General features: G+C 36.6%; 43 protein-coding genes and 1 tRNA gene. 25 read left to right on the top strand and 19 right to left on the bottom strand.

Annotation, left to right across the window (positions count from 1 at the left end):
• Nucleotides 1-216 precede the first annotated feature (216 nt).
• The gene (gene hdaA, locus ACFIMU_RS06030) at nucleotides 217-906 is read right to left on the bottom strand and encodes a DnaA regulatory inactivator HdaA (RefSeq protein ID WP_375609379.1); all 690 of its coding nucleotides are present in this window, start codon (nucleotides 904-906) and stop codon (nucleotides 217-219) included.
• Nucleotides 903-2,114 (bottom strand): AI-2E family transporter, encoded by a 1,212-nt coding sequence (locus tag ACFIMU_RS06025; protein ID WP_375606626.1) that lies wholly within the window; start codon nucleotides 2,112-2,114, stop codon nucleotides 903-905. The genes hdaA and ACFIMU_RS06025 overlap by 4 nt, the downstream gene beginning before the upstream one ends.
• 158 nt (nucleotides 2,115-2,272) lie before the next feature.
• Between ACFIMU_RS06025 and purM the strand changes: the two genes are divergently transcribed.
• Together purM and purN are read left to right on the top strand one after the other, a co-directional pair.
• Entirely contained in the window at nucleotides 2,273-3,364 is a 1,092-nt protein-coding gene (gene purM / locus ACFIMU_RS06020) for a phosphoribosylformylglycinamidine cyclo-ligase (protein WP_375696896.1), read from the top strand.
• Complete coding sequence (gene purN / locus ACFIMU_RS06015; protein ID WP_375606628.1) at nucleotides 3,361-3,972, top strand: phosphoribosylglycinamide formyltransferase; 612 nt, start codon at nucleotides 3,361-3,363, stop codon at nucleotides 3,970-3,972. Before purM ends, purN begins: the two co-directional genes overlap by 4 nt.
• Before the next feature lie 284 nt (nucleotides 3,973-4,256).
• On the opposite strand, the gene ACFIMU_RS06010 is transcribed toward purN, so the two are convergent.
• Nucleotides 4,257-6,791: a response regulator gene (locus ACFIMU_RS06010; RefSeq protein ID WP_375696895.1), complete on the bottom strand. Its 2,535-nt coding sequence runs from the start codon at nucleotides 6,789-6,791 to the stop codon at nucleotides 4,257-4,259.
• A gap of 218 nt (nucleotides 6,792-7,009) precedes the next feature.
• On the opposite strand from ACFIMU_RS06010, the gene ACFIMU_RS06005 reads away from it, so the two are divergent.
• A complete protein-coding gene (locus ACFIMU_RS06005; protein WP_375695815.1) occupies nucleotides 7,010-7,486 on the top strand; it encodes a hypothetical protein in 477 nt (158 codons plus the stop codon).
• Between the two features lie 57 nt (nucleotides 7,487-7,543).
• On the opposite strand, the gene dksA is transcribed toward ACFIMU_RS06005, so the two are convergent.
• Nucleotides 7,544-7,960 (bottom strand): RNA polymerase-binding protein DksA, encoded by a 417-nt coding sequence (dksA, locus tag ACFIMU_RS06000; RefSeq protein ID WP_375606631.1) that lies wholly within the window; start codon nucleotides 7,958-7,960, stop codon nucleotides 7,544-7,546.
• A 308-nt stretch (nucleotides 7,961-8,268) separates the two neighbouring features.
• Nucleotides 8,269-8,808, bottom strand: a complete 540-nt coding sequence (locus tag ACFIMU_RS05995; protein ID WP_375606632.1) for a flavin reductase — start codon at nucleotides 8,806-8,808, stop codon at nucleotides 8,269-8,271.
• Between the two features lie 146 nt (nucleotides 8,809-8,954).
• On the opposite strand from ACFIMU_RS05995, the gene rpe reads away from it, so the two are divergent.
• From rpe to ACFIMU_RS05945, 10 genes are all read left to right on the top strand, one after another.
• Entirely contained in the window at nucleotides 8,955-9,641 is a 687-nt protein-coding gene (gene rpe, locus ACFIMU_RS05990) for a ribulose-phosphate 3-epimerase (RefSeq protein ID WP_375614533.1), read from the top strand.
• The gene (gene purB / locus ACFIMU_RS05985; protein WP_375606722.1) at nucleotides 9,641-10,948 is read left to right on the top strand and encodes an adenylosuccinate lyase; all 1,308 of its coding nucleotides are present in this window, start codon (nucleotides 9,641-9,643) and stop codon (nucleotides 10,946-10,948) included. The genes rpe and purB overlap by 1 nt, the downstream gene beginning before the upstream one ends.
• Before the next feature lie 68 nt (nucleotides 10,949-11,016).
• Entirely contained in the window at nucleotides 11,017-11,565 is a 549-nt protein-coding gene (locus tag ACFIMU_RS05980) for an RBBP9/YdeN family alpha/beta hydrolase (RefSeq protein WP_375606634.1), read from the top strand.
• 173 nt (nucleotides 11,566-11,738) lie between these two features.
• A complete protein-coding gene (purC, locus tag ACFIMU_RS05975; RefSeq protein ID WP_375696900.1) occupies nucleotides 11,739-12,503 on the top strand; it encodes a phosphoribosylaminoimidazolesuccinocarboxamide synthase in 765 nt (254 codons plus the stop codon).
• 79 nt (nucleotides 12,504-12,582) lie between these two features.
• Entirely contained in the window at nucleotides 12,583-12,822 is a 240-nt protein-coding gene (gene purS / locus ACFIMU_RS05970; RefSeq protein ID WP_375606635.1) for a phosphoribosylformylglycinamidine synthase subunit PurS, read from the top strand.
• Between the two features lie 11 nt (nucleotides 12,823-12,833).
• Nucleotides 12,834-13,505 (top strand): phosphoribosylformylglycinamidine synthase subunit PurQ, encoded by a 672-nt coding sequence (gene purQ, locus ACFIMU_RS05965; RefSeq protein WP_375606636.1) that lies wholly within the window; start codon nucleotides 12,834-12,836, stop codon nucleotides 13,503-13,505.
• A gap of 281 nt (nucleotides 13,506-13,786) precedes the next feature.
• Nucleotides 13,787-15,997, top strand: coding sequence for a phosphoribosylformylglycinamidine synthase subunit PurL (gene purL, locus ACFIMU_RS05960; protein WP_375610460.1), 2,211 nt, complete (start codon nucleotides 13,787-13,789; stop codon nucleotides 15,995-15,997).
• Nucleotides 15,998-16,056: 59 nt separating this feature from the next.
• A complete protein-coding gene (locus tag ACFIMU_RS05955) occupies nucleotides 16,057-16,290 on the top strand; it encodes a BolA/IbaG family iron-sulfur metabolism protein (protein WP_375606724.1) in 234 nt (77 codons plus the stop codon).
• A gap of 98 nt (nucleotides 16,291-16,388) precedes the next feature.
• Nucleotides 16,389-16,721, top strand: a complete 333-nt coding sequence (gene grxD / locus ACFIMU_RS05950; protein ID WP_375606638.1) for a Grx4 family monothiol glutaredoxin — start codon at nucleotides 16,389-16,391, stop codon at nucleotides 16,719-16,721.
• A 71-nt stretch (nucleotides 16,722-16,792) separates the two neighbouring features.
• Nucleotides 16,793-18,049 (top strand): multidrug effflux MFS transporter, encoded by a 1,257-nt coding sequence (locus tag ACFIMU_RS05945; RefSeq protein ID WP_375609375.1) that lies wholly within the window; start codon nucleotides 16,793-16,795, stop codon nucleotides 18,047-18,049.
• A 553-nt stretch (nucleotides 18,050-18,602) separates the two neighbouring features.
• Here ACFIMU_RS05945 and parC read toward each other — a convergent pair.
• The gene (gene parC / locus ACFIMU_RS05940; RefSeq protein ID WP_375608316.1) at nucleotides 18,603-20,852 is read right to left on the bottom strand and encodes a DNA topoisomerase IV subunit A; all 2,250 of its coding nucleotides are present in this window, start codon (nucleotides 20,850-20,852) and stop codon (nucleotides 18,603-18,605) included.
• Nucleotides 20,853-21,649: 797 nt separating this feature from the next.
• Nucleotides 21,650-23,443, bottom strand: coding sequence for an aspartate--tRNA ligase (aspS, locus tag ACFIMU_RS05935; RefSeq protein ID WP_375696894.1), 1,794 nt, complete (start codon nucleotides 23,441-23,443; stop codon nucleotides 21,650-21,652).
• 132 nt (nucleotides 23,444-23,575) lie between these two features.
• Here aspS and rnd point away from each other — a divergent pair, with 132 nt between their 5' ends.
• The 3 genes from rnd (at nucleotide 23,576) to ACFIMU_RS05920 (ending at nucleotide 25,567) form a co-directional block, all read left to right on the top strand.
• Nucleotides 23,576-24,730 (top strand): ribonuclease D, encoded by a 1,155-nt coding sequence (rnd, locus tag ACFIMU_RS05930; RefSeq protein ID WP_375686555.1) that lies wholly within the window; start codon nucleotides 23,576-23,578, stop codon nucleotides 24,728-24,730.
• 145 nt (nucleotides 24,731-24,875) lie between these two features.
• The gene (locus tag ACFIMU_RS05925) at nucleotides 24,876-25,019 is read left to right on the top strand and encodes a hypothetical protein (protein ID WP_375606643.1); all 144 of its coding nucleotides are present in this window, start codon (nucleotides 24,876-24,878) and stop codon (nucleotides 25,017-25,019) included.
• A gap of 344 nt (nucleotides 25,020-25,363) precedes the next feature.
• Nucleotides 25,364-25,567, top strand: coding sequence for a DNA-binding protein (locus ACFIMU_RS05920; protein WP_375608337.1), 204 nt, complete (start codon nucleotides 25,364-25,366; stop codon nucleotides 25,565-25,567).
• A gap of 270 nt (nucleotides 25,568-25,837) precedes the next feature.
• Here ACFIMU_RS05920 and ppx read toward each other — a convergent pair whose 3' ends face one another.
• Both ppx and ACFIMU_RS05910 read right to left on the bottom strand, forming a co-directional pair.
• A complete protein-coding gene (gene ppx, locus ACFIMU_RS05915; RefSeq protein ID WP_375606644.1) occupies nucleotides 25,838-27,355 on the bottom strand; it encodes an exopolyphosphatase in 1,518 nt (505 codons plus the stop codon).
• A gap of 6 nt (nucleotides 27,356-27,361) precedes the next feature.
• Nucleotides 27,362-29,542, bottom strand: coding sequence for an RNA degradosome polyphosphate kinase (locus ACFIMU_RS05910; protein ID WP_375696893.1), 2,181 nt, complete (start codon nucleotides 29,540-29,542; stop codon nucleotides 27,362-27,364).
• A 327-nt stretch (nucleotides 29,543-29,869) separates the two neighbouring features.
• On the opposite strand from ACFIMU_RS05910, the gene ACFIMU_RS05905 reads away from it, so the two are divergent.
• Complete coding sequence (locus tag ACFIMU_RS05905) at nucleotides 29,870-30,118, top strand: zinc-finger domain-containing protein (RefSeq protein WP_375606646.1); 249 nt, start codon at nucleotides 29,870-29,872, stop codon at nucleotides 30,116-30,118.
• A gap of 52 nt (nucleotides 30,119-30,170) precedes the next feature.
• The gene (locus tag ACFIMU_RS05900; RefSeq protein ID WP_375614539.1) at nucleotides 30,171-31,421 is read left to right on the top strand and encodes an FAD-binding protein; all 1,251 of its coding nucleotides are present in this window, start codon (nucleotides 30,171-30,173) and stop codon (nucleotides 31,419-31,421) included.
• Between the two features lie 191 nt (nucleotides 31,422-31,612).
• Here ACFIMU_RS05900 and dnaE read toward each other — a convergent pair whose 3' ends face one another.
• Nucleotides 31,613-35,101, bottom strand: coding sequence for a DNA polymerase III subunit alpha (dnaE, locus tag ACFIMU_RS05895; RefSeq protein WP_375615123.1), 3,489 nt, complete (start codon nucleotides 35,099-35,101; stop codon nucleotides 31,613-31,615).
• A gap of 366 nt (nucleotides 35,102-35,467) precedes the next feature.
• Between dnaE and recG the strand changes: the two genes are divergently transcribed.
• Nucleotides 35,468-37,576 carry an ATP-dependent DNA helicase RecG gene (recG, locus tag ACFIMU_RS05890; protein ID WP_375696892.1) on the top strand — a complete coding sequence of 703 codons (2,109 nt, stop codon included), beginning with the start codon at nucleotides 35,468-35,470 and terminating at the stop codon, nucleotides 37,574-37,576.
• A 388-nt stretch (nucleotides 37,577-37,964) separates the two neighbouring features.
• Here the strand turns inward: recG and glmS are convergent, their stop codons facing one another.
• From glmS to ACFIMU_RS05865, 5 genes are all read right to left on the bottom strand, one after another.
• Nucleotides 37,965-39,788 carry a glutamine--fructose-6-phosphate transaminase (isomerizing) gene (glmS, locus tag ACFIMU_RS05885; protein WP_375609367.1) on the bottom strand — a complete coding sequence of 608 codons (1,824 nt, stop codon included), beginning with the start codon at nucleotides 39,786-39,788 and terminating at the stop codon, nucleotides 37,965-37,967.
• Between the two features lie 172 nt (nucleotides 39,789-39,960).
• Nucleotides 39,961-41,325, bottom strand: a complete 1,365-nt coding sequence (glmU, locus tag ACFIMU_RS05880) for a bifunctional UDP-N-acetylglucosamine diphosphorylase/glucosamine-1-phosphate N-acetyltransferase GlmU (RefSeq protein ID WP_375696891.1) — start codon at nucleotides 41,323-41,325, stop codon at nucleotides 39,961-39,963.
• A gap of 14 nt (nucleotides 41,326-41,339) precedes the next feature.
• Nucleotides 41,340-42,128, bottom strand: a complete 789-nt coding sequence (locus tag ACFIMU_RS05875) for a cytochrome c biogenesis CcdA family protein (protein ID WP_375606726.1) — start codon at nucleotides 42,126-42,128, stop codon at nucleotides 41,340-41,342.
• Nucleotides 42,129-42,171: 43 nt separating this feature from the next.
• Nucleotides 42,172-43,161 (bottom strand): carboxypeptidase regulatory-like domain-containing protein, encoded by a 990-nt coding sequence (locus ACFIMU_RS05870; protein WP_375614560.1) that lies wholly within the window; start codon nucleotides 43,159-43,161, stop codon nucleotides 42,172-42,174.
• 39 nt (nucleotides 43,162-43,200) lie between these two features.
• The gene (locus ACFIMU_RS05865; protein WP_375606652.1) at nucleotides 43,201-43,524 is read right to left on the bottom strand and encodes a HesB/IscA family protein; all 324 of its coding nucleotides are present in this window, start codon (nucleotides 43,522-43,524) and stop codon (nucleotides 43,201-43,203) included.
• A 108-nt stretch (nucleotides 43,525-43,632) separates the two neighbouring features.
• On the opposite strand from ACFIMU_RS05865, the gene ACFIMU_RS05860 reads away from it, so the two are divergent.
• The 3 genes from ACFIMU_RS05860 to ACFIMU_RS05850 all read left to right on the top strand — a co-directional run bounded on the left by ACFIMU_RS05860 (nucleotide 43,633) and on the right by ACFIMU_RS05850 (nucleotide 49,279).
• Nucleotides 43,633-44,835 (top strand): deoxyguanosinetriphosphate triphosphohydrolase, encoded by a 1,203-nt coding sequence (locus tag ACFIMU_RS05860; protein WP_375608325.1) that lies wholly within the window; start codon nucleotides 43,633-43,635, stop codon nucleotides 44,833-44,835.
• A 30-nt stretch (nucleotides 44,836-44,865) separates the two neighbouring features.
• Nucleotides 44,866-46,623, top strand: a complete 1,758-nt coding sequence (gene argS, locus ACFIMU_RS05855; RefSeq protein ID WP_375608326.1) for an arginine--tRNA ligase — start codon at nucleotides 44,866-44,868, stop codon at nucleotides 46,621-46,623.
• A gap of 151 nt (nucleotides 46,624-46,774) precedes the next feature.
• Nucleotides 46,775-49,279 (top strand): SPOR domain-containing protein, encoded by a 2,505-nt coding sequence (locus ACFIMU_RS05850; protein WP_375696890.1) that lies wholly within the window; start codon nucleotides 46,775-46,777, stop codon nucleotides 49,277-49,279.
• Nucleotides 49,280-49,460: 181 nt separating this feature from the next.
• Here ACFIMU_RS05850 and ACFIMU_RS05845 read toward each other — a convergent pair whose 3' ends face one another.
• On the bottom strand, nucleotides 49,461-49,736 hold the full coding sequence (locus ACFIMU_RS05845) for a hypothetical protein (RefSeq protein ID WP_375606656.1): 276 nt from the start codon (nucleotides 49,734-49,736) through the stop codon (nucleotides 49,461-49,463).
• Between the two features lie 310 nt (nucleotides 49,737-50,046).
• Here ACFIMU_RS05845 and ACFIMU_RS05840 point away from each other — a divergent pair, with 310 nt between their 5' ends.
• Nucleotides 50,047-51,153, top strand: coding sequence for a branched-chain amino acid aminotransferase (locus ACFIMU_RS05840; RefSeq protein WP_375608328.1), 1,107 nt, complete (start codon nucleotides 50,047-50,049; stop codon nucleotides 51,151-51,153).
• Nucleotides 51,154-51,263: 110 nt separating this feature from the next.
• On the opposite strand, the gene glpX is transcribed toward ACFIMU_RS05840, so the two are convergent.
• Both glpX and ACFIMU_RS05830 read right to left on the bottom strand, forming a co-directional pair.
• The gene (glpX, locus tag ACFIMU_RS05835; protein WP_375606658.1) at nucleotides 51,264-52,250 is read right to left on the bottom strand and encodes a class II fructose-bisphosphatase; all 987 of its coding nucleotides are present in this window, start codon (nucleotides 52,248-52,250) and stop codon (nucleotides 51,264-51,266) included.
• A 143-nt stretch (nucleotides 52,251-52,393) separates the two neighbouring features.
• On the bottom strand, nucleotides 52,394-53,710 hold the full coding sequence (locus ACFIMU_RS05830; protein WP_375696889.1) for a homoserine dehydrogenase: 1,317 nt from the start codon (nucleotides 53,708-53,710) through the stop codon (nucleotides 52,394-52,396).
• A gap of 1,111 nt (nucleotides 53,711-54,821) precedes the next feature.
• Here ACFIMU_RS05830 and ACFIMU_RS05825 point away from each other — a divergent pair.
• A tRNA-Glu gene (locus ACFIMU_RS05825) sits at nucleotides 54,822-54,896 on the top strand.
• A gap of 161 nt (nucleotides 54,897-55,057) precedes the next feature.
• Here ACFIMU_RS05825 and ACFIMU_RS05820 read toward each other — a convergent pair.
• Nucleotides 55,058-55,225: a hypothetical protein gene (locus tag ACFIMU_RS05820; protein ID WP_375608330.1), complete on the bottom strand. Its 168-nt coding sequence runs from the start codon at nucleotides 55,223-55,225 to the stop codon at nucleotides 55,058-55,060.
• 117 nt (nucleotides 55,226-55,342) lie between these two features.
• On the opposite strand from ACFIMU_RS05820, the gene ACFIMU_RS05815 reads away from it, so the two are divergent.
• Nucleotides 55,343-57,256: an ATP-binding protein gene (locus tag ACFIMU_RS05815; protein ID WP_375696888.1), complete on the top strand. Its 1,914-nt coding sequence runs from the start codon at nucleotides 55,343-55,345 to the stop codon at nucleotides 57,254-57,256.
• The last annotated feature ends 415 nt before the right edge of the window (nucleotides 57,257-57,671 follow it).

The following is a 57,671-nucleotide window of genomic DNA, read 5'->3' as shown; positions in this document are numbered from 1 at the left end:
CTTTTTAAAAAAATTTTCAAATGCGAAGATGAAAAAAATTCAATATCATACAATAAAATCTCAAAGTTATTTAAAATAATCACATGACAAAAGTAAAAAACACTATTTTTCTCTCTTATATAGATATCCAAAAAAGAAAAAATTTAAATGACTTGTCTTTTCACATATTGAAACGATAATAAAAGGTCAGAATAGGTAAGCCGCGATAAAGAGTATTTACGGATTTCTTCTATTCAAAACTTCAGCAATAACAGCACGTGTTATTTTTCTTTTTCTTTGTAATGCCAACTGATCAACAGAATCAATAACACGCTTCAATGAAAATAAAGAACGTTCACAACGACTTACAAGGTAATAAACCGTATCTGGATGTACAATAAGTTGCCTATCGGAAAAAAGCTTAAAAGCAACAGCTGTTAACAATGCATCATCAGGCTGATTAATTTCAACGAACATCACCGAATTAAGACGACTTTTTAGATCATTTAACGTTAAATTCCAAGCGGAAGGAAGTGTTCGTGCCGTCATCAATAAAGTAGCTTGTCGTGCATCAAGATTTGTTTGCTTAATACTGTTAATTAAATGAAAAAGTTCTGTCTCATTGATTTCACCTGTATCAATATCCTCTATTAAAAATGATCTGCCTAAAGAAGCCATAGTAACAGCCTGATCAAGTTCATTGTACTGAATCCTGAAAGCATCTGCTTTTTGGAGCCATATATTAGAAAAGTGCGTTTTTCCAGATCCTTCTTTACCAACTAAAACTGCAATAGGTAAGCTCCAATTGGGCCAGTGATCAATAAGCTGAAAAGCCATACGATTACTTTCCGTTACCACTAAATCCTCAAATTGAAAAATCGGATCATAAGGAAAATTTAAAGATAATTGCGTTTCACACCCATTCATTTTAGCGGCTCCGAATTTCCGCTTCGCGAATACATCTGAGAACTCAGATAAGTATGAAGAGCAAAACGAACTAAAACGCCAACAGCCGCTGCCGCAGGAACAGCAACAAGCATACCAGTAAAACCAAAGAGTGAAGAAAAAGCAAAAAGTGAAAACATCAACCATACGGGATGTAATCCCACTGATGAACCTACAAGCTTGGGTTGAAGAATATAACCTTCAATAAATTGACCAATTAAAAAAAGTGCCATCACAACAATGATTCCCCCCCAATTATTGGGATAAAACTGGACCCATGCAATACCAACAGAAAGGAGCAAACCACTCATTGTGCCGATATAAGGAACAAAGCTAATAAGACCAATAAACATACCAATCAAAAGACTAAAATTGAGTCCTGCAATCGTTAAACCAATAGCATAATAGCCTCCCAATATGAGACAAACTGTTCCTTGTCCACGAACAAAGCCTGCAATAGCTCTATCCATTTCATGAAAAATACTACGGACGGTTTCAAGATGATCACGCGGTATTAACGAATCGATTGCTGTTACCATACGTGGCCAATCTAATAACATATAAAATGCCACCACAGGTGCCACAACAAATAGGCTAACGATATTAACGATAGATTTTCCTGACTTTAAAAGTGAATTCAAAAGAGACGTAATAAAATCCGAACCTTCGCCCAAAAATCCTTTAATATTATTCCGTAATTCATTTGGATCACTTCCAAAATAGCGCCTTAACCAATCAAAATCATGCTCAACAAAAAAGGTTTGAATACGATTAATATAAACAGGTAAACCATCACTCATAAACTGCTGTATTTGCCAACTAATAACAGGAATCAAAATAACTAAAGCAGCAACAAAGATAATAACAATAAATAAGGTAATAAGGACAGTCCCAAACACACGACGAATACCAAATTTTTCAAGTAATTGAACAATGGGATTGAGAAAATAAGCCAACACAATCCCTGCCACAAAAGGAAGCAAAATCGATCCAAAAACAAACATAAAAAGAATGAAAAAAATCAGCGTACCCAGCCAAAAAAAGATTTGTCTTTTCATATTATTCGGCAACGGTAATTGAGTATACGCTGGCACATAAGTCTTATAACGATCACGAGATGTATTCTCACTCACTTTCTTTCTCATAAGTTTCCAAGAAGACTGTCCGTGATTATCTGATATCTTGCTCATAAAATATCCTAAAAAAAACTTCACAAAGAATTATAAACAACTTCAAAATAAGCTACAAGAAAAGTTGCTTATTTTCTTATCAATATCTCTTGCAGAGAGAACTCTATCATGGCATTGCATAATATCAAAACCTGATTTTCCATTAAAGGAAGGCTCCAATGAGCAATCAAGATCTTATAAAGAATAAATCCAAAGTCGGCCTTACCTACACAAAAGCCGGTGTAAACATCGATATGGGTAATGCCATGGTAGAAAAAATCAAACCCTTTATACGCGCTACAAAACGAGCCGGAGCAGATGCAGAAATTGGTGGGTTTGGTGGCCTTTTTGATTTAAAAGCCGCTGGCTTTACAGATCCTATCCTCGTAGCAGCCAATGATGGAGTGGGAACAAAATTAAAAATTGCTATCGAAGTAGGTCACCATAATACTGTAGGTATTGATCTCGTTGCTATGTGTGTCAATGATTTACTTGTACAAGGAGCTGAACCGCTTTTTTTTCTGGATTATTTTGCAACTGGAAAGCTCGACCCTGAACAAGGGGCTGCGATTGTTTCTGGTATTGCAGAAGGATGTAAACAAGCCGGTGCTGCTCTTATTGGAGGAGAAACTGCAGAAATGCCAGGAATGTATGCAGAGGGAGATTATGATCTAGCCGGTTTTGCTGTAGGAGCATGCGAACGCAGCAAGCTACTCCCTTCAAAAGATTTGATAGAAGGTGATGTTATATTAGGTCTAAGCTCCTCTGGAATTCATTCCAATGGCTTTTCGCTTGTTCGACGAATCATCCAGCAAAATTATCTCAAATGGAATGACCCTGCCCCTTTTTCCCCTGAAAACAGCCTTGGTATAGCACTTCTTACACCAACACGCATTTATGTAAAATCGCTTCTTCCCATCATGCGAAAATATGAAGGGATTAAAGCTCTTGCTCATATTACGGGTGGAGGCTTTCCTGAAAATATTCCACGTGTCCTTCCATCTTCTCTCTGCGCTGAAATTAATCTTTCTACCATCAATGTTCCAGCAGTATTTTCATGGATTGCCAAACAAGGTAAAATAGAAGAAACAGAAATGTTAAGAACATTCAATTGTGGTATTGGCATGATCATTATCGTAGCACAGCATGCAGCTGAAGCAATTACACAAGCTCTTGAAAGAAAAGGAGAAACTGTAACTCCACTTGGCATTTTAATAAAACGCCAAGATCAAAATAAAGGAATACTTTATAAAGGGGTACTGAATTTATGAAAAAAAAAATTGTCGTTTTTATTTCTGGTAATGGTTCGAATATGGTCGCCCTTGCTCAAGCAAGCCAACAAACGGAATATCCTGCTGAAATTGTCGCTGTTATTTGCGATAATCCGCGTGCAAATGGTATTGAAAAGGCACAAAATCATAACTTACCCATTCATATTGTTGATCGTAAAGTTTACAAAACAAAAGAAGAGCATGAAGAAAATATTTTTACGATTTTAGATCAATATAAACCAGATTTTCTCTGCTTTGCAGGGTATATGCGCCTTATCTCACCACGTTTTGTAAAACTTTATGAAGGACGAATTTTAAACATTCATCCTTCTCTTTTGCCTTCATTTAAAGGCTTAAACACACATGAAAAAGCTTTACAAGCAGGTGTAAAAATTACGGGTTGCACTGTTCATCTTGTTACAGAAGACGTGGATGCAGGAAAAATCCTTGCTCAAGCAGCCGTTCCAGTCTATCCCCATGATACTGCTGAGCGCTTAGCAGAAAGAGTTCTTAAAGTAGAGCATAAACTCTACCCCGAAGCCTTAAAAGCATTTATTGAAGGAAAGAGCAAAATGATAGATACGCAACAACAGCTTTTATCTTTTTGAGTGTATCAACAATCTATTAATCAGCATATTTCAATGCTTTACACATAGTTTCTGCTCAGTATCTACAATTGAAAATCTCTATGAAATGTTGACATAATAGAGCCCATCTCTTCAATAAATTTTTGCACAAAACATGTGATTTTTTTGAATTTTATTTCATTTTCAAAATTCTTCTTCTTTATTTAATTCTATGACATTATCATAAGCTCTATTTATCAAAATGCTCTCGTATTTAGCCTAAAAAATCTTAAAATACGCACTTTTTCTATTGCATAAATTTTTGCTCATGACGAAAGTGTTTCTTTAACTGTTACAGCTAACTGTTTGAGTGTAAAAGGTTTAGATAAAAAACCAAAAACAGCATCTTGTGGAAGATTTTTAGCAAAAGCATCTTTTGCATATCCAGAAACGAAAAGAAATTTGATACCAGGATAGTTTTTACGGACTTCCTTCAATAAAGTGGGCCCATCCATTTCTGGCATCACCACATCGGAAACAATAATATCAACATCTCCTTTTTGTTCCTCAAGAATAGAGAGTGCTTCCACCCCACTTGCAGCCTCTAAAACCGTATATCCTCTCATTTGAAGAGCTCTTACCCCCCCCATTCTGACCGCATCTTCATCTTCAACCAATAAAACAGTCGCAGATCCTGTTAAGTCTATATTTTTATCTTTCTCTTCATCTTTTTCAACCTTTTGAGAAATTTCTCCTTTTATATTGGGGATATAACGGGGAAGAAAAATATGAAATGTTGCTCCTTCACCTTCTTTACTTTCACAATAAATATACCCACCGCTCTGCTTGATAATTCCATAAACCATTGATAAACCAAGTCCTGTTCCTTTTCCAACTTCTTTTGTTGTAAAAAATGGCTCAAACATTTTTTCTTGTATAGCAGCAGATATACCAGCTCCTGTATCTGAAATAGTCAATTGCACATACTCGCCAATTGCTAATCCAAGATGATTAAATTCAGCACTTTGTTGCTTTGTAATATTATTTGTCGCAATCGTAACAATACCTCCATCTAACATGGCATCACGCGCATTAATAACCAAATTCATAATAACACGCTGAAAAGATGCTTGATCAACTTCAACGCTCCACAAATCTCTTCCATGAATAATTTTTAACTGAATATTATTACCCAAAAGTGGTAAAATAAGATTGCGAATGTCTGATAAAAACTCTGTAAAATCAACTTCTTCAGGTCGAAGTGTTTGCTTTCTAGAAAAAGCTAATAATTGCTGTACAAGAGCAGCTGCACGATTAGCATTATTTTTAATATTGATCAGATCAGCATGAGCAGGATCAGAACTACGATGCGTATTTAAAAGAAGATCACACGACATTAAAATTGCTGTTAAAACATTATTAAAATCATGAGCAATACCGCCAGCCAATTGTCCTACAGCTTGCATCTTCTGACTTTGCATCATTTTATCTTCAAGAGTTTTTTGTTCGGTTGTTTCAATCACAGAGATAATAAGCAAATCTTGCAATACATCACCATGATAGGGCGGTACAGACATAATATGGAGCCGTAAATGGCATTCTTCATTTTTTTCTAAAACAGTTTCTAGAGAAACAAAATAATTTTTATTTGTTGCAATTCTCTGAAAAGAACGCTCTAACTGCACACAATCACGACGAGAAATAACATCATAAAAATTGACAGCTTTGTCCATACATCCCGTGAGTGATGAAAAAGCTTTATTCATATGAACCAATTGCCCTGCATGATCCACCACGGCTATTGCAAAAGGACTCGCATCAAAATATTCTCCTAATATACGGGGTAATTTTAATTGACCGTCCTCTTCTTTTTGTATTTGTTGTGGAATGATCACAATACGATAAATAGCCTCCTCTTCTAAGAGAGAAGAAACAGATATAAGACAATGGAATATTTTCTCACAAGTCGTGTGTGAATTTAAACATAACGAAAGCCTATAAGGTAAAGAGTAACCTGAACTTTGATATCTGTTGGTTTGTAAACAGATATCACTCCATGAGCTCTTAGCGCCAACGCTATCAAATAACGAATCAAAATTATATTGACCAATTGAGAAATTAGCTAAATCAATTGAAAACCATTCTGCAAAAGTCGCATTGGCATAAAGAATAGTTCCTTGTCTATTAACGGATACAAAACCAATAAAAGCTTGATCCAAGTGATTGATAGCCTCTTGAAGGTTCGAGAAAAAAACTTCTCGCGTTTGTTGTAAGTGCGAAATATCAGTAATACGCCAAAATAAAAGCTTTTTTTTCTGTTTTGTGATAGGTTGAATGGAAATATTATACCAAACAGAATTTTTTGGTGTAGAATCGGTAAAAATTGGCTGTTCTACTCTTAATTCCTCTTGCGCTGCAAGATTATTACAGGCTGCAACCTTTAAACGGTACGAGAGGGCACCAGCTCCTGGAAGATCCGCAATAACCCTATAACAAGACACTTCAGGCCTATAGGTCAGAATTTTTCGATAGTTTTGATTAGAATAATAAACAAAACCAGAAAGATCAGAGATTACAATTGCATCATCGCTCCTATTAAAGATGCTAAAATCAAAATCTTCATGCGACCACACATGATATCTTAAAATTCCCATTCCATACAAAACGAGTGTTGCAACACCGATCATTGCTAGAATCAAAAAAGATATTGATATCGCCTGTTGCAAATAGTTTTGTGTATAAAAAAAACCTAAAATACCCACAATGAAAAGAAAACCTAATACAAAAACAACACCAAAAATAACAACTCTCCGATGAAACGAAGACGCTGATCTTTCATTATTCTCAAAATCTTTATCCATCTCTCTTTGCCTTAGCTTATAGCTATTTCTTATGTCACAAAACTTCCTTTATATTCGTTGTTATGTTGTTATAAAGTATATACTATGATATTATCTAAGATAAGATCGCTTAATATTCAAAAGTTTATTTCTTACGTTATAAGTGAACCTTTTGAGGGTATGTTTATAAATTTATCTCAATAAAAAATAATATTTCCATACAAAATGGGAGAAAATCTATGTATATCTGGTTATCAGAGCAAATAGGTGTATCTGCGGCAAACATAACGATAAGCTTTTTGATTTTTTTAATAACAATCGCAGCTATTACCATAATTATCGTATTTTTACGCCGTTTAAATACAAGAAGATTCAACATTAATAGAAAAAAAAGCCTATCGCGATTAGCATTATGTGAAGTAATTTCTATAGATCGAGCACGCCGCCTTGTTTTAATCCGTTGCGATAATAAAGAACATTTGCTCCTTATTGGTGGATTAACAGATATGGTTGTAGAATCCGATATTACCGGTACATCCAAAATACAAAAGAGAGAAACACACACACATCTAAATTCCACCTCTACAGAAAGAAACGATATATCGGATAAAAGTCCCTCTCCTTTTACGAATCAAGCGGTAAAAGATTCAGCCATCACCGCCGAAATTGAGGGGCGGCAAGAACCATCTTTATTCATTCCTACCCCTCAAAAATAAAAATATACAATTTTATCACCACGAATTTCGTTTGTTTATCATCTTAATAACCTTACCTTAATCATCGCGATAAACTCTTTCACGTCGTTCGTGACGTTCTTGCGCTTCCAATGACAAAACGGCTATCGGCCGAGCCTCAAGACGCTTTATACTAATGGGTTCGCCGGTTTCTTCACAAAAACCGTATGTCCCATTATCAATGCGCTCTAAAGCAGCATCTATTTTTGAAATAAGTTTCCTCTGACGATCACGAGCACGTAATTCGATTGTACGATCAGTTTCACAAGAAGCCCGATCAGTCAAATCGGGTTGACCAACATTCTCTTCCTGCAAATTTTCCAAAGTCTCACGAGCTTCTTTTAATATATCATTCTTCCAAGAAACCAATTTAGCACGAAAATACGCCTTTTGCCGCTCATTCATAAAAGGCTCATCTTCACTAGGGCGATATTGACCATAAATCTCTTCGCTCATGCAATAAAAAACCTCCACATATGCTATGTGCGGTCTATATATTGTGCAATACCCATCAACACAAGAGTAAAATGTTTTTTCATAACAATCGACGAATATATTTAAATGTACTGTTTAGATTTGATCACTTTATTTATGTAGATTGAACTCTTGATTAAATCTCATCCAGAATCATTTTTCTCGCTTATTGAAAAACCTTAAAAAGAAGGAAATCAGATATCAGAGTCATCCCTCCCCTACTCTCTACATTGTTTAAAATCTAAATGAAGCAACAATAAATCATTTCATCAATGCAAAAAATAAAATCTTTATAAAGGCAAAGTGTGATATTCACGTTTCAAATACATCAAAGCATCTTTTTCTTTATTACAGTTAATTGCAACAACCTCACCAATCAAAACACAATGAGTTGCGTGTTCGTGCCAACAAATCAAACGACAATCAAACGACGCTAGAGCGTCTGAAAGACTAGGCGCCCCCGTTTGCAAAGCTCCCCATTGAGCAACATCAAAACGCTCATTTTGTGTAGAATTGCAACGCCTCGAAAAAACATCCGCTAATGAGCGATGTTTTCCTGCCAAGCTATTAACACAAAAATTTCCATTCTCCATAAATACCTGATTCTTTAAATTATGACGCATAAGACAAACAAGAAGGGTTGGAGGATTATCAGATAAAGAACAACACGCCGAAACAGTCACCCCGCGTCTTCCCTTAATACCATTTGTTGTCACAATATGCACAGCTCCTGCAAAAAGACTCATGGCGTCTCGATATTCTTGGGAAGAAACCGCAATAGTATGTTTATGTTGAAGTTCAGGCATCAAATATGTTTTATGATTCGACATATCTTTCACTTATAAAGCTTTAAAATTTCAAGCGATCTTTCCATAAAAAGACCTATAATACATATTTTTTCTTTTCCGTCATAACACAAAAAATATTTGTGTATACACAGCGATATGATAAAAACTGCCAATCTAAGGAGATTTTAATGCCCCATGCTCATCTCATTTCGCCTTCTCTCTTGGCTTCTGATTTTTCTAAACTTGGACAAGAAATGTTAGATGTTATTGATGCTGGTGCAGATTGGCTTCATCTTGATATTATGGATGGGCACTTTGTTCCTAACATCACCTTTGGTCCTGAAATCGTCAAAGCTCTGCGCCCATTAACAAAAGCAATATTTGATGTCCACCTGATGATCGCACCAGTAGACCCTTATTTAGAAGCTTTTGCAAAAGCAGGTTCAGATATTATAACTATTCATGCTGAAGCAGGTCCACATCTTCATCGTTCACTCCAAACAATCAAAAAAATGGGGAAAAAAGCAGGAATCGCACTCAATCCAAGCACCCCTGAACATATGCTTGAATATTTGCTTGATCAATTAGATCTCATTCTCATCATGACGGTCAATCCCGGTTTTGGTGGACAAAGTTTTATTCCAGAAATAAAAGATAAAATTAAGCGCGTTAAAAGCATGATTGCAAACCGCCCTATTGACCTTGAAGTTGATGGTGGTATCACCGTTGATACAATTGGGATAGCTGCAAAAGCTGGTGCAAATGTATTTGTCGCAGGCTCTGCAATTTATAAAGATGGAAATAAAGAGCTTTACAAAACACGTATTAGTGCATTGCGCCAAGCCGCAATCCTCTCACAACAAGGAAAAAAATAATGATCGCACGTTATTCCCGCCCTGCAATGGTAACAATTTGGTCTCCCGAAACAAAATATCGTATTTGGTTTGAAATTGAAGCCCATGCCTGTGATGCCCTTGCTCACTTAGGGATTATTCCGAAAGAAGCCGCCAAAGTCATTTGGGAAAAAGGGGCAGCAGCTAAATTTGATGTCAATCGCATTGATGAAATTGAAGCAATTACCAAACATGATGTTATCGCATTTCTAACCCACCTCGCTGAATTCATTGGACCAGAAGCACGTTTTATCCACCAAGGTATGACATCATCTGATGTTCTCGATACAACGCTGAACATTCAATTGATGCGTGCGAGTGATATTTTGCTAGAGGATATAGATCAACTTCTTGAAGCATTAAAAAGACGTGCTTTTGAGCATAAAGAAACAATCACCATTGGGCGGAGTCATGGCATTCATGCTGAACCGACAACTTTTGGAATCAAGTTTGCTCTTGCATACGCTGAATTTTCCCGTTGTCGCAAACGTCTTCTTGCCGCACGAGAAGAAATTTCTACTTGCGCGATTTCAGGAGCTGTAGGAACTTTTGCTAATATCGATCCACGCGTTGAAGAACATGTAGCAAAAGCCTTGAGGATGCGTGCTGAACCGGTTTCCACCCAAGTAATACCAAGAGATCGTCATGCTATGTTTTTTGCAACACTTGGTGTTATTGCTTCCTCTATTGAAAGGCTAGCAATAGAAATACGCCATTTACAACGAACAGAAGTTCTTGAAGCAGAGGAACATTTCTCACCTGGGCAAAAAGGTTCATCGGCAATGCCTCATAAACGTAATCCAGTTTTAACAGAAAATTTAACTGGACTAGCCCGTATGGTACGTGCATTTGCACTCCCGGCCATGGAAAATGTAGCTCTTTGGCATGAACGTGATATTTCCCATTCATCTGTTGAGCGTTATATTGCTCCAGATGCGACGATTACACTTGATTTTGCTCTTTCTCGCCTCACATCTGTCATTGAAAATCTCATTGTCTATCCAGAAAATATGCAAAAAAATCTCAATAAATTCCGCGGTCTTGTTCACTCACAACGGGTTCTTTTAGCACTCACACAAGCAGGGATTAGTCGTGAAGATTCTTATCGGATTGTACAACGAAATGCGATGAAAGTTTGGGAACAAGGAAAAGATTTTTTAGAAGAACTCCTCAACGACAAAGATGTTACCAAAGCTTTAAGTGAAGAAGAACTTCGCGAAAAATTTGATCTTTCTTACCACACCAAACATATAAATACGATTTTTAAACGTGTTTTTGAAGAACAATAAAGCGACATAGAAAACCAAAATCCATTCCACCTATGATCAAAAATCTGTTGTAACAAAGAAAACAATTCATGAAAGCAAATCAACTCGATATTCTTATTGTTCCTGGCTACAAAGGATCTGGTCCAGATCATTGGCAAACACGCTGGGAAAAAAAATTGTCGACAGCCCGCCGCATTGAACAACTCCATTGGTCAAAGCCTGTTTGTGAAGAGTGGGTTAACAAAGTTAAAACCGCCATCGCAAAAGCTCAAAGGCCTGTTATGCTTATTGCTCATTCATTAGGAGTTCCCAGTGTTATTCATGCAACTGTACAAAATACAGAAAAAATTTGTGGCGCTTTCTTTGTTGCACCTCCAGATGTCGCCAATGAAAAAATACGTCCCAAACATTTAATGACATTTGGCCCCTATCATCGCCAAAAGCTTTCTTTTCCTTCTATTGTCATAGCCAGTCGCAACGATGAGTTTTGTCAATTTTCAGTAGCAGAAAAAATTGCCAATGATTGGGGATCACTCTTTGTTGATGCTGGGTATTCTGGCCATATTAACGCAGAATCCGGACACGGACCTTGGCCTGAAGGGCTTATGGTCCTCTCTCACTTTCTTGCAAAAATTTGATCCAAAAGAGATGATCTTCTTTCTCATCGCTTATGTATCTTCACCTTTGGATAAACGTGTAATGACAAAAATTATAAAAGTATCATAGCAATATCATTGAGAAATTCTATCAATTAGGATAGTATCATTTATCAATGTTATTAAAAACCTCTCAAGATAAATAGAGAATCATGATGAATCGTCGCCACCGTATTTATGAAGGCAAGGCTAAAATTTTATATGAAGGACCTGAACCAGGGACTTATATTCAGTTTTTTAAAGATGATGCAACTGCCTTTAATGCAAAAAAACATGAAATTATCGATGGAAAGGGGGTTTTAAACAACCGAATTTCGGAACATATTTTTAGCCATCTTGGACGTTTGGGCATCCCAACACATTTTATCAAACGTATAAACATGCGCGAACAGCTTATTAAAGCGGTGGAAATCATTCCGTTGGAAGTTGTTGTTCGCAATGTTGCTGCCGGCTCTCTTGCTAAGCGTTTAGGACTGGAAGAAGGAACCCTGCTTCCGCAATCCATCATTGAATTCTACTATAAAAATGATTCTCTCGATGATCCTATGGTAACGGAAGAACATATCACAACTTTTGGGTGGGCTGTCCCACAAGAGATAGAAGATATCATGCAACTTTCAATTCGTATTAATGATTTTCTTTCTGGGCTTTTTGCCGGTGTTAACATCCAATTAATTGATTTTAAAATGGAATTTGGTCGCCTGTGGGAAGATGAAACAATGCGCATTGTTCTTGCTGATGAAATCTCTCCTGATTCTGCACGACTATGGGATATGCACACACAAGAAAAAATGGATAAAGACCGTTTTCGTCGTGATATGGGTGGGCTTATTAATGCCTATCAAGAAGTTGCCAAACGTCTTGGTATTATGAATGAAAATGAACCTACACGACCAAGTGGTCCCGTTCTCGTAAAATAAAAACAAGGTAAAATATTATCACCTTATATAAATACCCCCTCTTCAAAGGAGAGGTTCTTTTAACAACAGGAAGCAAAAAATGAAAGCACGCATTACAGTTACTTTAAGAGAAAGCGTTCTTGATCCACAAGGAGAAGCAATTGTTGGTGCTTTAAAAAGTTTAGCTTTCGAGGGCATTCATTCCATTCGTCAAGGAAAGGTTTTTGATATTGTTCTTGATGATCTACCTTCTGAAAGCGCAAAGAAAAAACTTAACCAGATGTGTGAAGAGTTACTCGTAAATACTGTCATCGAAAATTATACAATCGAACTTCTTTAAGTGGAACGCTCATGAAAACTGCTATCATTCAACTTCCTGGATTAAATCGTGACCGAGATATGATTGCAGCATTACATCATATAACGGGAGTTGAACCACTAAAAATTTGGCAAACAGAAACAACAATTCCAGATGTAGATGTTATTATTATTCCTGGTGGTTTTTCTTATGGCGACTACTTAAGGTGTGGCGCTATTGGAGCGCGAACCCCTATCTTAAAGGCCATTCGTGAAAAAGCACAAGAAGGGACTACAATAATAGGGATCTGTAATGGATTTCAAATTTTGTTGGAAGCTGGATTATTACCCGGTACTTTAATGCGTAACGCTTCTTTAAAATTTGTTTGTCGTGAAATCAAACTTGAAGTCGTTAACGCCAAGACAAAATTTTCTCGATATTATTCTAAAGGACAAATTATTCGTTGTCCCGTTGCCCATCACGATGGGAATTATTTTGTTGATAGTGAAACATTAAAACAAATGGAAGATAATCAACAAATTGTTTTTCGTTATGCAGAAAATACAAATCCTAATGGCTCAATAAAAGATATTGCTGGTATTGTTAATAAAGCTGGTAATATTCTTGGTATGATGCCTCATCCTGAAAACTTTATTGAACCCGCTCATGGAGGTGTTGACGGTCGTTTACTTTTTCAAAGTGCTTTAGAGTTAGCAAATGGATGATGCCGAAAAATTCTTGTGCTCCATAATTATAAAAAACAAAGGTCTATATCTTGCGTCGTAAATCCATGAACGGAATTATTCACAAACAACAATGGATATTATTTTCTAAATACATAATTATTTAAGATCGTTTTTGGTCTTAAATCCCATCAAACAAACGAACAAAATCTTCAGCTTACGGTCTATGAATATTTTTATTATTAAACAACATTATTGCTTATAATAGCTGCTAGATAGAAACTAAAATGCTAAATTTCAGTTAATTTAACGGATAAATACTCATGAAGCCTTGCGATAACATCACTATTACACCAGAGCTCATTGCACAACACGGGCTAAAAGAAGATGAATATCAACGTATCCTGACGTTAATCGGTAGAGAGCCAACATTTACTGAACTAGGAATTTTTTCTGCAATGTGGAACGAACATTGTTCTTATAAATCCTCTAAAAAATGGCTAAAAACTCTTCCAACAGAAGGAAAGTGTGTCATTCAAGGGCCTGGTGAAAATGCTGGCGTTGTTGATATTGGTGAAGGGGAATGTGTGGTTTTTAAAATGGAAAGCCATAACCATCCTTCTTATATTGAACCTTATCAAGGTGCAGCAACAGGTGTTGGTGGTATTTTACGTGATGTCTTCACAATGGGAGCCCGTCCTGTCGCCGCTATGAATGCATTGCGATTTGGCGCTCCTGATCATCCACGAACACGCCATCTTGTTTCCGGTGTTGTTTCTGGTATTGGTGGTTACAGCAATGCTTTTGGCGTTCCAACGGTTGGTGGAGAAGTAAATTTTGATGAGCGTTATAATGGCAATATCCTTGTTAACGCTTTTGTAGCCGGTATTGCAAAGACAGACGCCCTTTTTTATTCTAAAGCGCAAGGCATCGGACTCCCTGTTGTTTATCTTGGGGCAAAAACAGGGCGAGATGGTGTCGGTGGAGCAACAATGGCTTCTGCTGAATTCGATGATTCAATCAGTGAAAAACGTCCAACCGTTCAAGTCGGTGATCCTTTTACAGAAAAGTGTCTTCTTGAAGCATGTTTAGAGCTCATGGAACTTGGAGCTGTGGTTGCTATTCAAGATATGGGAGCTGCAGGTCTCACCTCTTCTGCCGTTGAAATGGGTGCAAAAGGCAATCTAGGAATACAGCTTAATCTTGATGCAGTTCCCGTTCGTGAAGAAAACATGACAGCCTATGAAATGATGCTTTCTGAAAGCCAAGAGCGTATGCTCATGGTTCTTAAACCAGAGTTAGAAAAGCAAGCAGCAGCAATTTTTCATAAATGGGGGCTCCATTTTTCCATTATTGGAAAAACAACCAATGATCTACGTTTCCGTGTATTTCATCAAGGGAAAGAAGTTGTTAATCTTCCCATCAAAGAACTTGGTGATGAAGCACCTGTTTATGACCGTCCTTGGAGTGAACCTGCAAAAAAAACACTCCTGAAAACAGAAGACGTCAAAAAAGTTAACAATCTTGGTGATGCGCTTTTGAGCTTATTGAATTCTGCTGATCAAAGTTCACGACGATGGATTTATGAACAATATGATACCCTTATCCAAGGAAATAGCCTTATCCGCCCAGGAGGCGATGCAGGCGTTATCCGTGTAGGCAACAATAGCAAACGTGCTCTTGCTTTTTCTTCTGATGTAACACCTCGCTATTGTGAAGCAGACCCTTATGAGGGAGGAAAACAAGCTGTCGCAGAATGTTGGCGAAATATTAGTACGACAGGTGCAACGCCGTTGGCTGCTACAGATAATCTCAATTTTGGTAACCCTGAAAAACCTGAAATTATGGGACAACTGGTCTTGGCTATTAAAGGGATAGGGGAAGCTTGTAGAATCCTCGATTTCCCTATCGTTTCAGGCAATGTTTCTCTTTACAACGAAACAAATGGAGAAGCTATTCTTCCAACCCCTACAATTGCTGGTGTAGGACTTCTTGGTGATTGGTCTAAAATGGTAACAATAAAGGGGATGCAAAATGGAGATTATATTGTTTTAGTGGGAGATTGCGGTTCTCATTTAGGACAATCAATCTATGCGCGAAACATTTTAAATATTGATGCAGGTGCCCCCCCTCACGTAGATTTACAACTTGAAAAAAAGCATGGTCAATTTGTTCGAGATGTCATACATCGTGGTTTTGTTCACGCCGCCCATGATCTTTCTGATGGAGGATTAGCGATTGCGCTTGCAGAAATGGTCATTAAAGCAGGTAAAGGGATCAAAACAAAATTAAGCAACCAATCACCAGAACATGCAGAACTTTTTGGAGAAGACCAAGGACGTTATCTTTTAGCAGTCAAACCTGAAGCACTCAATAGCCTTAAAGAGCTCGCACAAATAAGTGCAGTTTCTTTAATAGAGCTAGGTAACGTTGCAGGTGATGCACTTGATATAGATGGAATACTAAAACTTTCTATAGACAAACTCACAAAAGCCTATGAAAACTGGTTTCCACAATTTATGGGTGAAGAGTAAAAATTGTTTTTTCTCTTAAACAGCCTTTATAAAAAAATGAATAACATAGGAGAATAATGATGGCGATGAGTGCCCATGCAATTGAAACGCTTATTCGTGAAAGTATTCCTGATGCTATTGTAATAGTTCGTGATCTTGCTGGAGATGGAGAACATTATGCTGCAGAAGTTATTTCTGAAAGTTTTCGTGGTAAAACCCGTGTTCAACAACATAAAATGGTTTATGATGCCCTTAAAGGCAATATGGGAAATGACCTTCATGCCTTAATGTTGCAAACAAATATTCCAAAATAATCTAAAATTTCTTCTTGCATTCACACATTTAATACGATTAAAAACAGTATGAATATAAATTACACACTGATAAAAATCTGAAATATCGAGGGATAAAAATGACCACTGTTCATGATTTTATTGACAACGAGATTAAAACAAACGACGTCATTTTATTCATGAAAGGAACACCTGACGCTCCGCAATGCGGGTTTTCAGGACAAGTTGTTCAAATCCTTGATTATTTAGGATTGAATTATAAAGGGATTAATATCTTAACTTCTAACGAATTGCGTCAAGGGATTAAAGATTACTCGAATTGGCCAACAATTCCACAGCTTTATATCAAAGGTGAATTTATCGGAGGCTGTGATATTGTTAAAGAGATGTTTCAAAACAATGAGTTACAGGAACTTTTGAAAGAAAAAAATATTCCCTGCAATCAATCATAGGTATCTTTCATTTTATTCAGACTCTTAAAAAGAGCTGTTTTCAGACGAAATTTTTATTTCAAGGATGCCATATGTCATATTCACTCAATGAACAAACACATAGTGATGCGATTAGAAAAAAAATTGGCTATAAAGAATTTGTTGTTCTTATTGCTTCTCTCATGGCTATTAACGCTATAGCTGTTGATATTATGCTGCCAGCTATGCCCAACATTTTAGACGGCTTAAATGTTCTTAATGAAAATGATCAACATTATATCATTTCGAGTTATCTTATTAGCTATGGTATTGCTCAAATATTTTTCGGTCCCATAAGCGATCGGTATGGACGACGTAAACTTATCCTTATTGGTCTTGCTTTTTATTCATTTACGGCGATTGGCTGTGCCTTTGTAACTGATTTTTCTCTCTTACTTATTTTGCGTATCTTGCAAGGTATTGGAGGAGCTGCTATGCGGGTTCTTACAGTTTCCGTCGTACGTGATCTTTACAGTGGTCGAAAAATGGCAGAAGTTATGTCTATTGTTATGATGGTTTTTCTTGTTGCACCAATGGTTGGTCCCGCAACAGGACAGGTCATTTTACTACTCGGACATTGGCAATATATTTTTATTTTCATGGCAATGATTGGTTTCGGGCTGATGATTTGGATTCAATTCCGCTTGCCTGAAACACTTCATGAACAACGCCCTCTTTCCTTTTCTTCAGTCAAACACAATTTATGGATTGTTGTGACAAATCGTACAACACTTTGCTATACACTTGCAACTTCTATCATTTTAGGGTGCATTTTTATTGCTGTTAATACATCACAACAAACCTATGAAGGAATTTATAACTTAGGCTTTTGGTTTCCTATCGCATTTGCCATCGGTGCTGCATTTCAGGCTTTCTCATCATTCATGAATTCTCGACTTGTCGGACGTCTTGGAATGAGACGTATTGCTCATACTATGCTTTTGCTCTTTTGTGCCACTTCATGCATTTGGTTTATTGGCTCCATCTTAGCAGGTGGTGTTATCCCTTTTCCTTTTTATATGACGTTATATTGTATATTAATGTTTACCTGTGGTGGCATTATGGCCAATTTCAATACACTCGCTCTCGAATCTGTAGGCGAAATTGCTGGAACAGCATCTTCTGTATCCGGCTTTCTTCAAACATCTATCGGTGCAGGACTTAGCTTTTTTATTGCCCAACAATTTGATGAAACAACCATCCCAAACTCAGCAGGATTTTTCTTTCTGAGCCTCACTGCCATACTTCTTGTTTTATGGGCTGAACGTGGTCATCTTTTTAGGCAATATCATAATAACCCTAACGAATAAAGACTGCTTTATGAGACAATTAATAATATCTCTCTTGAACAATAAGGAAATGCCTATAATATAAAATAGGACACTCTTGTGCTGAACATTCACATGTTTGTTTTAAAAATAAACTTCTCAAATCATTTCACGACAACATTCATGAATGATATAAGGTTAAAAAAACAGTGAACTGTATAAAATCATTGAAAAGCAGTATCTTTACTTAATAAAGACGCAAATCGTCATCATAATACTATTCCCAGTTTCCAAAAATATAATCACTGATTAAAAAACAAACATACCTATTGTTGCAATAGCTCTTATATTTCAAACGGTCTATAAGAAATATTTTTATTCTTTTCTTCAATAGTTTTTATGCACACAATCCCCCCCTCATCTTATGACATGCAAGCAAATATTTTTTACTGATTTAACCTAAACAAGACAAAAATTAAGAAAAAAACTCACACTTTAGGTCTTTCTTTCACTATAAAAGTGATACGTTATCTTTATAAATCAATATATTGCATATCATAAAGTCATACGGCACTTTCCCGTTTATAAAATAAATTTAATTGATAAATTTTCCCGATTTTGGAAATCCCCTTGGAACCAAACGCCCGACGCCCGCACGCGTTCCCATCCATTCAATGAGATCATCAGCTTGGCGGTTAAAGATTCGATCAGCTGTATCTTGCCAACTTAAACCTTCTGATAAATTAAAAGTTTTGGCATCAACAATGCCACCCTCTTTGTAACGCTGTAAACGAACACCTTTACCACGATTCATTTCTGGTATTTGTTCAATAGAAAAAATAAGCATTTTACGGTTTTCACCGACCACAGCAACATGATCACCATTTACCGGAACACAAAGTTTCACCTTATCAGGAGATTTGACATTCATCACTTGCTTTCCTTTTCGTGTATTGGCGATCACTTCTGAAGCAAGGACAATAAAGCCATTTCCATGAGACGAAACCAAGAGCAATTTTCCCTCTGCATGATGCACAAAAGCTGTAAAAATATCGTGCTCATCGTCCATATCAACTAAAAGACGAATAGGTTCACCATGTCCCCGCCCTCCAGGTAAACTATTTGCACCAATAGCAAAAAACTTTCCCCCCGTACTGATCAGCACAATCTTGTCGGTCGTAAATGCTGGAAAGGCTAACTTTAAACTGTCTCCTTCTTTAAAAGAAAGTGCTTTATAATCGTTTAAATGCCCCTTTAAAGCACGCACCCACCCCTTTTCAGAAATAACAATAGTAACCGGTTCTTTTTCGATCATTGCTTGTTGAATATCATCAAGATCATGTCTTGGTGCCTCTTCAAACGTCGTACGTCTTTTCCCCAAGAGTGTTTCAGGACCAAAAGTGTTTCGAACTTTTTTGATTTCTTCTGAAATTATTTTCCACTGTTTTATAGGAGAAGCTAACAAATTCTTTAGCTTTTCTTTTTCAGCTTTCAAACTTTCAAATTCCTTACGAATTTCAAATTCCTCAAGCTTACGTAAAGAGCGCAAGCGCATATTAAGAATAGCTTCTGCTTGATTTTCTGTTAATTCAAAACGACTGATAAGCTGCTTTTTAGGTTCATCCTCTTCACGAATAATCTTAATGACCTCATCGAGATTTAAATAGGCAATAAGATATCCATGGAGAATTTCCAATCGGCTATCAATTTGATCAAGCCGATAATGAGAGCGACGAATAAGCACTTCTTGACGATGTTCAAGCCATTGATGCAAACTTTCTCGCAAAGAAAGGACATTGGGTATTTTTCCCAAAGACAAAACATTCAGATTAAGGGGAAATCTTACTTCAAAGTCAGTCAATTTAAAAAGAGACTCCATAAGGAGCTCCGGATCAACCGACCGATTTTTAGGAACCAGCACGATTCTGATATCTTCTGCTGATTCATCTTGGATATCCTCAAGCATTGGTAATCGCCGAGCAAGCAGTAACTCTGCTGTTTTTTCAATAAGACGTGACTTTTGAATCTGATAGGGAATTTCAGTCACCACAATCACATAAGAACCACGGCTACCAGATTCCTGATGCCAACGTGAACGCAAGCGAAAAAAACCCCGACCAATACGATAAGATTCCTCAATACTCTTTTTAGGCTCAACTAAAATGCCACCAGTTGGAAAATCAGGACCAAGAACGAACTGATTTAATTCCTCATCATGTGCATCGGGATGTGCAATTAAATGGAGCGCCGCATCACAAAGCTCAGCAACATTATGGGGTGGAATAGATGTTGCCATACCAACAGCAATCCCTGATGAACCATTTGCTAAAAGATTAGGAAAAGCCCCAGGCAAAACAACGGGCTCTTCATCTTCCTCATTATAAGTTAAACGAAAATCAATGGCGTTTTCATTAATACCTTCAAGCAACAATGCTGCCACTTCAGTCATCCGTGCTTCCGTATAACGCATGGCAGCAGCATTATCACCATCAATATTGCCAAAATTGCCTTGTCCATCAACCAACGGATAACGAACTGCAAAACTTTGAGCCAAGCGCACCAAAGCATCATAAATAGATGCATCCCCATGAGGATGAAATTTTCCCATGACATCACCGACAATCCGCGCACATTTCGCATAAGACTGTCCAGGATTTAGTTTGAGAAGCCGCATCGCGTGAACAATCCGCCGATGGACAGGCTTCAACCCATCACGCACATCAGGCAATGCACGGTGCGTAATCGTAGAAAGCGCATAAGCCAAATAACGTTCCTGTAAAGCAGAACGTAATTCTATTGGCTCAATATGTTCTTTATCAAAAGGTAAATTCATTTTATCAGACATAATATTAGAACAAAAGTTCCCACAATAATAAAAAGTTATTTTATAGGATTTATTTAAAACAACCCTTTATGAGTCGACTTTTTTATTAAAAGTCAACGACATAAAAATAAGTGCTGCAATTAAAACATGAACAGAAAATTATATCAATTTGAAAAATTTATACATGTTCTTCCCTCTTGTCCTAAGCAGTATATGAAAATACTTCATACATTATCGAAAACTTTTTAAATATCCTCTTTAAGTGATAAATAACAAAGAAAGTAAATCATTTTTTCAGTGTTAAATAGAGAAACTGACATTTTCAAAATAAATAATATATTGATATATAAAGATAATTAATTTTTTTACAACTTAAATGAAACTCCAGAATATTGTAGAATTCTCTCATTTCTTACAATCAATCAATCACAAACATTTCCCCGCTTATCATAAGCGGAAAAGCTTCTATATGAAGAAAGGAAGAAAAATACCTCTTATAAACCCATTTGCTTACAAGAACTATCAATAATTGAAATCTAGAAAGTAAAACGGTGATTATTAGTAAAGATAGTGCTACACAACGATTTTTATATCACTCATGAGGCTTTTATAGTTATACCTTTCATACGAAAAAGCATCGTAAAACACAATTGACAGCATTGAGAGATATTTTTTTAAAAATAATACCCTCATAAAAAATCAAAACAACAGCATTTTTTGTTTATCTCAATTTTTACAAATAGTACACACACTGACCCCATAGAGAAGCATCAACGCTTCACTTTATGTAGAAAGATGACAACAATCCACAACCAACTTTATGAACTATTTTTATGAGTATGAGCCATGCGGATTCCTAAATCACGTAATTGTGTAGGAGAAACCTCAGACGGAGCACTCATCAAAAGATCAAGTGCTTGTTGATTCATAGGGAATAAAGCAACTTCACGCAAATTTTTAACACCTTGCAACAGCATAATGATGCGGTCGATTCCCGCAGCCATGCCACCATGTGGCGGAGCCCCATAATGGAATGCACGATAAAGACCACCGAAACGATCTTTCACAACTTCCTTAGAAAGTCCTACAAGTTCAAAAACTTTAAGCATCATTTCTGGTAAGTGATTACGAATTCCACCTGATGCAATTTCATAACCATTGCAAACAAGATCATATTGAAAAGCTTTAATAGTAAGAGGATCTTGACAGGCAAGGGCATTTTCTCCCCCTTGAGGCATGGAAAAAGGATTATGTCCAAAATCAATCTTTTTTTCATCTTCATTCCATTCAAAAAATGGAAAATCAACAATCCACGCCAAAGAGAAACTATCTCTATCAAGAAGATCTAATTCTTCCCCTACCTTTGTGCGTGCTGCTCCAGCAAAAGATGCGAATTTTTTAGGGTCTCCAGCTACAAAAAAACAGGCATCCCCACTTTCAAGCCCAAGCTGTATACGGATTGCTTCAGTCCTCTGTTCACCAATATTTTTGGCGATAGGCCCTGCTCCTTCAAATTTTCCTTCTTCTTCACGCCAGAAAATATAGCCAAGTCCTGGTTGCCCCTCGCCTTGTGCCCATACATTCATACGATCACAAAAAGCACGACTTCCACCCGTTTTAGCTGGAATAGCCCACACTTGTGCATTCTCATCATTCGCTAAAATTTGAGCAAAGACTTTGAAACCAGAATTATAAAAATGCTGAGAAACATCTTCCATAATGATCGGATTACGCAAATCAGGCTTATCAGAACCATATTTTCGCATTGCTTCATCATAAGAAATGCGAGGAAAGCTTTGTGTCACAGTTTTTCCATCCGCAAATTCTTCAAAAATAGAACGCATAATAGGTTCCATAGTTGCTAAAACATCTTCTTGCTCAACAAAACTCATTTCAACATCTAATTGATAAAATTCACCAGGAAGACGGTCGGCCCTTGGATCTTCATCTCTAAAACATGGAGCAATCTGAAAATAACGATCAAAACCTGACATCATCAACAATTGTTTATATTGCTGTGGCGCTTGCGGTAACGCATAAAATTTTCCCTGATGAACACGACTTGGAACTAAAAAATCACGCGCCCCTTCCGGCGATGAAGCTGTCAAAAGTGGCGTCGTAAATTCCGTAAAACCATTATTTTGCATAGCCCGTCTCATAGCTGCAATAATTTCAGTCCGACGCATGATATTTTTGTGCATAGTCTCCCGACGCAAATCAAGAAAACGATATTTTAATCGAATATCTTCTGGATAATCAGGCTCACCAAAAACCGGTAAAGGAAGCTCATCAGATTTTGAAAGAATTTCTACCTCTTGTGCAAAAATTTCAATCTCACCTGTTGGAAGCGTTGCATTAATAACCTCATCAGAACGAGCACATACCTCCCCATCCACACGAATAACCCATTCAGAACGCACTTTTTCAATAACTTTAAAAGCTGGTGAAGCAGGGTCAGCAACAATTTGTGTGATTCCAAAATGATCACGTAAATCCACAAAAAGAATCCCTCCATGATCACGAACACGATGAACCCATCCTGAAAGACGAACTTGTGTTCCTACATCACATCTACGAAGAGCCGCACAATGATGACTGCGATAACGGTGCATGTTTTTTGCCTTTGATTATAATATTCACATGCGCTACAAACGCTTTTTAATAACCATTTGTCAAGATATGAGAATAAAAACTCAGAAATAAAGTCAATAAAGCACAAATTTAATTTATCGAATTATAATAAAATGATGAATCTTATTACAAAAACAACAGATCTTAAAATTGCACTTAACGCTCTACGTACCTCTGATTTTGTAACTGTCGATACTGAGTTTATCCGCGAAACAACTTTTTGGCCTCAACTGTGTTTAATCCAGCTCGCATCACCAGATGTCACAGTTTTGATTGATCCCATAGCACCAGATATTGATTTACAACCATTTTTTGACCTTATGATCGATAAAAAAGTTGTAAAAGTTTTTCATGCTGCGCGCCAAGATATTGAAACAATTTATCACCTTGGAGGTGTTATTCCCTCCCCTCTCTTTGATACGCAAATAGCAGGATCAATTTGTGGATTTGGTGATTCTATCTCCTATGATCAAATTGTACAACGCTGCACAGGGCATCATCTTGATAAATCCTCCCGCTTTACAGACTGGAGTTGCCGACCTTTATCTGAAAAACAACTGCTCTACGCACTTGCCGATGTAACTTACTTAAGAGATGTTTACCTGTTATTGAAAAAACGGTTAGAAAAAAATCAACGTGCTCACTGGATGGACGATGAAATAACAATCCTTTTAAATCCTAAAACCTATGACATGCCAGAAGATGAAGCATGGAAAAAAGTGAAAGGACAAATTAAAAAGCCACGTGAACTTGCTGTATTACAAAAGATAGCAGCTTGGCGTGAACGTGAAGCACGAAAATACAATATGCCACGTCGTCATATTATAAAAGATGAATGTCTTATAGAAATAGCAATCCAACAACCAAAAGATGAATCTGCATTAAAACGGTTACGCAGTCTTAATAAGAATTGGGATAAATTCTCAATTGCTCAATCATTAATCAAAGCTGTCCACGAAGGATTAGAGGTGGATCTTTCCACTTTACCCCCCATTCCTAAACATAATCCACTCAATGATACGACAGCCGCTGTTATCGATCTGCTCAAAGTGTTATTAAAAATTGTTGCAAATGAAAACAGCATTGCCCCTAAAATTATTGCAACATCTAATGATTTAGAAAAAATTGCCAATGGAGGAATAAAGAAAAATATTCCCGCTATGAATGGCTGGCGCTATGAAATATTTGGTCAAAAAGCCGAACAACTGCTAAAGGGCCAGATAGGTTTTTACTTTCACGATGGGAAAATAAGCACAAAACAGCTTTAATTTACATTTACATTTTTATTTTAAAAAATCCATTACGCTACTCATTATCTACATCAATTGGTATGCCCTATAGGCCAATGCAAACAGGATAAATAAAGCCTACTTCTGATAAAGTTAAAAAATTAAATAGTGAACTCTTATTAAAATGACAGCTAAATCTTTATCATTTCAATCAAATAGCAATCCTATTAAAAATAATCTAAAAAAACAGACAGCCCCTTATTTAAAAGCTTTAAAAAGAAAAAGCTCTGATAATAAAAGCGCATTCATTACAAAAATAGCAGCCTAGCAATAGGAAAAAACAAAGATATAATGCCTCACGTCACCATATCGTATAAAAAAACTACCGAGATTGCAATCTAACAATCAAAAACGAGCCAGCATAACAACTAAAATACCTAACAAAGACAATATATTGATTTATAAAGATAATCTAGCGTTATTTATATTGAATTAGAACTCCGAATATCGTAGGATTCTCTCATTTTATCTCAATAAGAATCATAAAGTATCACATAAGAAATTATATGATAAAGCGCTGTTTTTTATAGATTAAGCATCTTACACAGGATTCAAAAATATGATTAATAAATAGTTATGATTTGTTTCTATTTTTTATAGTGAAAGGATTTTATAAAGTCAGAAAATGATATTCTTTTGCCAAACCGTGAAAGTGCAAAATTACTTCATATAAGTGGTTCAACATTCCGGCGTCATATAACCAATGGATCTCTCCAAAAATCTTTAAAATTTGTTTTTTTATCGCGTTGGCTACAATCAAATCTTATCAATATAATCAAGAAAGCTAAACAGAAACGTTATAACGACGCAGCATAAAAAGAAAACCTTGTCACGTAAGGACGGACAAGGCTTTTATTTTTACATGAAGCTTATGAAATGCAAATCACATCCTGTGACGCAAATAACAGAATAAAAAATTATATTTTCTTTTATGAATGCTCAGGGCATTACAAATGCCTTGCGTAAAGTCTGGATCAGGCATTATGAAACAACCAGTTGTTCAGCTCATGATGACAGGCTACCTAGCTTATCCCTCGTCAATGGCTTTATTATAAGACATAAAACACGAATAAATTAGGAAAAAAATCAAAAAATTTCAAAAGCGAGAGGTTGTTTTATTATTGTTGATAACTTCTTTAATCGTCCAAGAGGACGTTCTCCTAATAATCCAGCGTAATTCTTTGGGATCTGCAAGATAATATGATCTGCTTTTTTATGCCACAATAAATGAGGTAAAATTCCTGCAACAGAAGCACTAAAAAGATGAGCAAGACGCATAGTTTCACCGAGAATACGTGCTTTATCAATTATATTTTGAGTTGCTAATTGAAAAATGGGAAGAGATTCTTTATCAACCAATAAACTCGTATTGCGAAAAAAAACAGAAAGCGCCGCATAAAGGCGCCCTTCATGAGAAATTCCTGGATAAGATCCTAAAGCTATTTGATTTGCTGCTTCATTGCCTCGATAATCTGGATGTATACGCCAACCAATATCCGCAAGAAGACAAGCGGCTTGACGATAACGGCATTCATTTTCAGTTTCTGAAATTCCAAAAACTTCAAAAGCATTCGTCGTAAAATCAATGAGTTCTTCTGCTTGTTTTGGTGAACGTGCCCGTAAAATAGCCATTTCTGTGCATGCTGCAATGAGAGGATCAGAAAGTCGAATCGCCTGCGGCAATCGTGAATAAAGAAAACCTTCACGAACGCCAGCACCAGAAAAGATTATCTTTTCAAACTCCATACACTGAATGAGTTCAATAAGAACTATTGCCCCATAAGATAAAAGTTTTCGACGGTTCTGAGAAACCGCTGCAATCCCTCTCATATTATCAATATTGCCACGCGCTACAAGACGTAAAAAGTTCTCCATTTCAACAGCATCAACTTCATAGCCATGCATAACAGGAAGCCGATAGTGTTTCATTGCCATATGGAGTTTTGCCAAATTACGCCATGTCCCCCCTACTGCATAAAAATAACGTGCTATACCTTTACGAGCACGAACAACAGACGATTTATAAAATTGCTCATGTACAATTTTTGTAGCTACAGCACTATCATTATTTGATATATACTGTAGCCTTAAACCACCCAATGGGAGCGTTATCCCTTCACCAACATCAGAATGATCAATATCAATCAGCTCAAGACTTCCACCACCAAGATCCCCAGAAATACCTTTTGGTTGATAAAAGGTAGACACAACTCCATAGGCTGAATACATAGCTTCTTCACTTCCTGAAAGAAGATATATTTTATTTTGCAAAATATCTTCAGCATGCTGAATAAATGCTACGCCATTCTGTGCATCTCGTGCTGCTGCTGTTGCTAAAGTATAGACCTCATCTGCCCCAATCTGTCGACAAAGCGTACGAAACCGTTTCAGTGTTTGCAACGCCATCTTCATCGATTTTTCTTCTAAAAATCCCGTTTTCGCCACACCATGACCGAGACCACAAAGAATCTTTTCATTAAATAAAACCGTTGGTGATCGAACAAGCCCCTCATAAATAACCAACCGAACAGAATTTGAGCCAATATCAATAACAGCAACAGGCTTACGCCCTTTTAACCGACCTTGAGCATCTCTATATGTCATTGGATTTTAGTCTTTATGTATTTCGGCTTGTTGCCGATGCAACGCAACCAAGCGCGAAACAGAAGACTCAAAAGACTCATTTTCCCCCGCAAAACTTGTATTGGCCATAAAATACTCCTGCGCATTAAATAGACTTTCACCTCTCTGCGGTGTAATACGTTTTGATGTTCCATCCTTAAGTATATCAAAGCTTTGTTGATTATCAATGATATTAGCTAACATAATCTGTAAAAGAATTTTTTGACGCACTATTTTATTAAAAACTGGAACCAATATTTCAATACGATAGTCCAAATTACGAGGCATCATATCAGCAGAGCCTAAGTAAACGAGTGCATTTTCATTAGGCAAATCTTGACCATTCCCAAAACAAAAAATGCGACTATGTTCAAGAAAACGCCCGACGATTGATTTTACACGAATATTATCCGAAATTCCTAGAATACCAGGACGTAAACAACATATCCCCCGCACAACCAAATCAATTTGCACCCCTGCTTGACTGGCACGATATAAAGCATCAATAATTTCAGGATCAACCAATGCATTAACTTTCATCCAAATAGCAGCAAATCTTCCCTGTTGTGCATGAACAATTTCTCCCTCAATATGCTCTAAGATACGACCACGCAATGTTAAGGGTGAAAAAGCAATCTTTATTGTTTCATTTGGACGCTCATATTGCGCAATATAATTGAACAATAACGCAACATCATGAGCAATAACATCATCCGTGGAAAAAAAAGAAAGATCGGTATAAGTTTTAGCGTTAATGGGATGGTAGTTTCCTGTTCCAAGATGAACATAAGAGCGAAGACGTTTTCCCTCACGTCTCACAACCAATGACATCTTAGCATGTGTTTTTAATGCAATAAAACCAAAAATAACTTGAACCCCAGCACATTCAAGATCCCGGGCCCAACGAATATTTGCTTCCTCATCAAAACGTGCTTTAAGTTCTACCAAAGCAGTCACAGACTTTCCCTGTTCAGCTGCTTCAATCAAAGCGCCAACAATTGGACTATCATTTGATGTACGATAAAGTGTTTGTTTTATTTCTACAACATCAGGATCGCAAGCAGCTTGACGTAAAAATTGGACAACAACATCAAATGTCTCATAGGGGTGATGAATCACAATATCATTTTCACGAATAGCTGCAAAACAATCCCCATGATGTTCACGAATACATTTCGGAACACGAGAAATATAAGGAATAAATTTGAGATCATCACGAGGAATAGAAACAATCTCTGATACCATATTAAGCGCCAAAAATCCATCAAGAACATTAATACAATGATCAGGAACAGCAAGACTATTCGCTATAAATTGGCGTAAACTCTCTGGCATTTTTGCGTCAAATTCAATTCGAATAACCTGTCCACGGCGCCGCCTTTTAAGAGCAGTTTCAAAAAAATGAACAAGATCTTCAGCTTCCTCTTCTACTTCAATATCACTATCTCGGATTATTCTAAATGTACCAATTCCTTTAATCTCATAGTTAGGAAATACATGTTTAATAAAAAGGCAAATAACATCTTCAGATGCGATAAAACGAAAATGATTACCTTCTTGAGGAAGAAGAATGAAACGCCTTAAAAGCATTGAAATAGACAACAACACTGTGTGTGAATTCTGATCAGCTTCTCCAGACAATTGAAGCCCAATAGAAAGCCCTAAATTAGGAATAAATGGAAAAGGATGAGTAGAATCAACAGGCAAAGGTTTTAAAACAGGAAAAATTGTCTCAAGAAAATATTTTTCAAGCCATGATTTTTCAGTTTCTGAAAGATCATCAGAACAAATAATTTCAATATCATTCTTTTTTAATTCATCACGTAAAACATTCAATTCTCGTAGTTGGTGAGCCTGCAGCTTTGAAATCTCAGCGAGCACAATATCAAGTTGTTCCTGTGGAGTGTGCCCATCTGCACTGCACGCTGTAACGCGAGCACGAATTTGAGCTGCTAGTCCTGCAACACGAACCATAAAAAACTCATCAAGATTTGCAGCTGAAATAGAAAGAAATTGTAGACGTTCTAATAAAGGATGTTTCGAATTAGCTGCTTCCATCAAAACACGATTATTAAATTGTAGCCATGAAAACTCTCGATTAATAAACCGTATCGGATTTTTCATTGTTATATTTGATATAGAAATTTTATCTTTCACCCTCTTTTCCATATATTCTAACTAAGCTTCTTTTATATTTTCTAAAATCCTTGACGAAATATCTCACATAATATTTTATAATATGTTATCATCATAATAATACATCAATGCCCCATTTTTCTTGTCATGTTTCCATTTAATATTTTAAAATACTTGGAACGAGGTTCTATGCGCAAAGCGCTAAAAGTAAGACAACTATTCTGATTATAGCATAAAAGAGGAGTAGTTTGTCTTAAAAAGCATCTTGCATTATGATACGCTTTATTACAAACTCACACTTATAAAATAGAAGAGCCTTATCATAACTAATGAGACAATTTATTCTGGAGTTTGTACGCCATGGCTGATCACAATATTCCCCATTTTCAAAATGACCTTGGATATAAAACAATCGAAATTGGTGTGAAAGAGTTTATGTGTGTAGGCGCTACACAACCATTCGATCACCCTCATATTTTTATTGATATGGGCGCTGCTGATGAGAAAATTTGCCCTTACTGCTCAACCCTTTATCGTTATGTTCCCTCGTTATCGTACGATCAAACAAACCCAACAGGATGTTTATATCATCCAGACAAGCTATTATAATGTGTTCTAGGGCTTTCTTAAATAACTACTCTTTTAATTCTGCTTGTTTAATATGAAATCGTTTGTAGAACAATCACCCATCATCGTTGGAGGAGGAATCGCTGGTTTAAGTACCGCTTTAGCACTCGCTCATAAAGGAATTGCAAGCATCATTATTGAAAAGTGTAAAAAACTTGAAACGATAGGCGCTGGTATTCAACTGACACCAAATGCAACATCTATTCTTGCTCGCTGGGAACTTCTTAACAAACTCACTGAAGTTGCGACAATCCCACATTTTCTTGAGTTAAAAGATGGAATATCTTTAAAAATACGTCTACGTGCTCATCTTATCACTCTAACAGAAAAATACTGGAAAGCCCCTTATATGACGATTCACCGCGCGGCTTTACAAAAAATTTTATATAATGCAGTGATTGCAAATCCTTTGATCAAATACAAAGCAGGCGAAACGATTGTATCTTCTACCCAATCGGCAACCAACATTAAAATAACCACAATAAAAACAGATACAGCAACACAACAACAGCTTTATTCAACCCCTCTCCTGATCGGATGTGATGGCGTTTGGTCAACACTACGGCAACAATTTCCTTTTCATGAAAGAGCAAATTTTAGTGGTTTTATTGCTTGGCGAGCAACAACAGTACTTGATAATCTTCCTCAAGACTTTCGTTCTTCATTGCAAAATATGAAGACAATTACGGCTTGGATGGGGCCTCAAAATCATCTTGTTGTTTATCCCATTAAATCGTCAGAAAAAATTGTAAATTTTGTCGCTATTACACATGGGGATAATTCAAAAGAGGGATGGGCCTATAAAGGAGATAAAGAAAAACTTAAATCTCTTTTTAAAGCTTGGAATTCAAAAATCTTACAAATCTTTGATCATATTGATGAATGGAGTTATTGGCCACTCTTTCAAATGAAACAAAATCGTTTTATCGGTTTAGAGAGACAAGTATTTGTTGGCGATTGCGCACACGCTGCCTTACCTTTTGCAGCACAAGGTGCCGCTATGGCAATCGAAGATGCCGCCACATTAGCAAAAGCACTTTCATTGAAAAATCTTTCATTAACGAAAGCACTTTCGCTTTACGAAAAAACACGTACCCCCCGTATTGCAGCAGTAAAAAAACGCGGAGATTTCAACAGATTATCCTATCATGCAACGGGGCCCATAGCAATTGCACGTAATCTCATGATGAAAATTCGTACACCAGAGAGCATTATGTCAGATCTCAATTGGCTTTATATGTATGATGCGATGAATTCTATAAAAAATCGTGATAAAAACTTATAAAATTCTTCCCGTACTTTGAATATTATGAAAGAAAGAAATTTTTTGATTCTATGACACTAAAAAAATATCATAATTTACTCAAATAAAAGCAATATTTTTCTAAACCTACAATTCGATTTTAAAAGCTCAATTTTTAGCTCTCCTAAAAGCAAAAACACCACTCAAAATCAGCTCCCATCTTTAATCTTTCTTTAACTCAATTCTACATCAACAACACCCTGAATTAATTTCATAGCATTTGCCACATGTGAATTTACCTTATATCGCTTAGGAAGCGCAATTTCAACTTCTCGCAATCCATCCTCTTGAATTAAAATAAGTCCAACCTCTCCATTTCCCCCAAGATTTAAATTTTGTTCAATTTGTGGAAGCATATCAACTGTTTTTATAAAAAGACGCATCATTTTATGCTGCTGTAACGCTTCTTTTTCCAAAGACTGAATTGTCTCAATTCGCAAACTAACTCCTTCAGAGCGATTTTCTGCGCTCACCGTAATAATAAAAGATTTTCCGGGTTCTAGCATCTCTTCATAATCCGAGAGTGCCTCAGAAAAGAGAACTGCTTCATATTGTCCACTTGTATCAGAAAAATGAATAATTCCCATTTTTTTACCAGATTTTGTTTTGCGCACGTTTTTTGCCACAACAGTTCCAGCAAGCCGTGCAGCCGTTGCTCCCCCTTTAACGGCATTGGAAAAATTACCCCAAGTCTGAACGCGTTTTTTAGCGAGAATGGCTTGATACTCATCCAATGGATGAGCTGAAAAGTAAAAACCTATAGCTTGAAATTCTCGATAAAGTTTTTCAGCCAACAACCAAGGAGTCGTTTGCGATAAAATCAAGGGCTCTTTTAATCCGCCTGCCATTCCAAATATGTCAACCTGCCCGCTAGAATTGTCATCGAGAATACGAAGCGCTCGCGCATGAAGGGTTCCAAGATTCGCTAATAAAACTTCGCGTGCAATGTTAAAACAATCAAAAGCGCCAGCACAAACTAAACTTTCCATCGCACGCTTATTAACAATACGAGGATCAACACGCGCACAAAAATCTTCCAAATCCTTAAAAATCTCATTTCCACGACAAGTGACAATATGATCTACAACCGTTTCTCCCACACCTTTAATGGCCGCAAGAGAATAATAAATACAGTTATCACCAACCTCAAAAATACGATGAGATGTTTGTATAGAAGGTGCAATAACTTCAATACCCAGCCTTAACGCTTCACGCCGAAAATCATTGAGCTTATCGGTATTCGTCATATCATACGTCATTGAAGCAGCTAAAAACTCAACGGGATAATTGGCTTTCATATACGCTGTTTGATAAGAAACAATCGCATAAGCAGCAGCGTGTGATTTATTAAAACCGTAATCGGCAAATTTTGCTAAAAGATCAAATATAATATCAGCTTGCTCTTTATCAACACCACCAGCAACAGCGCCATTGACAAAACGCGTACGCTGTTTTTGCATTTCTGCATGAATTTTTTTCCCCATAGCGCGCCGTAATAAATCAGCTTCTCCAAGCGAGTAACCAGCCAGCACCTGAGCAATCTGCATCACCTGTTCTTGATAGACTATAACACCTTGTGTTTCTTTAATCAGATGATCTATTTTAGGATGAATAGAAGCTATCTCCTCTTCCCCGTGTTTACGTGCATTATAGGTTGGTATATTCTCCATTGGACCAGGACGATAAAGCGCAACCAGCGCAATAATATCTTCAATACGGTCTGGCTTCATTCCAATCAGCGCCTTGCGCATACCAGAACTTTCCACCTGAAACACACCAACCGTTTCACCACATGCCATCATAGCGTAGGTTGCTTCATCATTTAGAGGGATATTTGACAAATCTATTTTGATCTTCTTTCTGGCAACAAAATCAACAGCCATTTTCAAAACAGTCAGTGTTTTTAGTCCAAGAAAATCAAATTTTACCAACCCTGCCTGTTCTACATATTTCATGTTAAATTGTGTAACAGGCATATCAGAACGAGGATCACGATACATCGGGACAAGCTCCCAAAGCGGCCGATCTCCGATAACAATCCCAGCAGCATGCGTTGAAGCGTGACGATAAAGCCCTTCCAACTGAAGTGCTATATCTAATGCGCGTCCAATGACGGGATCTTTTTTCTTTTCCTCTTCAAATTTAGGTTCATCCTTAATAGCATCCGCTAATTCTACCTGACTTCCTGGGGTGGCAGGAATTAATTTTGTAAGATAATCCACCTGACGATAAGGAACTTCTAAAACACGCCCCACATCACGCAAAACTGCACGTGCCTGTAACTTACCAAAGGTAATAATTTGAGCAACTTGATCACGTCCATATTTTTTTTGAACATATTGAATAACTTCTTCACGCCGCTCTTGACAAAAATCGATATCAAAATCTGGCATCGAAACACGATCTGGATTGAGAAAACGTTCAAAAAGAAGGGAAAAACGCAATGGATCAACATCGGTAATCGTTAATGCATAAGCAACAAGTGAACCAGCACCAGATCCCCGCCCTGGACCAACAGGAATATCATGAATCTTCGCCCATTTTATGAAATCTGAAACGATAAGAAAATATCCAGAAAATTGCATACGCGTAATAACTGAAATCTCATAATCTAATCGCTGCTCATAATCTGCAATCGTATACCCTTCAGCCAATCCAATTGTTTCAAGGCGCATCTTCAAACCAGCTTTAGCTTGATTTAACAATTCACTATCTTCTGCTTCTAAAGTATTTTCTGAATTAGAAGATTGTTCTATAAAACGAGGCAATATCGGTTTTCGAAGAGGCGTGGCAATATGACAACGCAATGCAATTTCAACACTATTTTCTAAAGCTTCTGGAAGATCAAAAAACAGCGCAACCATTTCATCTTGTGACTTCAAGTAATGATCTGGCGTCACTCGCTTGCGATCTGGATTAGAGACGATTTGTCCTTCTGAAACAGCCATCAATGCATCATGCGCTTCATACCCCTCTCTCTTCAGAAAAAAGGCTTCATTCGTTGCAACAAGAGGAATTTCATGTGCATAAGCCAATTCAATAAGATCTGCTTCTACTCTTCGGTCATAAGAGCCATGTCGCTGTAATTCCACATAAAGACGATCAGAAAAAATTTTTTTTAAATAAATTAAGCGCTCAACAGCGCGTTCTTTTTTTTCTTCTAACAAAGAACGATTAATAGGTCCTCCCTTTCCACCCGTTAAAGCGATTATACCTTCACTGTGTTCTGACAACCAATCAGCTTTAATATGAGGAGGATCAGTATCACATTTATCAAGATAAGCACGGCTTACAAGACGAACCAAATGAGCATAACCGGTTTCGCTAGAAGCGAACAGAACAATAGAGCAGAAATCAGAAGCATTACGTCCTTTAACCAAATGTGAATGATCATTTTCATCACAAAAATCAACGGTAAGCTGACAACCAATAATGGGTTGAACCCCATGAGAAAGACAATACTGCGAAAACTCCAAAGCACCAAATAAATTATTGGTATCGGTAATAGCAACCGCTGGAGCATGATCTACAATCGTCTGTTGAATAATTTGTGGGATTTTTAAAGCTCCTTCGAGCAAGGAATAAGCTGAATGCACTCTCAAATGAATAAAGCGAGGAAGAGAATTTTTGTACTCTTGCATTTTATTTTTATCTTTAACCACTCTCACAATTTCCTACTATAAACTAAATGCCAAACAGCCCCCTTAAAGAAAAAAATTCAGGCTAGCATAACTTTAAAGCTATAAATTTTATCATCTCACATAGAAAAAATATCCTAATTTTATTGATATTTATAAGAGAGTTCTATCAAGAAAGTGCCTCTATTCACAGCAAATAAACGCCTAAAATAAAAAGAAGCAAAATATGCCATAAGTACTTTCATTTTTTTATTTTATTTCTCTTTTAAAGATAATTTCTCTTTTTACAACGCAATGTGTAAATAAAATATCATCTTCTTTAATGACTTTATCCCCAAAAAGCTCTTCTAAAGGTCTAGAAAAAACAAAAAGAGCAGGTTAAATTTTCTCATGCCTCCAAGTCTTCTTGCCCCTCTTTTCAACTCTATTCGAACCCTTTCTGGTATTACACCTAAAGTCTATGGCTTACTGACCAAACTCTTAAATGTTAATCCTACACAACGGGAAGCAACCCTTATTGATCTCCTTCAATTAATGCCCCATTCCGTTATAGACCGCAGAATGCGTCCCAGCATTGCTTGTGCAAAAGAAGGAGATACTATTACGCTTGAAATTGTCATCGATCAACATCAACCACCCCCACGTGGTCATAACCGAATTCCCTATCGTGTTATTGCGCATGATCAAACAGGAAAAATAAATTTAGTCTTTTTTCATGCTCAACCTCTTTGGCTAAAAAAACAACTTCCCGAAGGAAAAAAAGTCATTATATCAGGAAAAGTTGAATGGTTTAATGGACAGCTTTCAATGGCGCATCCAGACTATATTGCCCCAAGCGAACAATCAAATCAGATACCTCTCATCGAACCGATTTATCCATCTACTGCAGGACTAGCGGCCAAGACACTAAGACGCGCCATACAAAACGCTCTTGATTTTATTCCTCTTCTACCGGAATGGATAGATGAAAATGTAAAAAGGCAGCAAAATTTTCCTTCTTTTTCTGTTGCTTTACGCCGCATCCATGCGCCCATCATCCCCGATGATCTATCCTTAGAAAGTACAGCACGCAAACGCCTTGCCTATGATGAATTGTTTGCTTGTCAATTGGCGCTAGGACTCGTGCGTTTGAAAACTAAATCTCTTGTTGGCACTTCTCGACCAGCAACAGGAATTTATACTAACAAATTGCTCAATATCCTCCCCTTTCAACTCACAACCGGACAAAAAAAAGCAGTAGAAGATATCGCAAATGATCTTGCTTCACCAGAACCGATGCTAAGACTACTCCAAGGTGATGTAGGCGCAGGAAAAACTGTCGTTGCATTAATGGCAATGGCACAAATTGCTGAAAATTCAGGACAATCAGCTTTAATGGCACCAACCGAAGTGCTTGCCAGGCAACATTTTGCCACTATTGCCCCTCTTGCCGAAAAAATCGGATTACAAACAACGCTTTTAACAGGACGAGAAAAAGGAAAATTGCGGACAAATATCTTAAATGATATTCTGTCAGGTCAAGTTTCTATTGTTATCGGAACTCATGCTCTCATACAAAACAGCGTTACTTATAATAATCTCGCTTTAACCATTATCGATGAACAACACCGTTTTGGTGTCCATCAACGTATCGCTCTTACAGAAAAAGGTAATAAAGCTGATATGCTGGTTATGACCGCCACGCCCATTCCGCGCACACTTGTCTTAACAGCTTTTGGTGATATGGATGTCTCTAAAATTACAGAAAAACCAATTGGGCGACAACCCATTACAACAGCAACCCTTTCTTTAAAACGTCTTCATGAACTTATAGAGCGAATCGCATTTGCATTAGAAAAAGGAGAAAAGCTCTATTGGATTTGTCCTTTAGTGGAGGAATCGACAGCTCTTGATCTCACTTCAATTGAAAACCGCTTTGTATTTCTTTATGAGCGCTTTGGAGCACACGTTGGTATGATCCATGGAAAAATGTCTACAGCGGAAAAAGAAGCCGCTATGGCATCTTTTAAATGTGGAAATACACGTATTTTAGTTGCAACCACCGTCATTGAAGTGGGAGTAGATATTCCAGATGCTTCGATCATTATCATCGAACACGCGGAACATTTTGGTCTTTCTCAATTGCACCAATTACGTGGACGTGTAGGACGAGGCGATAAAAAATCTTCCTGCATTTTGCTCTATAAAGATCCACTGACTAAAACAGCAGCAACACGCCTTAATATTATCCGCAATACAGAAGATGGTTTTGAAATCGCTGAAGAAGATTGGCGCCTACGAGGCGAAGGAGAGCTTTTAGGTACAAAACAATCCGGAGTCCCTGAATTTCATATAGCAAACCTTGCAATTCATAGCGATCTTTTGTCAATGGCAAGAAAAGATGCTCATTTATTTTTACAACGCGATCCTCATCTTTCTTCTGAGCAAGGACAAGCTTTACGATTGCTACTTTATCTTTTCGGACACAATGACGCTACACGCCTCTTACGAGCAGGATAACAAAGACCATCTAATAAAAAACTTAACTATCTCTCTGCTCAAATATGGTTTTTTCTCTTAGAATTACCCATAAATGATCTACGCAGTCTCTTACCATCTTTATGCTTCATGAACGAATAATAAATCAACAGCACTATCTTCTCTCTCAATCTGAATTATTCTTGTATTAAAACAGTAGAAGCAATATTGCGTCTTTTTTTACTATTATATTCACATAACTGATCTGTTTTTGATAGGTAAAAAGATATTTTTTGTTTTATTGTAAAGATTGAGAAAGAAAAAACTTTCTTCAGTATTCTCGTTCAACAGAGAAAAATGAAAAAATAAATTTCATTATAAATCAATTTCTTACATTTGATTATTCTCCAAAAGATTCAGAAATATACTTTTATTCAACCGTAACTGATTTTGCTAAATTACGGGGTTGATCAACATCTGTTCCTAATAAAACAGCCGTATGATAAGCGATTAACTGAATGGGGAGAGCATAAATAATAGGAGCAATAAATTCTGAAACATCTGGCAAAGTAATCGTTGATAAAGTCTTAAGACACGCTACCTCTGCTCCTTTTTTATCGGTTATTAAAATAATACGACCATTGCGCGCTACTACTTCTTGCATATTAGAAAAAGTCTTTTCAAACCATCGATCATAAGGCGCCACAACAATAACGGGTATTGTCTCATCTACCAACGCAATTGGTCCATGCTTCAACTCACCCGCCGCATAACCTTCAGCATGAATATAAGAAAGCTCTTTCAATTTAAGGGCTCCCTCCAAAGCAATCGGATAAGAAGTTCCACGTCCTAAATAAAGAACACTTTTTGCATTCACCAAATCACGACAAATAGATTCAACTTTGCCTTCTAATTTTAAGACCTCATTTAAAATACGAGGAACTTCTGCCAACTGCTGAACCAATTGCTGTTCCATTTGAACTGTAAGATAACCACGTTGTTTAGCAGCACTAAGAGCAAGTGAAGCAAGCGTTGCCAATTGACAGGTAAAGGCTTTTGTTGAAGCAACACCAATTTCTGGTCCGGCAAGTGTTGGGAGAATAAAATCAGCCTCCCTTGCCATTGTTGATTGTTCAACATTCACAATTGTTGCTGTTTTTATACCCCGTTCACGACAATAACGCAAAGAAGCCAATGTATCCGCTGTTTCACCAGATTGAGAAACAAACAATGATAACGCATCAGACGTTATAGGAGGTTCGCGATAACGAAATTCCGAAGCGACATCATTATCAACACTTAAAGCGGCAAATTTTTCAAACCAATAGCGCGCAACTAAGGTTGAGTAATAAGCCGTTCCACAACTCGCAAAAAGAAGCCGATGAATATTTTTCCAATCAATCAAATTCTCAAGTGGTCGAACTGCATAATTCCCAAGATCAAGATAATGCGCCAAATTATGAGAAATCACTTCAGGTTGTTCAAACATTTCCTTGTGCATAAAATGACGATGATTACCCTTAGAGATCAATAAAGCCCCTTCAAGTAATGGTGTCACAGGACGTTTTATCAGTTGGTTGTTGGCATCGTAAATTGTGACACCCTCCCGTGTGATAACAGCCCAATCCCCATCTTCCATATAGCTAATATGATCAACGAATGGCGCTAAAGCAATGGCATCTGATCCCACAAAAAATTCATCTTTTCCATAACCGATTGCCAGCGGTGGACCAGAACAAGCCGCAATCATAAGATTATCTTCACCTTCAAAAATAAGAGCAATAGCAAAAGCCCCCTGCAACCGTTTCCAACTTGTACGCATGGCTTCTTGCGGAGAAAGACCACTTTTTAATGCACGCGTTATTAAATGTGCAATAACTTCTGTATCTGTCTCTGTTTCAAAGATATAACCATCCTCAATGAGTTCCTTTCGTAATTCTATAAAATTTTCAATAATACCATTATGAACAACTGCAAGCTTTTTAGTTACATGGGGATGCGCATTGCGTTCAACAGCAATTCCATGCGTAGCCCAACGGGTATGGCCAATCCCTAAACTTCCCTCCAGAGGTATTTTTTTTAATTTTTCTTCTAAACGAACAAGTTTTCCTTCAGCACGTACACGATAAAGATGCCCATTATGGACTGTCGCCACCCCAGATGAATCATACCCTCTATATTCAAGACGTTTTAAACCCTCAACCAAAGAAGACGTAACACACCTCTTTCCAAGAATTCCAATAATTCCACACATTAAAAAGCTCCAACCCACATCTTAAGATTTAAATCTTATAAAACAATCCAACAACCTTTATTTAAAACTGTAAATAATAAAATAATTCAAACATGGAGTACGGCAATCTTTAAAAATAAACCGCCTCTCCATCGTTCGATCAGCACTAAACAAAGAAATAGACTGAAAAAGATCATTTTTTTTGTTTGTTTTCTGACAATTTTTTCTCTAACAAGCGCGTACGAAATTTTGTCGCATAGCCCTCTTTTATAACCTGTCGTGCACGCCCAAAAGCCATACTATTCATAGGAATATTTTCAGTAATAACACTTCCTGAAGCAACATAAGAACCATCCCCTATCACCAATGGAGAAACAAGCGCCGTATTAGACCCAACAAAAGCATGATCACCAATCATCGTTTTATATTTGTTAAATCCATCATAATTGCATGTAATCGTACCAGCTCCAATATTGGTATGTGCACCAATTTCGGCATCACCAATATAACTCAAATGATTAATTTTAGAAGCTTCTCCTACCTTGGCTTGTTTAACTTCACAAAAATTTCCAACCTTTACAGCCTTCGCCAACTCTGTTCCAGGACGCAAACGTGCATAGGGACCAATCTGTGCATCTCTACCAACCACAGCACCTTCGAGATAACTAAATGCATGAATAACCGCACCAGAGTGTATTTTTACGCCTAACCCAAAATAAATATTTGGCTCTATCACCACGCCTGGTTCAATTTCTGTATCATAAGAAAAATAGACTGTTTCTGGTTTTAAGAGTGTAACACCTGATAACATTAAATCGTATGCTTTACGTTTCTGCCATAAAGAATCAGCCCTCGATAGCTCAAAACAATTATTAATTCCTACAATATCTTCAAAAGGAACTTCAACAACGCGTACATCTAATCCTTCACGTGTTGCAAGAGAAGCAACATCTGTTAAGTAATATTCTTTTTTTATATTGTTATTATCAACCTTCTCTAAAAGAGAAAGCGCATGTTTTCCGCGCATAGCGAGTATTCCACCATTACAAAAAGAAATCTTTTTTTCTCTATCGCTAGCGTCTTTTTCTTCTACAATTGCGATCAATTTACCATTTTTCTCGAGAAGACGCCCATAACCTGTTGGGTTTTGGGTATGAAAACCTGCAAAAACAACATCTGCTCCATCAACAAGCTGTGCACGCATTTGGTGCAATGAATCTTGCTGAATGAGAGGCGTATCCCCAAAAACAATGAGAACATCATCCACTTCCTTTTGCAAAGCTAAACGAGCAGACAAAACAGCATGGGCAGTTCCTAAACGCTCTTTTTGTTCAAAAATCATTACATCTTTTACAAATGACTGAACAACGTGCGTAACCTCCTTAGCACCACATCCCACAACAACGGCTAATTGCGAAGAGCCAGCCAATTCTATTTGTTTTAAAACATGGCATATAAGAGGCAATCCAGCAATTTTATGAAGTACCTTAGGCAGAGGCGATTTCATGCGCGTCCCCTCACCTGCAGCAAGAACAATAGAAAGACAACTTCTAACCATAAAAACACATAAGACTAACGAGAAAATCCAAAAAAATTCATAATATTGTGCCAACGAATATCTTCAATATAACTCAACGAAGGATAATGTTCTAAAAGCCAAAATGAAATATCCTGCATAGAACCTGTTAAAAACAAAATCCCTGTAAGAAGAAGAAAAATACCAATAATTTTTTCAACTTTTCCTAAATGAATACGAAAAGCGCCTAAAAATCGCATAAAACTGCTCGAAAATAAAGCTGCCAACACAAAAGGGACAGCAAGACCTAATGCATAAACTGCTAAGAGAATAGCTCCCTCGCCCACCGTCTCTTTTGTTCCAGCAAGCGTTATAATAGGCCCTAAAATGGGGCCAATACACGGTGTCCAACCAAAGGCAAAAGCTAAACCAATAATATACGCGCCTAAAGGACCAGCAGGTGTTTTATGGGTCTGAAAACGCGCTTCACGAAATAAAAAAGCGATCTTGAAAATCCCCAAAAAATTTAAACCAAAAATAATAATGACAATTCCAGCAGCAAGTGCAAACCAATCACGATAATAACCGATGAATTTCCCAATTGTGCTAGCACTGGCACCTAAAGCAACAAAAACAGTCGTAAACCCAAGAACAAAAGCAATAACAGAAGACAATAAAGTCCACCGTATAAAGACTTTCTCATCACGATTTTCTGAACGAAAATCATCAATACCAATCCCTGCCATATAACACAAATAGGGAGGAACTAACGGCAAAACGCATGGTGACAAAAAAGAGAGTGCCCCAGCAAAAAACACACCAACTGTTGAAACTTCAATCAAAATTCATACCCCATCTCTCATCATAGTTTACCCCCATGAACAACGATCAATCCACATCTTCATCAATTCGTTGCATATTTTGTTCATTCGCCACCACACTTATATCTTCATCATGACCAGAAACGACTGAAAAAACTTTTTGATAAATTTTATCTTTATTTTTAGCAATTGCAATATACTCTCCCTCCGCTAACACGAGTGAAACATACGCACCAACTGTTTCATAAACGATATCACCAGAATCATTGGCAAGAGACCAACTTGTATCTGCAAGTGCTTCTCCTCCTTCTTGTCGGACCAGCTTTAAGACAATTTGAGCGGCCTGATGTTCAAGAGTAGCTTCTGTTATTTTACCAGCATCCACTTGAATATCCGAACGAGCCGTCGCATTAATAGAACCATAATGGGAAGCAACATGGTAGCGGCCAGCTTTTAAACGCACAACTGAGTGGGGTTTAACATTTGATATAATCACTCCCGTATCATCATTTTCTTTTTCATCCTCATAAATGGTAAAACGGAGTTCCTTTTCATTCATTACGCCATTGAGCAATGTTGCATTTAAAATAACACCACCAGCCTTAAGATTAAAGTTTTTTACAAGACTTTGCCCATTTTCTAAACGAATATGGCGCACAGCACTCGTGTGACCAAATGAGACATGAACAAGATAATTTCCTGGTTCGAGATTAAAACGTGCACTTCCCCCCTTATAGGTTGCCACTAATGGTAATTTATTATCAATCCCTAGAATAGGGGCATAAACCCGCCAGACAAGCCCTTTTTCAATATCCGGATGACTATTTGTTAATCGAGCATTCAAAATGAGTTGTGTTTGAGATGCTAAGTTTTCATTTTCCTGCTCTTGAGTCTTTACAATAAAACTCCTTGATTGTCTCTGCTGCTGATTTTGCCCTTCTCCTGCTTCAGAAAAAGCACAGTGACTCCAAGTCAATAAAGCAAGCACCACGCACAACCATACACATCGGTGCACTATTTTTATAAGAATACCCATTTTTGCATTGTTGACCAACATGATCTTTTTTTCAAGAAACAATATCACACAGCCATCATTTTAAATTGAGAAACTTACACCACAACCACATGATGAAACAGCATTGGGATTGTGGACTTGAAAAGACTGCCCCATAAGATCATCAACAAAATCAATCTCAGCTCCTTCCATAAAAGGAAGTGATAGTAAATCAATAAACACAACTGCCCCGTCTTTTTTGAGAACGAGGTCATCTTCACACATTTCAGAAACCAAGTCATATTTATAAGAAAAACCAGAACACCCACCACCTTCAACAGAAATACGTAATGCTATTTTATCGGGTTCACGCAAAAGTATCTGTGCAATTTTTTTGGCAGCAACATCTGAAATTTTCACATTCATTTTATATATCCTTGCATTAAACCATCAAGAAAGAGTATCCTACACTCAAAGAGCAGTTTATTTGTCATAAACCACTCTCAATTTTAAGATGATAATAGACAGCTTGCAATGGATATAGGAAATATCGACTTCAATTACCAATCTCGAGCAGTATACAGTGCTCATCCACAAACAAGCCGTGGTCGATTATACCATGAAACGATGAGCACCACACGCTCACCTTTTCAACGAGATAGAGATCGTATTATCCATTCTAATGCATTTCGACGTCTTAAACATAAAACGCAAGTGTTTATTGCTGATGAAAGCGATCATTATCGTACTCGCCTAACCCATTCCATAGAGGTTTCTCAAATTGCAAGAACATTAGCCCGTGCCCTGTGTCTTGATGAAGACCTTGCCGAAGCCATTGCCCTTGTTCACGACTTTGGACACACACCCTTTGGCCATGCTGGAGAAGATGCTCTTAATGAAGCCATGGTATATTATGGCGGCTTTGATCATAATGCACAAGCATTACGCATTGTAACAAAACTAGAACAGCGCTATGCAAATTTTGATGGACTTAACCTTACATGGGAAACCCTCGAAGGACTTGTAAAGCACAATGGTCCCCTTTTAGGGCCTTACGCGAAGAATAAGGAGGTTCCTATCGATATTTTACAATACAATGTAAAGCAAGATCTTGCACTCGATTGTTTTGCAGGATTAGAAGCGCAATGTGCTGCTATTGCAGATGATATCGCATACAATGCGCATGATATTGATGATGGTCTACGTTCGCAATTTTTAACACTCGATCAATTTGAACATGTTTCACTAACAGCAGCAATATTAAAAGATATAACAGATGAGCATCCCCACCTCGACCAAACGCGTCGCGGTTACACACTTGTACGAAGACAAATAACAACCATGGTTGAAGATGTTATCAAACAGTCACAAAAAAATTTAGCACGCATCAAACCAACAAGCATAAACGATATTCACCAAGCAAAACAAACCATTGTTACCTTTTCACCGACAATGACCGTTTATGAAAAAGAACTAAAAAACTTTTTATTTAAAAATCTTTACTACCATGAACAGGTTCTTAGTCGTCGCAATGCAGCAAAATGCATTGTACAAAAATTATTCAATTGTTATTATGAAAATCCAAATACAATGCCTGAAAGTTGGCAGAGCAAAGCAGTGCACTTAAAAAATCAAGAGTTAGCACGTTTGATTGCTGACTTTCTTTCAGGCATGACGGATCACTACGCTCTACGTGAATATCAGCGTTTATTTGACCATACAGATAATTTCGTTTAATGGCTTTTGGCATCATCATGGAAGCTAAATATGAATATCTTTAAAAACTTCGAAAAAAAAATTAAGAGATCAATTGAATTATCTGATATAAAAGGAAAAAATGGAGAAGATCTAGATTTATCAAAAATCACTGTTGATCCTCCGCGTGATTCCTCCCATGGTCATTTATCAACCAATGCTGCTATGGTGCTTGCAAAATCTATTGGAATCAATCCACGTGCACTTGCAGATAAAATCATAGAACTTCTTAAAAATGATTCCTCTATCGAAAATATAGATGTTGCCGGTCCTGGTTTTATAAACATAAAGCTTACAAAATTATTTTGGCAAGATGCTATAAAATCTATGCTTGAATTAGGCACTTCTTATGGTCGTATTCCAATGGGACAAGGAAAATGCGTCAATGTTGAATATGTCTCAGCAAATCCGACAGGACCAATGCATGTAGGACATTGCCGCGGAGCGGTTGTTGGGGATGTTCTCTCCAATTTGCTACAATTTACGGGCTATAACATTACAAAAGAGTATTATATCAATGATGCGGGTCAACAAATCGAAGTCCTCGCCCATTCGGTACTATTGCGCTATCGTGAAGCTCTTGGGCAAAAAATTAATGAAATTCCAGAAGGACTCTATCCTGGAGAATACTTGATACCATTGGGTCAATCGCTTGCTCAAGAGTTTGGTGACCAACTCCTCACAATGGATAAAGATGAAGCCTTATCTCTTGTGAAAGAACGTGCAATTCATGCAATGATGTCCATGATTCGCGAAGATTTGGCTGCTCTTAATATTTATCATGATATCTTTTTCTCTGAGCGAATGCTTTATGCAGATAATGCACGTGCCATTCGTAACACTATCAACGACCTCACTTTAAATGGTTATATCTACAAAGGAAAACTCCCCCCTCCCAAAGGACAAAACACAGAAGACTGGGAACCAAGCGAACAAACTTTGTTCCGTTCAACAAATGTCGGTGATGACCAAGACCGTGTTTTAGTCAAATCTGACGGTTCTTACACTTATTTTGCTGCTGATGTTGCTTATTTTCGGGATAAATTTAATCGTCATTTTGATGAAATGATTTATATTCTAGGCGCAGACCATGCTGGCTATGTAAAACGACTAGAGGCAATGGCAAAAGCGATTTCTGGTGATAAAGCCAAATTAAGTGTTTTCTTATGTCAATTGGTAAAACTCTTTCGCAACGGTCAACCTGTCCGCATGTCAAAAAGAGCAGGATCATTTGTCACTCTACGGGATGTTGTCGAAGAAGTTGGTCGTGATCCTGTGCGTTTTATGATGTTATACCGTAAGTGTGAAGCGCCTCTTGATTTTGATTTTGCAAAAGTAACAGAACAATCAAAAGATAACCCCATCTTTTACGTACAATATGCAAGTGCACGTTGTCACTCAGTCTTTCGTCAAGCACAAGAAGCGCTTCATATTAAAAGCTTTTCAAATGATACATTGATTACCTATCTTCATCGATTAACAGATGACCATGAAATATTGTTAATACGCAAACTTTCTGAATATCCACGTATCATTGAACAGGCCGTAGTTCATAAGGAACCGCATCGATTAGCGTTTTATCTTTATGACCTTGCCTCCAGCTTTCACACCCATTGGAATAAAGGGAGTGAAAATCTCAATTTACGCTTTATTCAACCCGATGATAAAGAGTTATCCTTTGCAAGATTAGGATTGATACAAGCTGTTATCAATATTTTATCATCAGGGCTTACCATCATAGGAGTCGAAGCACCCATAGAAATGCGTTGAAAAAGTTCTATAAATACATACAATAGGTACTCTATTGATAAACTTTTTCATGTATCCTTGCATGAGAGGGGGAAAATTTATAATTTTAATATAACAAATCAAAATCAACCATTGATTGCACGTAAGTGCAAACCATCATGTGAGAAAAGCTATGAGCGATAACGATCGCAAAAATCTACACGAAACAAAACACGATCATGAACACCATGATCCTTTAGAAAGGCTTACGCGCATTTTTAATCCGCACAAACAAAGCGGAAACCAAAATGGGCAATCTTCTTTAAAAACAGATCGATCAACATCTCACCCCGAAATATCATCCCATGATGATGATTTTGATTTGTCCTTTCTAGAAGAGGAACTTGAAAATAATTTAGCACATGACTTACCGTTTGATGATCAAAAAAAACAATGGGGCTTGCATGCAACCAGCAACGCAAAAGCCTCAGATATTGCACAAGCTGCTTCTTTCAACCATTCAAAACAAAATAATTTATCTGAAGAGAAATATTCTTCATCTAACAATCATGATGAAGAACAAATTTTAGATGCGCTTTCTCCATTACCAATCCCCAAAAATCAATCACATCAACAGAAAACAACAGCAACCAGTGCTGATCCTTTTCTTGAAAAAAGTAATCTTATGTCACAATCAGAATCAGAAAATTTCTTTTTTGATAAATCTGAAAGGCGTGAAAATAAGAGAGAGACACCAGAAGATGTTGAACAAACCAATCGTTTTTCACAAATAAATTCACAACAACCTGAGGCTACGAATATACAAAAAACTTATGATGACAATCAAAACCTCTATGACACTCCTATAAACCATCCCTATAAAATTTCAGCTGATCAAGAAAATTGGATTAAAAAAGATTATCCTGATTCCTCCTCTTCTACAGAGGAAAATGAGTTTTTCTCATCTTCTAATCTTGTGTCAGAAAGACAAAACACTACAAGAAATCAAACAACAAGTACCTTCTCCTCACCTTTAGATTCTCCACCAGTTGATAGACAATCTTATTTAAAGGGAGCTTCACAAGAAGATCATAAAACCAATTATCCCCATTTTTTTGAAGAAACCCCCTCACAACAAGAAACTTATAGCGAAAAAGTTCCGATATATGATGAGGCTCGAGCCCAATACATCAATAACGCCGAAGGTGCGTCTAACCCAAATAGAGAAATTTCATATAATGAAAATAATTTAGATGAGTTTCTTTCCTCATCCCCCTCTTTAAATACAAAACAAACGGATGACTTTTTTACCCATAACTATACGCACAGAGATACTCCCCCTCCCAATGTTGATACTTATAAATTTTCAGAGGAAATCGTAGAAAAAACTGGCCCTATTATGGTTCCAGAAGTTCCGTATGAAGCGCCAGAATATGATGTGCCAACTAATGGTGGTTTAGAAGAAGAATTTGCTGATGTACTCAATGTAGGGAATGTCCCAACGGATAATTTTTCTCAAAAACAACAGAAAAATGAGGTTTTTAGTGAAATTTTTCATCAGTCTATGCAAAATTCAAAAGAAGGTGTTTATATAAACTCTAAAGAACAAAACTCCGACTATTTTTCTTCTGCCAATATGGAATATAATTTTCCCTCTTTTAGCGAGAATTCATCATACACAAGCTCAGATGAGGTTCCCACGCATCCATCAGCTCCTCCTCCCTTAAAAAGTTTTATTTTTGGTAAAACTTTCATTAAAGGTTTTTTTATACTTATTTTAATAGGAATTGGGTTTGCTGGTTATTCTCACTTTTTTATGCCATCACAAAAAAATCAAGAAACGGTCATTATCCACGCTGATAATACGCCTTTTAAATTCAAACCAGAAACAACTGAAACAAAAAATGATGTTGCACATAATTTAGATATCTATAAACAAACAACTGAACAAAATGAGAAACAAGAAAATACACAACAATTTCTTATTGATAACTCTGAACAACCTGAAAATTTAAAAGAATTAAACCCTGAAGAATCTTCAAGCGTTTCCTCATCGTCTTTAAATGAATCTGATGTTGAAGATGCAGTCACAGAAGCCATAAATCATACTATTCCAATGCGAGAAGTACAAACTGTTATTGTCAATCAAGATGGTACAGTTACACTAGCCCCCGCGCATCAAACAAACAGCAAAACTGCTGCTCAATCTGAAGAAAGCATTGATCAAGCTTCTAATGAACTTCAAGATTCGTCCCATGATTCTGATATAAACGACCAAGAAAGAGATCATGATCTCAAAAATAATATTGATAAAATAATCGCAGAAAATAATTCTAGCTCAAATATTGAAGAAAAATTTATCCCAATTCCTTCTCATGCAGAGAGAAATGCACAAGTCGAAACAGAGACTGCATCTCGCCCCACCTCATCAAACAGAGTTGCACCACAAAATTCAGAAAGTTATTATGTACAACTTGCATCTCAACCAACGCATGAGCTAGCTAGAGATTCTTTAAAAAATATGAAATCTAAATTTGGGTTCCTTATTGGTGCCCGTCCTTTAAATATTCAATCCGCTTTTATACCAGGAAAAGGCACTTATTACCGTGTTCGGATTCAAGCGCAAGACCGTAATGAAGCCATAATTCTTTGTGAATCCATTAAAAGTTCTGGTGGAAGCTGCTTCATCACACGCTAAACCAATAATGCAGCGGTTTTAACAACCGTTGCATTATTTATTTCCATACCAGCTCATTACTTATCGAAAACGTTAGAAATTACAATTCCCTCAATCTTTTTCGCTTATGTCTTTGTGCTGACTTTATTCCTTAATCTACGTCGATTTTTGCTCTATCTAAAAGATTATATTTATGAAAAAATCACTCCGTACCCTTATAAGTATAAGGTACAAGGGGAGGCGAATTTAAATCTTTTTTGGGCGTTGTTACGCTTTGGCTTGTTTCTGGGGTATTATAACGCGAACTATGTTCAGGAGATTTTGCAAAAAAAGATCCTAAAAAACCAAAAATAAACCAGATAATAACCATCGCAAGAAGAATAGCAAAAATACCCTTAGCGATTGAAACAGGTTGTTCACGACCTCTTCTTTCTGCGGCCATACGTTCTTCATATGTGTGATAATTTTTATCAATCATAGTGGATTCCTTTTCTCAATTCCCTTACCTTTAAATTTCTAGAAAATATGCATATATGAAATTATTCAGATACTTATTGTGAGAAAACGATAATTATAGACAAAAGTTCCAGCTTACTTCATAAAGTTGAGGAGAAGAGGCAGGGATAGAATTAAAATATCCACCCTACCCTAGCCTTTGAATTCTATAATAAACCCCTTTGTATTCTATAATAAAACATTGACACAAAGGTTTTGTTAATAATAGAGTTATAATTAAAATATTTCATTATTTTTATTAATAAAAATGAAACATACTCAGAAGGTTTTTTATGAAATCTCCCATATCATCGCTTCCCTTTAAAATAGAAAAACACCCATCTCCTCTGTCAGAAGAAAAACGTGAAAAAATTCTACAAAGTCCCGGTTTTGGTCAGTTTTTTACAGATCACATGTGTACTATTCAATGGACTGAAGACAAAGGCTGGCATAATGCCATCATTTCTCAATACAAAGCTTTAGAAATTAATCCTGCAAGTACCGTTTTGCATTACGGACAAGAAATTTTTGAGGGCTTAAAAGCATATCGTGCAAAAGATGGACGCATCTTGCTCTTCCGTCCTGATGCCAATGCACAACGCTTTATAGAATCAGCACAACGGTTAGCGATGCCAGAATTACCAAAAAATATTTTTCTAGATGCCGTTCATCAATTAGTAAAAATTGATCAAAAATGGGTTTCCGACCATCCCAATGCTAGCCTCTATATACGTCCATTTATGTTTGGCAATGAAAGCTTTTTGGGTGTTCGCTCTTCTCAAGAATATCTTTTTTGTATCATAGCCTCTCCAGTTGAATCCTATTTCAAAGGAGAAGAAAAATCTGTCAGCGTTTGGATTGAAACAGATTATAGTCGAGCCGGTCCAGGGGGGACAGGGGCTGCCAAATGTGGTGGAAACTATGCAGCGAGCTTACTTGCACAAAAAAATGCAACTGAAAACAATTGTAGCCAAGTGCTCTTTCTCGATATGGTTGAACATGAATGGATTGAAGAACTTGGTGGTATGAATGTCTGCTTTATTATGGACAATAATACACTCGTAACTCCTCCACTTAATGGAACAATCCTTCCAGGAATAACACGTCATTCGCTCTTAGAATTGGCAAAACAAATAGGATTAGAGATAGAAGAGCGTCCTTATTCCTTTAAATCTCTCCAAGAAGATGCAAAGAGTGGACATCTTAAAGAAGTCTTTGCTTGTGGTACAGCTGCCGTTGTCACATCAATTGGTCGTTTTAAATATAAAGGGGGAGAGTTTATTATTGGAAATGAAACAGTTGGAGAAATTACAAAGCAGCTTCGTACACAATTGGTTGGCCTTCAAAAAGGGGACATAGAAGACAAAAACGGCTGGGTACATTCTATCCAGCTCTCATAATAATGAGATATTTTTATATTTATAACGCTTCCATGAATACATATCTACCTTCATGGAAGCGTACGTGCTCACTAAAAAGTTTCTCTATTTTTTAGCGACTACAAAAAATATTAATCAAATTTTGAATAATCTTTATGCTGTGCTTTAATATTGCGGACTGTTCCCGTATGGGAACGCATTACGAGAGTTTCTGTTTGAATATAGCGAGGCGTGAATTTAACGCCAGAAAGCATATTACCATCTGTCACCCCTGTTGCTGAAAACAAAACATCACCCTTTGCCATTTCTTCCATTGTATAAACCTTATTGGGATCACTAATCCCCATTTTAGCTGCACGAGCAATTTTCTCTTCTGTATCAAGCAGCAAACGACCTTGCATCTGTCCCCCAATGCAGCGCAAAGCAGCAGAAGCTAAGACCCCCTCTGGAGCTCCACCAATCCCCATATAGATATCAATACCTGTTTCTTCTGGATCAGTTGTATCAATAACAGCAGCCACATCTCCATCCCCAATCAAGCGAATCGCTGCTCCTGTTGCTCGTACTTCATCAATCAATTTTTCGTGACGAGGTCTATCCATAATACAAACAGTAATCTGATTAACGGCTACTCCTTTAGCCTTTGCAAGAGCATGGATATTATCGGCAGGACAAGCATCTATATCTACTATTCCCTTTGGATAACCAGGACCAATAGCAATTTTTTTCATATAAACATCAGGAGCATAAAGGAGGTTACCCTTTTCAGCAATTGCAACCACAGCCAAAGAATTGGCAATATTTTTAGCACAAAGTGTTGTTCCCTCTAGTGGATCAAGTGCAATATCGATCGCCAATCCACTTTGAAGACCTACTTTTTCTCCAATATAAAGCATAGGCGCTTCATCCCGCTCACCTTCACCAATCACCACTGTACCATCAATAGGCAATCGATTAAGTTCCTGCCGCATTGCATCTACAGCAGCTTGATCCGCAGCCTTTTCATCGCCACGTCCGCGCCAGCGTGCAGCAGCAACAGCAGCACGTTCAGTAACACGTACCAATTCAAGTGTCAAAATACGATCAAGTCCATTTAAAATCTTCTGAGTTGTGGGCATATGAAAAAATCCTACCGAATGAATACCAGAAAAAATATGAGTCCTTATTAAATACTAAGAATAAAGTTTTTGGCAAAGATGAAAATTTTCCACAAGAGACAAAAGAACTCAAGCTTACCTTTTTGTCATTATCAAGAAAGTTATCAATTCTCTGCCATAGGTTCAATACGAATAAATTGAGATTTTGCAACAAGATGTCCATCTTTTTCAATTTCTGCAAGTGCCTGTCGTACATTCACCTCTGTTGTTTCATGCGTAATTAAAATAATTGTTTTTTCAATTTGATCTTCTACAAAAGATCTTTGAACAATCGACTCCAATGAGATGTGATTATCAGCCATATGCCTTGCGACCGCGGCAAAAACACCAGTACGATCATGAACATTTAAACGAATAAAATAACCACCTGCATGATGCGAAATACGTGCTTTTTTATGAGGAGCAAGTTCTAATGCTGGGCGTCTTAAAACAGGTGCATACTGAAAACCAGAACGTGCTTTTGCTATATCAGCCAAATCACCAATAACGGCTGATGCTGTTGCCTTTCCTCCGGCACCGGGACCAGAAAACAGTAATTCACCTAATAAATCACTTTGAATAGAAAGAGCATTGGTTACACCATTTATCTGTGCAATCATCGAGGATGTTGGTACCATTGTTGGATGAACGCGTTGCTCTATTCCAGAATCCGTTTTTAATGCAACCCCTAAAAGCTTAATCCGATACCCCAATTCATCAGCTGCTCGAATATCAATTTGCGAAATATTATGAATTCCTTCAACATAAACATCATCTAACGAAACAGCAGTTCCAAATGCCAAGCTTGTCAACAAAGCTAATTTATGAGCAGTATCATTTCCCTCAATATCAAAACTTGGATCTGCTTCAGCATACCCAAGTCTCTGTGCATCTGCTAAACAATCTTTAAATGAAAGACCTTCCGTAAACATACGTGTTAATATATAATTACAGGTTCCATTGAGAATACCATAAATTCGCGATATGCGATTACTAACAAGTGATTCTCTCATCGCTTTGATAACAGGAATTCCCCCAGCAACAGCTGCTTCAAAATGAAGAAAAACACCTTTTTTTTCTGCAATTATAGCGAGCTCTACTCCATGTTGAGCAAGAAGAGCTTTATTGGCTGTTACAACATGATGTCCCGCCTCAAGCGCTCTCTTAACAGCGGTATACACCACATCCAATTCACCACCAATTAACTCTACAAAAACATCAATCTCATCAGAAGCAGCCAACTCCACAGGTGAATCAAACCATTTTATACCACTAAGATCAATTCCACGATTGCGGCCTTTATCACGCGCACTAACAGAAACAACTTTGATGAATCGTCCACATTGACAAGCTAAACTATTCGCTTTTTCACATAGAGTTCGAACAACTGAAGTACCAACTGTACCAAGTCCCGCAACACCAACTTTTAAAGCTTCTGCCATTATTAACCACTGATCCCTATCTTCATTGAAAAATCGTTTAAATGATGTGCCAATCAACACAAAAAGTACTTATGTTCATAAAAACAAAAGAAATACCCTGCTCTATTCATTTCATTTTTTCTAATAGAATTATCCCCGCTTGTTCAATCAACATTCCTAAAAATATAATATTTATTGTCTTCAAAGATTTCAGAATCTTTATAAAATATCTAATTCAGAATGAAAACCTGCAAAACTCATAAATGCAAGTTACCATAAAAAATTGCTTTGCTTTTTCAAAAGTAAAAAAATCTTCTCATAAAAACTAAACTCTATCAACAAAGGATAGAAAAAAATCTCTCAAAAAACAATCAATAACACGCGAAAACTTGGAAAGAACACACACACATCTCTTCTAAATCAACAAACATTAAACAAAAAACACTCTCTCATATGAGACGCAAAAAGAATGAAACAAATAAAAGAGCTTTTAATTTTAAATTTCTTACAACCATATAAAATTAAAGATGATAAAAAACAATTTTTAATATATTCTGTAAAACTTACTTTAATAATTTTCATTTTGATCATACAAACTTTTTTTATTTTATATTTTGCTAAACTGACAGGATTCTGAAGCTTATGCTTCAAAAGAAACTTTTGTATGATTCGTATTATTTGTTACCTTGGTAATAAATATCGGCTTTCTACTTCATAAAATATACAACTTTTTAGTTTTTATTTTATGATAAACTCAAGCAAGCAAGTTTTGTATAAAAGCTCTCTCAAGCAAGTTAAATAATATTCTCATGTGCAAGCATAAGATAACAAACAATAAAATATGCAAAAAATAAACATATTTAAAATGCTGTTAAAATGTTGTCTTGATCGTTTTACCTACGCCTCAAACCAAAAATAAACGAAAATATCATTCACTGGGACAAATCTCACATCACAACTTTCTATCAATCATGATAACTCTATATTTTTTCTATAAAAAATCTTAAAAAATAAAATGATCCAACCAAGAGTCTCTCAAAAATTATTCAAGAAAACACACTTTTTTCAAAAAAAATGACACAGAGGGCTTGCGAAGTAAAAAGATCCTCTCTATAAGCCTCATAATTGGTTTGCGCCCATCGTCTAGCGGTTAGGACATCGCCCTTTCACGGCGGAAACAGGGGTTCGATTCCCCTTGGGCGTACCATGTTTCTTTTTACTGTACACAATCTATCGATTTTATATATCTTTTTTAAAGTACGGGGTACGTGGATAAAAGTTAGGGAATAGGATTTTCAAACTTGCTTTTACAAAGAGCATTCTTTTTTGCCGACTTTCTCTAATAATTTTTTGAATTCTGATAAATCCTTAATGTTCTGCTGCTTTCTGATCTAAAGCATAGAGTTCAGTTATCTTTTCCTTCATCCCCACAAGAACAAGTCTTTTGTCAATCTCGACAAAAGACAAAAGTGGTACATTATTTTTTACAAGTAGAATATTTTCCACGATCACTGTACAAAAACCATTATCAAGCATATACAATATCTATTATGGTAAGAAGTTATTAATTTTCATCAGGCACAGTGCGTTTAATATCATCATAAAATTTAAATATTACAACGAGATATATAAATAAAATATATTGGTGTACTCATGCTTGTCAATCTTAATGCTATAATTCGCGATCTTTCTCCAAAAACGAATATCGTTACAGTTCTTAAGGAAGCTATAGTTAATTCTATACAAGCTCATGCGACAAAAATTGATATTTTATTTCAACTTTATGGCAATACGGATTTGTGGAAGAATCAACCAGTTTTTTCTATAAGTGTTTTTGATAATGGAGATGGATTTACAAAAGAAAATATCAAATCTTTCTCTACCTACAAAAGTGATTATAAAATTCAAGAAGGATGTAAAGGGATTGGACGTATTACTTACTTGAAAATATTCAAGGAAGTTAAAATTGTTAGTTTTAGCAAAAATGAACATCATACTAAAATTTCACTAAATTTCACTCCGCAGTTTACACAAGATTCTTTTAAAAAGGAAAATAGCGAAAACTATAAATGGTGGACTACACATTTGCATTTACAAGAAACTCATGAACAAACTGATTTAGATATAAATTTAGTCCGTAACGAAATTTATTATCATCTCCTTCCTTTACTTTTTTTACTGAAAGAAAAAAATATTCAAATTAACTTTTATGTACATGATGTAAAAAATTTAGAAGATTTAAATAACTTAAAGGACATAGAAAATTTAGAAGCTATAGAAAACTTAGAGAAAAGAACAATAAATACGCAAGATTTACCTTACTTAGAAAATAAAATTTTTGAAGTTGGTCCTTTAAAGATTCCCTTCACCCTTTCTTATTATTTCGAACAGAACGTAAACTCTAAAGCTAAAATAGAAGCTTTCTATTGTGCTAATAATCGTACTGTCATGCCTTTTTCAAAGTTTATAAATATCAATCCAATAAACGATATGATTATGATATTTTTATTGGAATCTCCTGTTTTTGACAAATATGTTAACGATGAACGAAATGAGTTTGAGATTAATGAAACAAATCCTGACTTAGAAACGCAACTATCTTGGTATGATATTAATCAAAAACTAGAGAGTATTTTGGATGAAACAATTAATATAAGATTTCCAGAAATTAAAGAAAAAAAGAGCGCTCTTCTCAAAAAAATTTCTGAAGAATATCCTTATTTAGTAGATTTTCTAGACACAAAGTATGTAATTGGTGGTTTCTCAAAAGAAGATTCATTTATTGAAAAAGCAGAAAGAGAATATTCAAAAAGGAAGTTGACATTTAGAAAGATTCTTCGTGAAGGTAAAGGAACACCGAAAAAGAATTTACAAAAAGCACGAAATTTTGCTAGTCTGGAGTTAACTCAATATATTCAATTCCGAGATGATATTTTGAATGAGCTCTCTAAATTATTAAAACCTAATACCTTAGAGAAAGAAATTCATAATTTATTTATTCCACAACAATGCACTGCTGATAAAACCTTATCTTTACCATTAAAAGAGAATAATTTGTGGATACTTGATGACAACTTAATGAGCTACAGCTATTTACAAAGTGAAAAGGAAATAAAGTCCTTTATTACTAAGGTTAATTTGCTTTTATCGACTTCTGAGAAAAGTAATAAAAAATTACGCAGTCGACCTGATATAGCTGTGTATTTTGACTCTGAGAATGGGAACCGTGCTGTCTTAATAGAGTTTAAAGGTCCTACAGCAGATTACAAAAATTCAGGTGTTTCTCAATTAATGTATTATGCCGAAACACTTCAAAGCGCCGGTGTTAAAGAAATGTATCTCTATCTCATTGCTGAAGTAGATGATGCTTACGAAAAGGTATTACTTGTTACAAATAATTTCACTAAAATTTTTTCTCCAGAAGGAAAATATTATCGACGTTATTGGCCTACATTAAATGCTTGTGTACACGTTATCTCTCTACACACTATTTTAAGTAACGCAAAATCACGAAATAGCACTTTTATGAATATTATTAAACAGGATTTGTTATGCCATCGATCATAGAAAACCAGTGAAGCATTCTATTATTCGGCTTTTGATTATCCGCTTTTTTAAGTGTGAGAGGATGTTATCTGTCGCATCCATAAAACAAGCAAAATTAATAATCCATTTGCTAAAAAATTTTGCGCGTCCAGAGTGTATTTAGAGTTGGATATTTGATTTTTGTGTAAAAATATTTTCCAATGCCTCTATGAGATGCAAAAAATCAAGCGCTAATAAGAGTATAATGAATACAATCTGTTTGGTATAACGTGACATCACTTTTCTGCTTCTATAAGTTCTGTATCGTTTTGTGTTTTTTCTAGCCATCTTTCCAACCACATAAATGGGCTCCCTGCTTATTATGCTTCAAAATATCTCTTGCAAGGTTGGAACTGATGACCTCAACATCCTGATTATCCAAATAAATGGGCAACCA

The organism is Bartonella sp. AC70YNML (assembly GCF_042196545.1).
Taxonomy (GTDB): domain Bacteria; phylum Pseudomonadota; class Alphaproteobacteria; order Rhizobiales; family Rhizobiaceae; genus Bartonella.
This window is presented reverse-complemented; position numbering and strand designations above follow the sequence as displayed.

Excerpts from the sequence above, each read along its gene's own strand:
- ACFIMU_RS05820 (WP_375608330.1), bottom strand. The coding sequence starts at position 55,225 with ATGCTTGATAATGGTTTTTGTACAGTGATCGTGGAAAATATTCTACTT.
- ACFIMU_RS05870 (WP_375614560.1), bottom strand. The coding sequence starts at position 43,161 with ATGTTGGTCAACAATGCAAAAATGGGTATTCTTATAAAAATAGTGCAC.
- ACFIMU_RS06010 (WP_375696895.1), bottom strand. The coding sequence starts at position 6,791 with ATGGATAAAGATTTTGAGAATAATGAAAGATCAGCGTCTTCGTTTCAT.
- ACFIMU_RS05955 (WP_375606724.1), top strand. The coding sequence starts at position 16,057 with ATGGCGATGAGTGCCCATGCAATTGAAACGCTTATTCGTGAAAGTATT.
- ACFIMU_RS05910 (WP_375696893.1), bottom strand. The coding sequence starts at position 29,542 with ATGGAAAAGAGGGTGAAAGATAAAATTTCTATATCAAATATAACAATG.
- purL (WP_375610460.1), top strand. The coding sequence starts at position 13,787 with ATGAAGCCTTGCGATAACATCACTATTACACCAGAGCTCATTGCACAA.
- glpX (WP_375606658.1), bottom strand. The coding sequence starts at position 52,250 with ATGCCCACAACTCAGAAGATTTTAAATGGACTTGATCGTATTTTGACA.
- purN (WP_375606628.1), top strand. The coding sequence starts at position 3,361 with ATGAAAAAAAAAATTGTCGTTTTTATTTCTGGTAATGGTTCGAATATG.
- purS (WP_375606635.1), top strand. The coding sequence starts at position 12,583 with ATGAAAGCACGCATTACAGTTACTTTAAGAGAAAGCGTTCTTGATCCA.
- recG (WP_375696892.1), top strand. The coding sequence starts at position 35,468 with ATGCCTCCAAGTCTTCTTGCCCCTCTTTTCAACTCTATTCGAACCCTT.
- grxD (WP_375606638.1), top strand. The coding sequence starts at position 16,389 with ATGACCACTGTTCATGATTTTATTGACAACGAGATTAAAACAAACGAC.
- rnd (WP_375686555.1), top strand. The coding sequence starts at position 23,576 with ATGATGAATCTTATTACAAAAACAACAGATCTTAAAATTGCACTTAAC.
- ACFIMU_RS05945 (WP_375609375.1), top strand. The coding sequence starts at position 16,793 with ATGTCATATTCACTCAATGAACAAACACATAGTGATGCGATTAGAAAA.
- argS (WP_375608326.1), top strand. The coding sequence starts at position 44,866 with ATGAATATCTTTAAAAACTTCGAAAAAAAAATTAAGAGATCAATTGAA.
- ACFIMU_RS05840 (WP_375608328.1), top strand. The coding sequence starts at position 50,047 with ATGAAATCTCCCATATCATCGCTTCCCTTTAAAATAGAAAAACACCCA.
- purB (WP_375606722.1), top strand. The coding sequence starts at position 9,641 with ATGATCGCACGTTATTCCCGCCCTGCAATGGTAACAATTTGGTCTCCC.
- ACFIMU_RS05980 (WP_375606634.1), top strand. The coding sequence starts at position 11,017 with ATGAAAGCAAATCAACTCGATATTCTTATTGTTCCTGGCTACAAAGGA.
- glmS (WP_375609367.1), bottom strand. The coding sequence starts at position 39,788 with ATGTGTGGAATTATTGGAATTCTTGGAAAGAGGTGTGTTACGTCTTCT.
- ACFIMU_RS05995 (WP_375606632.1), bottom strand. The coding sequence starts at position 8,808 with ATGTCGAATCATAAAACATATTTGATGCCTGAACTTCAACATAAACAT.
- ACFIMU_RS05905 (WP_375606646.1), top strand. The coding sequence starts at position 29,870 with ATGGCTGATCACAATATTCCCCATTTTCAAAATGACCTTGGATATAAA.
- aspS (WP_375696894.1), bottom strand. The coding sequence starts at position 23,443 with ATGCACCGTTATCGCAGTCATCATTGTGCGGCTCTTCGTAGATGTGAT.
- ACFIMU_RS05815 (WP_375696888.1), top strand. The coding sequence starts at position 55,343 with ATGCTTGTCAATCTTAATGCTATAATTCGCGATCTTTCTCCAAAAACG.
- dksA (WP_375606631.1), bottom strand. The coding sequence starts at position 7,960 with ATGAGCGAAGAGATTTATGGTCAATATCGCCCTAGTGAAGATGAGCCT.
- purQ (WP_375606636.1), top strand. The coding sequence starts at position 12,834 with ATGAAAACTGCTATCATTCAACTTCCTGGATTAAATCGTGACCGAGAT.
- hdaA (WP_375609379.1), bottom strand. The coding sequence starts at position 906 with ATGAATGGGTGTGAAACGCAATTATCTTTAAATTTTCCTTATGATCCG.
- ACFIMU_RS05850 (WP_375696890.1), top strand. The coding sequence starts at position 46,775 with ATGAGCGATAACGATCGCAAAAATCTACACGAAACAAAACACGATCAT.
- ACFIMU_RS05845 (WP_375606656.1), bottom strand. The coding sequence starts at position 49,736 with ATGATTGATAAAAATTATCACACATATGAAGAACGTATGGCCGCAGAA.
- purM (WP_375696896.1), top strand. The coding sequence starts at position 2,273 with ATGAGCAATCAAGATCTTATAAAGAATAAATCCAAAGTCGGCCTTACC.
- glmU (WP_375696891.1), bottom strand. The coding sequence starts at position 41,325 with ATGGTTAGAAGTTGTCTTTCTATTGTTCTTGCTGCAGGTGAGGGGACG.
- parC (WP_375608316.1), bottom strand. The coding sequence starts at position 20,852 with ATGTCTGATAAAATGAATTTACCTTTTGATAAAGAACATATTGAGCCA.
- purC (WP_375696900.1), top strand. The coding sequence starts at position 11,739 with ATGAATCGTCGCCACCGTATTTATGAAGGCAAGGCTAAAATTTTATAT.
- rpe (WP_375614533.1), top strand. The coding sequence starts at position 8,955 with ATGCCCCATGCTCATCTCATTTCGCCTTCTCTCTTGGCTTCTGATTTT.
- ACFIMU_RS06005 (WP_375695815.1), top strand. The coding sequence starts at position 7,010 with ATGTATATCTGGTTATCAGAGCAAATAGGTGTATCTGCGGCAAACATA.
- ACFIMU_RS05865 (WP_375606652.1), bottom strand. The coding sequence starts at position 43,524 with ATGAATGTGAAAATTTCAGATGTTGCTGCCAAAAAAATTGCACAGATA.
- ACFIMU_RS06025 (WP_375606626.1), bottom strand. The coding sequence starts at position 2,114 with ATGAGCAAGATATCAGATAATCACGGACAGTCTTCTTGGAAACTTATG.
- ACFIMU_RS05830 (WP_375696889.1), bottom strand. The coding sequence starts at position 53,710 with ATGGCAGAAGCTTTAAAAGTTGGTGTTGCGGGACTTGGTACAGTTGGT.
- ACFIMU_RS05860 (WP_375608325.1), top strand. The coding sequence starts at position 43,633 with ATGGATATAGGAAATATCGACTTCAATTACCAATCTCGAGCAGTATAC.
- ACFIMU_RS05900 (WP_375614539.1), top strand. The coding sequence starts at position 30,171 with ATGAAATCGTTTGTAGAACAATCACCCATCATCGTTGGAGGAGGAATC.
- ppx (WP_375606644.1), bottom strand. The coding sequence starts at position 27,355 with ATGACATATAGAGATGCTCAAGGTCGGTTAAAAGGGCGTAAGCCTGTT.
- ACFIMU_RS05925 (WP_375606643.1), top strand. The coding sequence starts at position 24,876 with ATGACAGCTAAATCTTTATCATTTCAATCAAATAGCAATCCTATTAAA.